This window comes from Actinomycetota bacterium, assembly GCA_019347575.1.
Lineage (GTDB): Bacteria > Actinomycetota > Nitriliruptoria > Nitriliruptorales > Nitriliruptoraceae > JAHWKY01.
This window is the reverse complement of sequence record JAHWKY010000025.1, coordinates 1-57,671: the sequence shown is the minus strand read 5'-3', so window position 1 is coordinate 57,671 and position 57,671 is coordinate 1. Positions and strand designations below refer to the sequence as shown.

Sequence of the window (57,671 nt, the reverse complement as noted above, 5' to 3'; positions counted from 1 at the left end):
CGCCACCGAGACCACCGCGACCGCCGCGACGCTGCTCGACGGCGAGGGCATCGGCACGATCGTCAACGACGATGGCAAGGAGATCAGGATCGCGGATGTCCAGGTCGTCGAGGGCGACAGTGGACGCACGGACGCTCGTCTGGAGGTGACCCTGGACGAGCCCTCGACACACGAGGTGACGGTCGACTACTCCACCCACGGCGTGACCGCGATCGAGGGCGCGGACTTCGAGGCGACGTCGGGCAGGCTCACCGTCCCGGGCACGATCATCGTCCCCGTCATCGGCGACACGTTCGACGAGGGTGACCACACGTTCGAGGTCCGGCTGTCGCGACCGCGGTTCGGCGAGCTCGTCGACGACGTCGCGACCGTCACCATCCGCGACGACGACGGCGATGGTGGCGGGACCACCGGCGGATCCACGGGTGGCTCTACCGGCGACGGCACCGACGGAACGACCGGCGACGCCACCACTGGTGGGACCACGGGCGACACGACCGGGGGGACGACAGGCGACACCACGGGCGGTACGACCGGCTCCGGTGCGCCCCTGCCCCAGCGCTCGGCCGGGCTCGACCGCATCAGCACGGCGATCGCCGTCTCACGCGACCACTGGATCCGTGCCGACGCTGCTGTGCTGGCCACGGCCCGCAACTACCCCGACGCACTCGCCGCCGCAGCCATCGCACACGGGCTCGAGGGGCCGCTGCTCCTGACGGACGTCGATGCGCTCCCGGAGGCCGTCCTGAGCGAGCTTCGACGCCTCGAGGTGTCGCAGGTCTGGATCATGGGCGGTCCCATGGCCATCTCCACGGTGGTCGAACGCCAGCTCCGCGAGGCTGGGCTCGACGTCGTGCGCGTCGCCGGGCGTGACCGGTTCGAGACCGCGGCGTTGGCGGCGCGCTCGATCGGCCTGCCCCCGAACGGCGACGTGTCGCTCGCCCTCGGCGTCCACACCGTGCCGGACCGTGCCTGGCCGGACGCGCTGTCGGCAGGGTCGCTGGCGGCGACACCGGCGCAGCTACCGACGCTGCTGACGCACGGCAACGGCCTGCCGGGCGTCACCGCCGGCGAGCTACGCGCTCTCGGCGCACGCGAGGTGCAGCTGCTGGGCGGTCCCGCGGCGGTCTCCTCCGACGTCGTCGCGGCGTTGCGCGCATCGGGCCACGCCGTCACCCGCCTGGAAGGGTCGACGCGCTACGGCACCTCCGTGGCGGTCGCCGAGGAGGCCCTCGCCCGCCATGGGCCGGGCCGCATCCCGGTCGTGTTCGCCACCGGGGAGGACTTCCCCGACGGGCTCACGGCCGGCGCGCTCGCCGCCCAGCTCGGAGGCGTGATCGTGCTCGTCCCGAGCGATCACCTCGCCACGGCGCCCGAGGTGAGCGCGTTCCTGCGTGCTCACCGCGAACGGCTCGGCGGCGCCGTGATCGTCGGGGGGCCGGTCGCGGTGTCCGAGGCCGTCCGCCAGCAGCTCGCCACGGCCCTGGGCGGCGGCTGAGCCGAGCCCCATCCTCGAGGAGAACCCGTTGACCTCCCGACCCCGTTACGCCGCCGCTCTCACGGCCGCCGCGTTGCTCTCCGGCGCCCTCGTCGGCTCGGCCTCGCCCGCTGCCGCCGACGACCCCCCGACGCTGACCGTGAGCGACACCACCATCGCCGATCCGACCGAGGGCAACAGCGGGAGCAAGGAGTTCACGTTCGACGTGACCCTCACCGGGACGGTCACGGAGGACGTCGTCGTCAGCGCGAGGACGTTCGCGGGCTCAGCCTCGGTCGTTTCCGACTTCACCGACACGCTCCAGGAGCTGACCTTCACCGAGCCGGGGACGCAGGAGGTCGCCGTTCCCGTGCACGGCGACCACGTCCAGGAGGCCGACGAGGACTTCATCGTCCGCATCTCGAGCGCCACCCCCGGCGTCGTCATCGCGGACCACACCGGCGTCGCCGTCATCGTCAACGACGACGGCCCCGAGGTCCGGATCGAGGGGCCCTCCGAGCCGGTCACCGAGCCCGCCGCCGATGCGGATCCGAGGATCGCACGGTTCACGATCATCGCGACCGATCGAGGCGGCTCGACCCAGTTCCAGGAGGACGTCGTCGTCACCTACGCGACCGTCCCCGTCGATGGGGGCGCGGAACCGGGGGAGGACTACGAGCACGTCGAGGGCACCGCAACGCTCGCCCCGCCCGCGGAGGGCGAGGATGCCACCGAGTTCGAGATCGAGGTCCCGATCCTCGGCGATGCCATCTACGAGGGCGGGGACACCGAGGAGTTCACGGTCGCGCTGTCGGGACTCGCCAACGGCGTGTGGAAGCTCGACGGCGAGGATCCGCTCGACGTCGCCATCGGGCTCATCGGGGAGCGCGACGACCCGCCCGACCTGTCCATCCTCGACGCCGACGTCATCGAGGGCGACGAGGGCCAGACCACCACCGCGCTGGTGACGGTCGCGCTGTCCCAGCTCAGCACCGACCCGGTGTCGTTCACCTACTCCACCCGTGACGGCACCGGAGCCAACGCCGCCAAGGTGAGCCAGGACGACTACACCCCGATCGCGGCCGGCGCCGCCGCGGCCGTGCCGCCCCTGTCCCGCACGACCACCGTCGAGGTCGAGGTCATCGGCGACGACGACCACGAGGACAACGAGGTGTTCATCGTCGACCTGGCCCTCGCCGATGGCGAGGACGGCGCAGCCCTCGACCCCGAGGACGCCGAGGGCAACGTCACGATCCGCAACGACGAGGGGATCGTCATCACCGTCGACGACGTGACCGCGCCCGAAGGCGCCGCGGGCACGACCACGCCGTTCGAGTTCACCGTGTCGCTGTCGGAGGCGGTCGACACCGATGTCGAGGTCGGCTACACCACCGCGGACGGCAGCGCCACCGCGACGGTCGATTACGTCCCGGTCACGGACGCCGACGCGGCGGTCACGATCCCGGCGGGCGACACGTCTGCCGCCGTGACCGTCGACGTCATCGGCGACGACTACGCCGGGTTCCACGAGTACTTCCACCTCGACCTCACCGCGACCACGCCCGGGTTCCCGGGTCCGACGATCATGCGAGCGCGCGGTGTCGGCACCCTGCTCAACGACGACGGAGGCGACCTGACGGTCGACGACGTGACCGTCAAGCGCAACGAGGGGGGCGTGCTGAAGGCGGAGTTCCAGGTGAAGCTGTCGGAGGCGTCGACCTGCGACGACAAGTTCCACGAGGAGTCCGGATGCGACGTCCTGGTCGGCTACCGCACCGTCGACGGCAGCGCCAAGGCGGGCACCCACTACACCCACATCGAGGGCACCCTGCGCATCCCGCGCGGCGCCAAGACGGGCACCATCACGGTCGACGTCGCTGGCGGCACCAATCCCGCCCCGACACGCAAGTTCACCCTCGAGCTCGACCCGGCGCAGTTCGCCCGCACGGCGGACACCTCGGTGACGGCGACCATCCTCAACGACGTCGGGCCCACGCTGACCATCGGCGACGTGACCGTCGACCGCCCCGCGAGCGGCACGACCGACGCGCGCTTCCCGGTCACGCTGTCCAAGGCGACCACCGACACCGTCAAGGTGCGCTTCACCACCGTGGACGGGACCGCGAAGGCCGGCGAGGACTACGTGAAGCGGTCGGGCACGCTGACGATCCCGCCTGGGACGAAGACGGGGACGATCGAGATCGAGGTCGTCGGTGACCCCGACAAGACCGGCGCCGACCAGACCTTCGAGGTCGCGCTGTCCGACCCGGACTTCGCGCGCCTCGGCAAGGACGCGGTCGGGAAGGCCACGATCGACAACCCGCCGGACCCGACCGACGGTGATGGAGGCGGCGGCGGCACGCCCCCGCCGGTGGGCGAGGTCGTGCGCACCTGGGGCGACGCCCGCATCACCACCGCGGTCGCGGTGTCACGCGACCACTGGGCCACGGCGACCGACGCGGTCCTGGCGACCGCGTGGAACTACCCCGACGCGCTCGCGGCCGGCGCGCTCGCCGCGAAGCTGGGCGCCCCGCTGCTGCTGACCGACCGCGAGGCCCTGCCCGACGAGGTCGCCGCCGAGCTGGCCCGGCTGGGGGCCGGCCGCGTGTGGGTGATGGGCGGCACCGAAGCGGTGTCGCAGGCGGTCGAGGACGCCGTGGTCGATGCCGGCCACGAGGTGCGTCGGCTCGCCGGTGACGACCGCTTCGAGACCGCCGCCCTCGTCGCTGCCGCGGTCGGGGCGTCGCCTGGAGGCGAGGTGCAGATCGCGCTCGGCATCCACGAGGTCGAGGACCGCGCCTGGCCCGATGCCCTCGCCGCCGGGGCGCTGGCGGCGAGCCCCGACGGACTGCCGACGCTGCTCACCCACGGGGAGAGCCTGACGCGAGCCACGATGGACGCGCTGGAGACCCTCGACGCGACGCGCGTATACCTGCTCGGCGGCACCGCCGCGATCTCGCCCAACGTCGCCGCGCAGCTCGAGACGCTCGGCTACGAGGTGGTGCGCCTCGCGGGCGATGACCGCTGGGGCACGTCGGCAGCGGTCGCCACCGAGGCTCTCAGCCGCCATGCCGGCGATCGTGTCCCGGTGGTCTTCGCCACCGGCCGCAACTTCCCCGACGGGCTCGCGGCGGGCGCTCTGGCCGCCCGGCTCGGTGCGCTCGTCGTGCTGCTGCCGCCCGACGATCTCGGGGGGGCGGCCGCCGTGCGCGACCTGCTGTCCACGAACCGGGCACGGTTCGGCGGCGGCGTGGTCGTCGGCGGCCCAGCGGCGGTGACGGACGCGGTGCTCTCCCAGCTCCGGGACGCGCTGACGTCCGGCTGAACGACCGACGATCTCACCGATCGTCCAGGGGAGAGTTCACCTGTGTAGCGGGCCATCGTTCCCCCGGATGACGGGGGTACCGCTCACGACGGGGCCTGAGGGAGCCTGGCGGCCAGCCACCGCTCGGACCTCCGCTCGTGATCCGTCTGCTCCTCGCCGAGGCGCACCCCATGCTCCGGCAGGGCCTCCTGGCCCTGTTCGCCGACGCCGCGGTCCCCGACGACGACCCGGCCACGATCGACGTGGTCGCGGACGTGACCACACTCGATGACGCCCGCGGACACGTCGAGACAGGCGATCTGGACGTCGTGCTCGTCGACGAGCAGCTCCCGGGCGGCGACGTGCTCGGCTTCGTGCGCTCGGTGGCACGAGACCACCAGGACGTGCGCACGGTCGTGCTCTCCGGCGACCCCTCCGACGCCCGGATGCTGGCGTTCCTGCGCGCGGGAGCGGCCGGCTACGTGGCCCAGCACTCCCATCCCAGCGTCGTCTACCACGCCGTCCTGGCTGCGGGCACGGGCGGGACCTTCATCGACCCGGGGCTCGCGGGACGGCTGGTGACCCTGGCGGCGCGCGGGAGCCGGGCCCGAGGTCCCCACGGCCTGACGGTGCAGGAGATCCGAGTGCTCGGGTTGCTCGCCGACGACCTCACGAACCGCGAGATCGGCGAGCGACTCGGCATCTCGCACGAGACCGTCAAGACCCACCTCGCCAACGCGCTGAGCAAGATCGGGGCGCGCGACCGCGTCGAGGGCGCCGAGATCGTCCGCCGCGACGGGCTCGGATAGGCAGATCCGGAACTCGGCGTAACTCCGAGCCCCCCTCGTCCGTATGTACAGGTAGAGGGAGCCTTTGCGGGAGGGCGCAGGATGATCCGGGTTGCGGTCGTGGACGGCCAGTCGCTGATGCGGGCGGGGATCGTCGCCTGCCTCGCCGAGGCCGCGGGCATCACTGTCGTGGGCGCAGGCGGCCAAGTTGTCGACATCGTGGTGCACGGACCGGATCCCGACGTGGTCGTGGCATCCGGCAACGACGTCGCCAGCATCGACCTCGCCCCGATCCGGCTCGGGTGGTCCGCGGCGGCGGTGGTCCTGTACGTGTCGTCGTCGGGCCTGCACGGCTACCAGGAGGCGCTCCGGGACGGCGTCGCCGCCGTCGTGGCGAGGGAGACGCCGGCGGCGGAGCTGCTCACCGCCGTGCGCGAGGCGGCGACCGGCCGTGCCCACCTGGCCCTGGGGCCAGCGACGGCGCCCGTCGTCGAGGTGGTCGACCGCGACCGGACGCTGACACGGCGCGAGCGCGACGTGCTCCGCGTGGTCGCCGCCGGGCTGTCCAACCGTGACGTCGCCGAGCAGCTGCGCATCTCCGAGCACACGGTCAAGACCCACCTGCACCACGCCATGCGCAAGCTCCAGGTCGACACCCGCGCGGCCGCCGTGCACCACGCGGCCCTGAACGCGCTCATCTGAGCCGCGGCTATTTCCAGATCCCGCGTAATGCGCGGGGGTGCTCATCCGTACTACTAGGTGAGGGGTTCTCGGGAGCGAGGGATCGGGAGAGGAGCCGCGATGCCGGTTGAACACGCCGAGGGGACGGTCATCGACCTGAGCGCCGCCGAGCAGCGGATCAGGGCCGCCGGTCCGGGCGAACCGGATCAGTCGGGCGTGATCGCACCGGTCACGGCCCCCGGCGGGGACCTGCTCCACAGGGTCGCGCTGACCCTCAACTCGACCCTGGAGCTGCGCGAGGTCCTGCACAACCTGGCCGGGATGGCCCTCGAGGCCACCGACGCGGCCCGGTGCAGCCTGTTCCTGATCGAGGACGGGACGCTCGAGCCAACGGTCGCCATCGGCACCGTTCCCGACGAGGACCTGTGGGCCGCCTTCCAGGACATGGGGCCGATCGACCTCGAGCGCGTGGCGGCACTGTGGGGCCACCTCCTCGAGGGCGACCCCGTGGCGATCGCGGACGCCTCGCAGTCATCGCTCATCCCGCGCGAGTGGATCGACCGGTTCACGGTGCAATCGCTGGCGCTGATCCCGCTAGCCGACCGGGCCGCACCCTGCGGGGTCATGGCGATCGACTACCAGCACACCCACGACTTCGCGCCAGGCGAGCTCGAGCTGCTGTCGTCGATCGGCACCTACGCGGGGATGGCGGTGCGCAACGCCCGCCTCTACGAGGCCACGCGCCGCCGGGCGGCGGTGCAGGAGGCGCTCGCGCGCGGGGCAGGCGCACTGGCGTCGCACCTTGGCGTCGCCGAGATCGCCGAGACGCTCGTGGACGCCTACGCCGACCTGCTCGGGGCGCGGGTGTGCGGCGTGGGCCTGTTCGACGACAACTACACCCGCATCACGCCCGTCGCGACCCGTGGGACCCGTTCCAGCGAGGGGCCGTACCCGGTGACGCGAGTGACGCCCCAGGTGGTCGAGACTGTGACGACGGCGTGGACCAGGCGGGTCGAGCCGTTGGAGTTCGACAACGACCCCTACTTCGACGATCTCGCGGAGCAGAGCCTGGAGGGCGAGGAGCGCCCGAGCCGCTACCTGCTGATCCCGCTCGTGGTGGAGCAACGCGTCCGGGGCGCCATCGTGCTCGGGTTCGATCACCGCGCCGACCTGGGCGCCGAGGCGCGCGAGGCCGCCACCGCCCTGGCCGCCATCGCCGCAGCCGCGATGGACCGCACCGGCCTCCTCGAGCGGCTGTCGCGGCAGGTCCGACGCATCGAGATCCTCTACGCGCTGAGCACCAACCTCGCCGAGGGCGCCAGTGCCGACAGCCTCGTCGCCGAGCTCAACCGGCTGCTGCACGGCTACGGCGTCGAGGTCGTGAGCTTGAGCTTCCGCGACAAGGCGCTGGCGCAGCTCCTCCGTGGAGCCACGATGACCCGCGCCGAGCGCGCGGCTGTGGGAGGCGCACAGGCCGTGCCTCAGAGCGACGACACCCTCGTCGTGCCGATGCGCCTCGGTCGCCGCCTCGTGGGCGCCCTGCGCGTGCGCCCGGCCGACGTCGAGGACGAGGACCGCTCGTTCGTGGAAGCGCTGGCGCGGGGTGTGGCCGAGGTGACGAACCGCTGGGCGCTGCGCAGCGCCCTCGAGGAGGCCGCCCTCGAGCAGGCCGTCGCCGACGAGCGCGAACGCATCGCGGCCGACCTGCACGACTCGGTGGGACAGTTGTTCGTCGCGCTCGGGCTGATGACCCGCCGTGACCGCGAGCAGCTCCCGGACGGGTCCCGGTTCGTGGAGCGGTTCACGCGGTTGGTCGACCTCGCCGACCGTGGCAAGTGGGAGATCGACCAGGCCATCCGGGCGCTGACGTTCATGCCCGCATCGCAGCGCGGCCTGGCCGTGGCGCTCCGGGACCGTGTCGATTCCCTGGAGGCCGACAGCGGCATCCAGGTCGACTTCGACATCGCGGGCTCTCCCGTCCGGCTCGCGCCCCGGATCGAGCGCGCCCTGTACCGCATCGCGCACGAGGCGCTCACCAACGCCTGGCGTCACGCCCGCGCTGGCTCGGTCGAGGTCGTGCTGACCTTCGGCAGGGCCGACGTCTCGCTGCGGGTGCGCGACGACGGCGTCGGCTTGCCCGGATCGGTGGAACCGCCCACCGGTGTCGGCACGGCCAGCATGCGCCGCGCCATCGACGAGGTCGGTGGCCGGCTGAGCATCGCCAACGTCGAGGCCGGTGGCGTGCTGGTCGAGGCGGTCGTGCCGCGCGAGCTGCGTTAGGAGTGGCCGTGGTCCGCATCGTGGTGATCGACGACCACCCCATCGTGCGTGAGGGGTTGGTGACGGTCCTGTCGGACGAGCCCGACTTCGAGATCGTCGGCGAGCACGACACGGCGGAGCACGCGATGTCGGCACTCGCGGTCGAGAAGCCGGACGTGGTCGTCATCGACTACCGCCTGCCGGGCATCAGCGGCATCGACGCGTGCCGGTCGTTCCGCGAGCGCGACGGCCGCTGCCGCGTCGTGGTGCTCACCAGTTTCCCCCGTGATGCCACCGTCACGGAGGCCTTCACCGCCGGTGCGCACGGCTTCCTCGTCAAGGAGTCCGAGCCGGCCGTCATGCGCGAGGCGGTCCGGTGCGTCGCCGCCGGCGGGACGTTCATCGACCCCAAGATCGCGGGGCGGCTGGTGTCGCATGCGATGGCGGGGCGGCGCACCCGCGGCCCGTTCGGCCTGTCGTCGCAGGAGCGGCGCGTCCTGGAGTACCTGCCGTCCGGGGCGACCAACGCCCAGATCGGGCTCCAGCTCGGCATCGCCGAGGAGACCGTCAAGAGCCACCTGCGCAAGGCCCTGCGCAAGCTCGAGGTGTCCGACCGCAAGGAAGCCGTCGACGTGATCCGTCGCAAGGGGCTGGTGTGAGGTGGGCGTGAGCGCTGCCGGTCATCGACGGGGGAGTACCTCACCCGGGTCGTCGGCGTCGGCCCCCCGGACGGTGGAAGCCGCCGGGTCGGCGTCCGCGTACACGGGGGGTGGAGTGCGTACCCGCGTCCGCGGACGGGGGCGGGGCGCGCTCGCACGCGCGCGCCCCGCGCGGGTGCGCTGGCCAGCGCGGAGGGAAGACGTGACCAACGTGGTGGTCATAGTCGCCCACAGCGTCGAGCGCGACGGCACCGTCAAGCTGCTCACCATGGATCCCCGGATCCACGTGGTCGGGCGGGCCGAGAACGTCGAGTCGGCGATGCTCGACATCCGCCGCAAGCATCCCGAGGTCGTGCTCGTGGAGTTCCACCTTCCGGGGATCAGCGGGGCGCAGGCCATCATCAAGATCCGCGAGGCGCAGCCCACGGCCCGGGTCGTGGTGCTGAGCGAGTACGACACCGAGCCCATCATGCTGGCCGCGTTCGGGGCCGGGGCGAAGGGTTTCGTGGTCAAGCAATCGTCCCCGAGCCTGTTGCGCCACGCCGTCCACGCCACCGCCGGCGGCGGGACCTACGTGGACCCGCTGCTCGCGCGCAAGCTCGTCGAGCTCGCCACGAAGGGCAAGCGCGCCAAGGGCCCCCACGGCCTGACGCTGCAGCAGATGCGCGTCCTCGAGCACCTGGCGCGCGGCATGACCAACCGTCAGATCGCCGAGCAGCTCGGACTCGGCACCGAGACCGTCAAGAGCCACGTCCGCGCGATCATGACCAAGCTCGACATCCGTGGCCGCGCCAAGCTCGCCGCCGAGGCGAAGAAGCGCGGCCTGGCGTGAGATCACCTCGGTTGTCGTTGGGGACGGTCGGGGCGGGCAGCGTTCGAGCACGGATCTGTCATCTGCGCGTAACCATCTGGCCTGCTCATCCGTACTACTAGATGAGGGGGCGGCGGTGCCGCCACGTACATGTGGGAGAAACCATGAAGACCTACAGGTTCATCACCGCGCTGGTCACAGCGCCAGCGCTCTTCGTTCCGCTCGTCGCCGCGCATGTACCCGACGACTGCCGCGTTATCGATGCTAGGGATCCTGACGATCACGAGGACGATGTCGTGGTGTGCAGGGTCGACACGTGGTTCCACGCGCCTGAGACGGATGAGCCTGTTGCGAGGTTTGGCAACGCGGGCGCGCTCGTCGAAGAACTGCCGACCTGGTCCACCGACGCACCAGCCGCTGCTCCCGACGGTGGTGCAGGATACGTCGGCCTCAATATCCTGCACAACCTTCCACCCCAGGCGGGCACGAAGTTCCACCCTGCCGGTGGCCCCACGTTCGAAGGAACCTTCACAGGCCCGATCGACAACCTCGCGGTCACGTTGCATTTCGTCTCACCGAACCGGCAGGCGCTCCAGACGTTGCTGCCCGACTTCGATACCGTCCTCCAGTTGACGATCGACGGCAACCCGTACTTCGAGACGACCGGCGGCAACGGGACGAAGGTCACCGTGGACGCCGCTACCGGTGAGGTTCCCACTGTGCGGTTCGCCTTCATTGGCGTCTATCCGACCATGCTCGCGCAGGGGGCAGACATCGATGCGGATGCGGAGCACACAATCCGGTTGCACATCGCTCCGCTCAGGACGGGCGACGAGACGATGTTCGTCTACGACACCGCCGAGGTGCCCTCCGGCATGGTATTCAACATCGAGCCTCCTTCCTTGTCGGACTTCACGCCGCTCGAGACGAGCTGAGCGACCCACTTCAGCGCCGTCAGTTGTCGCGGGGGGATGCCGTTCACCGTCTGTCTGTTAGGCGGATCTTGCACAGCATCGGGACCTGACGTTGATGGATGCTCGGATCGGTGGGTGAGCTATTCCCCCCTCCCGCGAGTCAATCTCCCCCGGTCGGGTGACGCGCAGCATGAAGCGGTTGTGCGAATGTCCCGCTTGCGGGCTACTGGACCAGCACGTCATGGCGCGGGGATGACGTTGCCGATAGGTAGGTGCCTCGCTAACTGAACCCGAACGATACCCCGCAAGCTGAGGAGCCAACGAACATGAAAACGAAGATTCGAGTTGCATCAGCCGCTGGCCTGGTCGCAGGTTTGATGGTCGCAGGTGCCCTGCCAGCCGGCGCACACAGCGGGGATGAGCTTCGCCACGTCCTGGTCTTCCAGGGCGACGCCGTGGTCGGTGGTCCAACGATCGGCCTGCCAGGGCTGCCCACCCCTGCCGGCCCGTCCGACTGGGCGTTCGCCGCTGGGGCCCCCACCGGTGGCGGGCTCGAGTGCGTGGGCCAGAACCCCTGCGGGACTCCGCTTGGGAACAGCGCGTTCATCCCGGGCAATCCGGACGTCAACGCTAGCACGGACGTTTGCAAGGACTTGGCCGAGATCGTGGGCGGCAACGGCGATGGCGCGGGTCCCGCTGACTGCGTGATCTCGGCCGAAGGGAAGCTGGGGGCCGTTGCGTCCCCGGGTGGTGAGAACCTCGGACCGTGGTGTGGCTTCTCGCAGGGCTACGCTGGCCACGGCAACCTCGCCCTCGACAACACTGGGTACACGGACGGGGCCGGCAACGACCACATCCTCGAGGGCATCGGCTGGCTCGCCAGCGCCGGCAGCATCCTGCCGGTGACCGCGCACTGGCAAGACAACCCGGCCGACGCGACTGCGGATGGCAACGGCACCCTGGTCGCGCTGGTACAGGCGTTCGGCGCGGGTCTAGCAGCCGATTGTGCTGCTGGGACAGCTGGTGTCTTCAACGTTCGTGGGGTCGCGGCAGCGGTCTGACGCGAGCAATGCTCGCTCCCCAGGCGGGAGCGTGAGGTAGCCCTTCTTGGGGGCCGGGCCATGCGCCCGGCCCCCAAGACCTTCTCCAGTACGGACCTCTGGCGGGACAAAGGCACCGGACAGCTCAGCATCCCGCGTAACCAATAGCCGTTCTCGTACGTACTAGTTAGTGAGGGTGGAAAGTGTGCCGCCGCAGAGAACCGGCTAGGGCCGAGGATTTGATCGATGGGTGAACGTAAGCGCAGGAGTCGCACCGGCGCATCGCACCACGTCGCGTCTCGGGCCATGGGCAGCAGCGTGGTGTTGGTCCTGGTCGCGCTGATGTTCGTCTTCACCGTGCCTGCGAGCGGCCAGGAGGTCGGCGAACCGCCAGAGGGTGGCAGTCCCGGCTCCGAAAGGATCCGACTCCTGGACGAGCGCTTGCCGCTCCTGGCGGGTGCAACGGACGCGTCAGACCTCGCGCTCTGGGTCACGGGACGGAGGGCATATCAGCGCGCCGACGCCGCGGCCGGCGGCGACGGGCTGCTCGTCTTCGATCTCGACACGTTCGAACCCCTCGGCCGGGACGACCCCAGTGAGAGGGAGGCGCCAGCGGACTTCGACAGCGTTGTGGTCGACGAGGCAGGCGGGCGGTTGTTCGTGCCTTACCGGACAGCCGGAGTGACGCAGGGTATCGGGCCTCTCGGAGGCTTCTATGTCCTCGATGCGGCGACGCTAGAGACAGTCGATCGCCTGCCGTTCCAGCCTGCCGGCACGGATGGCGTTATCGTCTCTCCGGACCTGCAGGCCATGGCGTACTCAGCGCCCCGGAGCCCCAAGGACACCGGCAAGCTCCACATGGTGATCCAGGACAACCGCGGCCCCAACCCTGAGCGGGCGAACCTCGTTTGGGCGGTTCAGATCGACGCGGCCTCAGGCGAGCACGACTGGATCGTCCGCCTTGAGGCATGTACGAGCATGGGAGACGCCTACGCGGTCTTCCGCGCCCCCGATGCAAACCGGCCGTTCGTCTACGTGAGCTGCTTCGGAGCGGGCGGGACCGCATGGGTCGTCCGGATCGTGCTGGACGAGTCCCCTGACGCGGAGAGCCCTACCATACGTCAGGACCGCTTCCCGGGGCCGCTCCAGGTCATCCGCGTCCTCGCTGACCCATCTGCCGAGCGGATCCACCTCCAGAGTGCCCGAACCTCTGGCGTGTCGTGGTGGGTGTTCGACGGCCACGCCTCCAACTACCTCGGTCAGCTAGGTATCGGCCGCTACAACGAGGTCGAGACCACCGGGGGGATCGACCCCTCCACGGGATTCGTCTACACGTTGGCTCCACGCCGCGCCCAGCATGAAGGGGCGCGTCCGCCCGAGCCTGGCGGCCTGCTGGTCAGCGACGGCCGCAGCCAGAAGGTGGACCAGGGTGTGCGCTTGACCGCGTTCGCCGGGGAGGCGTTCGCGAGCAACACCATGCCAATACATATCGACCCTGCCATGGACGGGAGGCCGGCGCGCGTCTTCATCAGACCAGGTGCGCAGGCGCCCCCGAGTACACGGTGGGCGCCCCACTGGCTCGTCTTTCAGGATGACGGTCTCGAATTCAAGGCAACTGAGTCCAGCGGCTCACTGGCAACGCTGCGTACTCACGACGTGCCGGAGTTACCCGGCGCCACGGATATTGTCTACACCGGCACGGCGCGTGGCTACGGATTCAGATCAATCCTGGTGCGAGGAATCGGCGGAGCCGTGAACGAAGGGGCCGTCGACCAGACGTTCTGGCTAGAGACGACTCAAGAAAGTCTCCGCAATGCTGGAGTTGACGCCACAACGCCGTGCACGGCGTTCGATCGGGAGCTCGTACTCGGTCTCAGCGGTTCCCTCGTGCCCAGTAACCCGCCGGTACTGGATGACCTGGGTACGGCCACAGCCGATGCAACCAGTGCTTGGGCCGACGACGCGACGAAGGACCTCCTCGCGCGGCCGGGCATGCAGTGCCAGCGCGCAGTCGATGTCGGCGCGGAATTGAGCAAGCTCGGGGTGCGGGACCGACCGGACGAACTGGCCCCCACGGTCCAATGGGACCAACAGTTCGCGACCGCTACGTGCTCGGCACCAGATCGCACTACCGACAAGCAGGGGGATGAGATCCTGCGAGGCTTCGCGGCGGAGGTCTCGTGTGGTGCCGCCTCGGTGAACGGGTGGAGTCAAGCCGCCCTGCGCGGCCCCGAGGAAGCCGATGCCGCCAGTGTTGCCGAGGCGTCATCGGTATTCCGAGTGGAGCGTTTGCCAGACGGTGGGGTCGTCGCCCGCATCACATCGGTCGCGAGAGGCGTCGAACTCATCGGCGACCAGGGCGTTGCACGGATCGACGCGGTGAAGGCCCAGGCCGAATCGTGGGCGACTGGCCGTAGCCAACCCGTGGGTCTTCTTGACGATCCGAACTGCGACAGAAGGCGATCAGCTGGTTCGTGCTTCGAGGTCACGTTCAGCGGGGTCACAGTGACAGGACCAACTGGGGAGACGTTCACGTGCGAGCAGTGCGAAACCGAAGAGAACCAGGAGCGCATGGTGGCGGCCATGCAGGCCGCTCTCGGACGTGGCTTCACCGTGACTGTCCGACGCCCCAGTGCCGAACAGGCGGCCGGAGCCGACGATGGATTCGAGGCTGCCATCCAGAAGCCGGACACTGAGAAGTTCGCCGACCAAACGCTCAAGAACGACGACCTCCCCACCGTTCCCGCCCTGGAGGTGGTGCGTGTCGGGGACGGCCGTCGTGGTCGTCAGCGGCAGATCTACCAGTTCGCAGGCGTCGAGACGTCTGTCACGTACGGGATCATCTGCCTGCTGGAGATCATCGACGGTGAGTGCGCGCAGGAGTCCGCCTCGCTATCCATCCACCTCTCCGACCCTGAGGGGCTTCCGCTGGACGGCGGCGTCTTCAACGTAAACACCGACCTCGAGGGCGATGGCGCCATCGGGATCGAGGAGTCGCTCCTCCCGCCGCGGACCTGCACCACGACGGCGGGGGCCTGCGAGTTCAGCTCGATACCAGCAGGGAGCTACGTGGTCACGCAGGTCGCGGCTCCCGCTGGGTACGTGCCTACCGAGGATCCCGTCCCGGTGACGGTTCCCTCGGGAGGTGTTGGTCGCGTCGACGTCGTGAACGGGAAGCTCGCGCTGACCGGCATCGCCGTCAACCTCAGTGACACCGATGGTGACCCACTCCCCGGCGGTGTCCTCGAGATCCACGCCGACGACGGTGACCACGCCAGGAGCGCAGGCGATGTGCGCGTGGCCACGTGCACGACCGATGCGCAGGGACGATGCGTGTTCGTGCCGGAGGCCTCGGCGCCGGAGGTCGTCGACGCGATCGTCCCGCCCGACGAACTTGGCCATGGCTCCACCACCCTCTTGACCGTGCCGCCCGGCGCCTACGTGATCCATCAGGCCTCCGCACCGACCGGGTACCAGCCCACGGACGACGTCGGCTTCGACCTGGGAGAAGGTCAGATCGCCCGGGCCAACCTCGTGAACGGTCCGATGGGTGAGGCTGGCGACGAGGGCGCGGCTGCGCCGTCGGAAACGCCGACTCAGCCTCCGCCAGCGGCCGGGGTGGAACCGGAGGCTCCTTCGGAGCAGGCTCCGCCGGTTGTGTTCGAGGAGGCACTCCCGCCGACGCAACCGGTCGTGACCGTGCAGCAGGCACCTGGACCAGCCGCACCGGTCGTCGCACCGAGCAGCCAGGGGCCGACGACGCTCGTGCAGATCATCCAGTCGCCGGGTGACGCGGCCCGACTCCTGCTGCGTCAACCGAAGGAGGCTGCGGCCTTCGGCGGTCTGACGCTGGTGTTCGGCGCCGCCGTTGCAGGAGCCTGGCGCCGCAGGCTGGTCCTCTGGCTCCTCGCCGCATAGTCCACGCCCCGTACCTCAGGAGATCCGGTCCCATGACGATGATCCCACCCCCGCCAGCGTCCTCCGCCGGCAAGGTCCTCACGGCCTTCGTCGCCGGTGCCATGCTCGGCGCGTTCTCCATGGTCGAGTTCGCACCGCGTGGCGTCGCGAGCGCGGCCGGTAGCGGTCCCGGCGCGACCGTCACCGGCGAGCTCCCCGGCGACGGAGAGACGTTCGAGCTGCCCTCCGACGTCGTCGAGGGCGCCATCGGGCCCGGCACCGAAGGCGGGCCGCTCGACATCGAGGCGCTCGTGGGTGGGAGTTCCACGGGCGGGACGAGCACAGGCACAGCAGGCACGGGCGGCTCGGCGGGGTCCTCCAGCACGGGCGGCACGTCGGGGACGGGTGGCGGCCCCTCGGCCACGAGTGGCGGCGACGGAGAAACAGGGGGCACCACCACCGGCGGCACGAGCGGAGGCTCGTCCACGGGTACGTCGACCGGTTCGTCAAGCAGCGGATCGACCGGCCTGGATGTCTCCTCCGGATCCTCGACGACGGGAAGCGGCAGCACGACCGGCTCGTCAGGAACAGGGGATGCGTCGTGCGGGGCCAACAACGGCGGCGCGACGGACAAGGGCGTCACCGCCACCGAGATCAAGGTCGCCGCGACCGTCGTCAACGACGGCCCGGGTGCCAGTCTGCTCAAGCCGGCGACGGTTGGAATCCAGGCGGTGCTCAACCAGGTCAACGCAGCCGGTGGGATCTGTGGTCGCCAGATCAAGTTCGAGCCGTTCAACGACAGTTGGGACGCGGCGCGCGGACAGAACGCGATCCGAAGGTTCATCGAGGAGGGGAAGTTCGCGCTCCTGGTCGTGCCGTCGTCGGAGGGACTGGCAGCCGCGATCCAGGCCGGCCTGATCTCCAAGGAGGGCATCCCGGTCGTCGGCACCACCGGACTGCGCATCGATGAGTACCGCGAACCCTGGGTGTTCCCGGTCGCCTCCGCCACGCTGTCGGTGATGCGGTCGATGGCGAAGTACGCCTACGACAAGGACGGCGCACGCTCGCTCGGCATCGTCTGGGACAGCAAGTTCAAGTTCGGGATCGAGGGGGCGACCGCGTTCAAGGACTACGTCAAGACGCTCCCCGGCGCGTCCGTCAAGGCGGACATGCCGATCAACCCCGACCAGGACACGTACAACTCGGAGGCGGCCAAGTTCAACGGCGACTGCAACAACACCTCCAGCAGCTCGGACTGCGACATGGTCGCGCTGCTCCTCGTCCCCGAGACCGCGATCAAGTGGCGCAACGCCAACTCCGGGACGTTCTCCGGCCGCGGCAAGACGACCTACGGCGCACAGACCCTGTTCACGGACGCCTTCGCCAGCCAGTGCCAGAGCTGGTGCGACAAGATGCGGGTCTGGACCGGCTACAACCCCTCAATCCCCCCGGTTAGCAACAAGGCGGGCGTCAAGAAGTACGTCGAGGACGTGCGTCGGGTGCAGCCCAGCGTCGACTTCAACAACCAGTTCGTCGAGGGCGCCTACCTGGGCACGCAGGTCTTCGTGGACGCCGTCAAAAAGTGCTCGCCCAACCTCACACGCGCGTGCCTGCGTCAGAAGCTCGATGCGATGGACTTCCAGACCGATCTCGCCAACACGCTCGTCTGGCGGCCCAACCAGCACCACGCCAACAAGTTCGCACAGGCCTTCCAGGTCGAGGCCACGGGCGGGAGCTTCAACGGGTGGAGGTACCTCGACACGGGCTGGATCCGCGACCCCAGCCTCTAGACCGCCAGGAGCGACGCTGACGATGAACGCCCAGGACCCCTCGTGATCACGTACCTCACAGCCATCGTGCTGTCGTTGCCGCTGATCGGCGTGTACGCCATCTTCGCCATCGGCATCGTGCTGATCTACCGCGCCTCCAAGGTGCTCAACCTCGCTCACGGCGTCATGGCGACGCTGCCTGCCTACGTGCTGTACACGCTGGTCGCCTTGGGGCTGCCGGCGCTCGTCGCGCTTCCATTGGCCATCGCATCCGGGGGTGCGCTGGGTTGGCTCGTCGAGCGAATTTTCGTCCGGCCCTTCCGCAAGCAGGGGGCGACGGCGCAGACGGTCGGAACCGTGGTCGTCCTCGGACTCGCGATCGCCATCATGGCCCAGGTCTGGGGCACCTCCGCACTGACCGCCGTCGGTGTCTTCCCCGACGTGTTCATCCCTGTCGGGCTCTCGGGCATCCGCGTGGGTGAGCTCGGCCTGTTCTTCAGCATGCTGGTCATCTTCGGGCTCCTGACGGCTCTGTTCAAGTACACCGACCTCGGCCTGCTTATGCGCGGCGCCGCCGAGAACCCCACCGCCGCTGCGCTCATGGGGGTCAACCCGCAACGCATGACCGCCCTGACGTGGGTCATCGGTGGGGCGCTCGCCGGCATCGCCGGCATCCTGCTCGCCGCGATCACTGTGCTTCAGCCGTACTCGCTCCCGTTGTCGGCACTGCCGGGGTTCCTCGCTGCGCTGATCGGCGGACTCGAGAGCGTGACCGGTGCGCTCGTGGGAGGGGCGGTCGTCGGGGTCGTCGTCGGGCTCGTGCCCTTCCTCCCGGTGTTCGGGACGGTCCAGGGCTCGGCCCAGCTGTTCCTCGCCGTCGTCGGTCTCATAGTCATGGCGCTGCGGGGCCAGCAGCTCGCGGGCGCCGAGCAGAGCAGCGGGTTGGGCTGATGGGTAGGCAGAGGCAACTGCAAGGGGTGCTGCTCGCCGGCCTGGTGATCCTGCCGTTCCTCCCAGGTACCAGCGACCTCCTCGGCAGCGCGGCCCAGGCGGCCACATTCACGATCGTCGCGTCGTCCCTGGTCCTGCTCACCGGGTGGGTCGGGCAGATCTCGCTCGCGCACGCCGCCTTCGTGGGGGTCGGGGCGTACGCGACCGGGTGGGCCGCGGGGCGACTGGGGCTGACGTTCCCCCTCAGCATGCCGGTCGCCGTGGTCGTGGCCGGACTGGTGGCAGGCGTGCTGGGTGTGGTTGCACTCCGCGTTCGCGGCCTGTACCTCGCGGTGGCGACGTTGATCTTCTCCTGGGCCGCGAGCGAGTTCCTGTTCAGGCAGGAATGGCTGCTGGCGAACTCCAGCGTGCCACCTCAAGCCATCGGGACCCCGGGCACGCTGCTGTCGCTCGACTTCAGCTCGCGACGCGTCTACTACTTCGTGGCGTGGGCTGTCGCCATCGCGCTCCTGTACGCCCTCATGAACCTGCGCGACTCCAAGACCGGCCGTGCGTTCTACGCGATACGCGGCTCCGAGATGGCCGCCGCGTCGCTCGGCGTCAACGTCCTGCGCTACAAGTCGCTCGCCTTCGCGCTGTCGGGTGCCATGGCCGGGATCGCCGGGAACCTCATGATCACGCACAGCCGCGTGGTCAGCCCGGATGCGTTCGACTTCACCGGGTCGCTGTTCTTCCTGGCCATCGCGGTCGTCGGCGGCCTTCTGAGCCTCGGAGGCGCGGTCGCGGCGGCCTTCGTCTTCGCGGCGCTCGAGGAGGTCTTCTTCCGGGTCACCTTCCTGAACGAGTTCCTCCAGCTCGTCTCGGCGGGACTGCTCGCGGCGGTCTTCCTCGCCTACCCGGGAGGTCTCGCCGCGCTCGCGGCGTCGATGGGCGAGCGTTGGCGTGACCTGCGGCGCCGGGGCGGACAGGCGGTGGAGAAGCTCATCGTCATCGCTGAGACGGGTGCGAAGGACCCCCCAACCGAGGAACCAGCCCCGTCGTCGGCTGAGGAAGCCTCCGGGGACACGGTGGACGAAGCCTCCACGGACACGGTGGAGATCGAGGCCGTGCCCGCCGGTCGGCTCGCCGCCGCGGTCCCTCGAGCGCGGCACCGGCTCCTCCGCGGACTGGCGCTGACCGTCGCCGTCCTGCACCGGCGCCTGGCTCGCCGGAGCCGCGACGAACGGGTACCTCCCGTGCTCGAACTCGACCGCCTCGTCACGGCTGATCATCAGCCAGCAGACCATCCGACCGCTGATGTTGCGTCCGGAGGTGGAGGGCTCGCGTCGGCAGTGAGCGAACCGAGCGGGAACGGCCACCGCCCCGCTTCCTCCCTCGCCCAGATCGAGCGAACCCACGATGGGGAGACGACCAGCAGCGTCGGCACGGTGCCCCGCGATCAGCGCGCGGCACTGATCGAGGCCGACCAGATCACCGTCCGGTTCGGTGGACTGACGGCCGTTGACAACGCGTCGCTGACGGTCCGCGAAGGGGAGATCACGGGCCTCATCGGCCCCAACGGCGCAGGCAAGACGACGCTGTTCAACGCGATTGCCGGGTACAACCAGCCCACCGAGGGGACCGTGCGGCTCTACGGCGTCGACGTGACCGGGCTGCCGGTGCACCAGCGCGCCGAGCTCGGCGTGGCCCGGACGTTCCAGCTCATCCAGCTGTTCGGACAGCTGACCGTGTTCGAGAACCTCCTTGCGGCGACGCACTTGCAGAACGCCACCGGCTTCATCCAGCACATGGCCGTGACCCCACAGGCCCTTGAGGCGGAAGCCCGAGCCCGAGCCCGAGTCCGCAGGGTCATCGAGCTACTCGACCTTGGCGATGTCGCGCAGCGTCTCGTAGCCGGCCTGCCCTTCGGCGTGCTGCGGATGGTCGAGGTGGCCAGAGCCCTCGTCAGCGGCGCCCGTGTCGTCATGCTCGATGAGCCCGCGTCGGGCCTCGACGAGCGAGAGACCGACCAGCTGATGGACGTGCTCCGCTTCGTTCGTGGCCTGGGCGCGACGCTGCTGCTGATCGAGCACGACATCCGCATGGTCACATCTGTCACGGACTACCTCTACGTACTGAACCAGGGGGCGATCATCGCGGAGGGCACCCCGGGGGAGATCCAGCGCAACCCCGATGTGATCGCCGCCTACCTCGGCGTGAGCGAGCCAGAGACGGTGGGATCCTGATGGCACTGCTCGAAGTCGCCGACATCCACGTCTCCTACGGACCCATCGTGGCCCTGCGGGGCGTCTCGCTTCACGTCGATTCGGGCGAGCGCATCGCTTTGCTTGGGACGAACGGAGCGGGCAAGACGACCACGCTCCGCGCCATCTCGGGGATGATGGCGCCGAGCCAGGGCACGATCGTCCTGGACGGCGACGACATCCAGGGCCTGCCGGCCTACGACGTCGTTCAACACGGTGTGGCCCATGGTCCTGAGGGTCGCGAGCTGTTCCCGGGCTTGACGGTCGAGGAGAACCTGCGCTTCGGCTTCTGGCCAAGACACAAGGAGCCCGAACTCTACGGCCCCCAGCTCGAGCACGTCTTCGAGCTGTTCCCCCGCCTTGAGGAGCGTCGCAAGCAGGCTGCGGCGACGATGTCGGGTGGCGAGCAGCAGATGCTGGTCGTCGCCCGTGCGCTGATGTCCAAGCCCCGGGTGCTCATGGTCGACGAGCTGTCCCTTGGTCTCGCGCCGAAGATCGTGGCGCTGCTGTTCGAGATCATCGAGCAGGTGAACAGTGAGGGCACCGCCGTGATCATCGTCGAGCAGTTCGTCGACATGGCACTCCGCCACACGGACCGGGCCTACGTGCTGGCGAAGGGGAAGGTCGTCATGGAAGGTCCCTCGAGCGAGTTGAGGGAGAGCCCCGAGCTGCTCGAGTCGTACCTGGGGGGGAGTGGCCACGAGTCACCTGATTTACACGATGTGGCCTCCGGAGGGCCCCAGAACGGGGCGGTGGAAGCGTGAGGATCGGGCACCGAGTCGTCGCCACGTTCGTTGGACTCACGGTCGTTCTCGCTGGTTGCTCCTCTGCTGACGGCCTCGACGCAGGCGCTGACGGACCCGACTTGATCGCGCTGGAGAGCCCGACGCTCTCGGATCTCCCAACGCCCGATGCCAGCATCGACGTCACCGAGCCGCCTGATGTGATGGCTAACTCGGCTCCGCCCGTCGCTCCGGACGCACCACCAGAAATGCCTGTCGTCCCGAGCAAACCGGAAACCGACCGATCGGAGCCTGGCGCGGAGCAGCCGACGCAGGACCCCAACGAACTGCCCGTCGAGGTCGTCACCGAACCGGGCTGCGTTCGCAACGGCGAGACCGTTGCCGCGACCATCACGACCGCACCGGAGGTTGGCCTTGTCATGGTGGGTGCCTACTCGGACAATGACCCACACGGTGCGCTGCACTTCGCGCAGACCGACAGCGCCGGCCGGTACGTGTGGCTCATCGTGGTACCGCCCACAGCTCCGCCGGGTGAGGCGAACCTCGGGGTGATGGCTTCCTCGAACGACGGCAAGCGGACCGGCTTCGGACACGGTCGGTTCGAGGTCGCGACAGCCGAAGGGTGTGCAGATGGCTCGTGAGGGATCACCGATGAGGCGGGCCCTGACGTTCTGTCTGGTCGCGGGACTGGCTTCGCTCGCAGCCTGTACCGCGTCCGAGGAAGCCGCTAGCCCCGCACCGTCGCCGACGGCGACGGACGACCCGACACCCGATGCCACCACGCCCACGGGCGAGGCACAGCCCGAGGGGCCGATCACGTCTCGAATGGAGCCGGTGCACCTCCAGGTCACCGTGTCCGGGGACGAGGAGTTCGAATGGGAGAGCGACGTCGAACTGCTCATCACGGGTGGTGAGCTCTCAACGGACCTCCACTTCCTGTCCATCGGCCTGGAGAACCTCGAGGCGATCGACGACAGCCGCCACTTCCGCCTGGCGTTCGACCTCGTCGGTCCCCGCAGCGAGGAGGGGACTTACGAGATCCCCGCAGGCCAGGGGATGGCTGCGGACGAGGACGAGATCGCCGGGCCCGGCGAGTTGAGCAACGCGTTCCTGATCACGGCCGAGGTTGAGGACCCGGACGCCGACTTGACCCCCGGGAACTTCCGCCAGACCCGGACCTACTCCAGAACACTCGAGCCGTGCCAGATCACGCTCGGCGCCGACGAGTCCACGGGCACGGTTCGGTGCCCCGCGCTCGAAGGTGAGGACAACTCGGTCGTATCGGTGACCTGGGAATGGGAGGTCTGAGGAGGATCACCTCGATTTCGACCATCGCCAGGATGAATCGAATCCGGAACGTGTATGCCACCTCTTGGAGCACGATGACGCCGTCGTCGTATCGAGGGACCGAGAGATCCTGGCGTCACGGAGTCCCCACTTCAGCGGCCGCGGTAGGCGCTGAGGGATCGCGGAGCACTTTGGCCGGGCGAGTCGGTGTCGCGGTGGGTGCTGTAGTTGTCCAACAGCACCGGTTCGTGCATGCCATCGTCGAGACGCGCCCGTAGCCATCGCCGTGAACGGTGTTACGACTGAACGGGACTCCGCAACGGTCCCAGGGTCTCGTTGGCCGGAAAAGCGGCGCGACCCTCGTCTGCCTCCTCACGCGGAGTTCCGCGACGGAAAGAACCCACCGTAACCGCAGACCTCGGCCATCCGTACTAATAGGTGAGGAGGAGAGGCCGATGGGGATGCGCTTCGAGGAACTCGATGACAGAACCCGTGAGTGCATGATCGCGGAGTTCGATACTGAGCAGGCGACCGCCCTACCGTTCGTCGGGGCCGACCTGTCACCGACGGGTCGAGCTTCCTTCGCCGAGCTCGTTCGCGTGGCGCTGGAATCCGAAGATGATGACACGCTCACAGCCGCGTTCGATCACGCCGAACTGTGGCAGACCCACCAAGCGTTCCGTCGCAAGAGTGGCTCCATGGGCGAGCGGGCAGTCAACGTCAGCCAGCGTGCTCGTCTTCTCGGGCTGAACGAGTTCAACACCTGGTACGTCCGGGGATTGTCGGCTCGACTGCTCGATGAGGGCAGCGAACGCTGCCAGATCTACCGCGCTGCGGAACCACTCTGGGAGCCGGCACGCGAATGCGTGGCGTTGGAGGGCAAGGTGGTCTCGGTGCGTAGCGTCTACGACGGGCATCGGGCCAAGTACTGGCCAGCGCCTGGCGACCCGACAGCGTTCTCGCTGCCGAACGTCCCGAACTGTCACCACACGATCCGCCGCGTCTGACGTGACGACCCACGGATGAATCTCGTCTCGTTCGAGGTGACAGGCTTCCGCTGCCTCGCGGCGACGGGCGTCATACCCCTCGGACGGCCGACCGTGCTCACGGGCGCGAACGCCGGAGGGAAGACGGCGTGCCTTGATGCCCTGGGGTACCTGTTAGGTGATCACCGATTGAGCGACGACGACCTGACGAGGACTCCGTCCACGAGCGCCGAAGGGGCGATCACCCTGGAGGTCGCAACCCAGACTGCCGTAATCGGCACGTTCGACCTCACGGAGGAGGACCGGGAGCTGCTCGCTGTGGACGATGGACGCATTGACGTACGCAGGGTGCGGCGAGACGGGGAGCACGACACCTACGAGATGTTCGCGACCGTTCCGCAGGAGCCACTGCTTCGGGGCCTGGGATCCTTGAACAGGACCGAGCTGCGCCAGCGGGCCCAGGAACTCGGTGTCGAACCATCGGGCGACGCACGTAGGCCGGAGGCGTGGCGTGAACCTCTCCGCACGCTCGCCGCCGCGGGTGGGACCACTCAGGCGTGGGTACCGGCCCCAGCAGCGCTGACATCGAGGCTGCCCCGACTCCTGAGGTTCTCGTCGACACGTGAGCCGGAACTACGGAGTGAAATCCACCAGGCACTCCGTGGAGCGTTCGAACAACTTCTGGACGAGGACTCCATCGTGGGTCAGGTGAGGGAGGCTGAGCGGCAACTCCAGCAACGCCTTCAGGACGCCGCCGATGACCTCTGCGCTCACGTCCTCCGTCGCTGCCCTGAGCTCGTCGACATCCATGTGTCGCCGTCCGTATCGTTCCGTGAAGGCTTCCAGCAGGTTGCGGTGCACGTGGGAACGCAAGCTGGGATCGACGTGCCGCTCGAGTACTCAGGCGCGGGGCGTCGTCGTCGCATGACCCTGGCTGTGTGGGAATGGACCAGAGACCTATTGGCCGACCCGGGCGAGAGAGCCGTGGTTATCGCGTACGACGAACCTGACACCCACCTGGATTACGCCAACCAGCGCGACCTCGTAGAGCTCATCCGTGACCAGTCGACCCGCGACAGCGTCCGTGTTCTCGTGGCGACCCACTCACTGAACCTCATCGACAAGGTCGACATCGCTGACGTTGTGCACCTGCAGCTCGTCGATGGCCACACCCGTGTGAGCCGCCTACTCAGCGACGAACATCAGGAGGTCAACCGCCATCTCGCCGCCATCTCAGCGGCCATGGGGCTCCGCAACAGCGTGCTACTGCACGAGCGCGTCTTCGTGGCCGTGGAAGGGTCAACCGAGGCACAGGCCCTCCCGATCCTCTTCCGCTTGGTCGTCGGCATGAGCCTTCAGTCGAGCGGCATCGCTCTCATAGCCGGAAACAACAACCGCGGGGCGTTGGACGTTGCCCGGTGGCTGGCCAGCCACAACCGCGAGGTGCAGTTCATCATCGACCGCGACTCGACGCAGGACCGTTCTACCAGGAGCCTGTTCACTCCCGAGAAGCTCCGCGCCGTCGGCATCAGGCCCGACCAGATGCACCTGCTCGGGGATCCCGGCGAGATCGAGGACCTGTTCACCGACGACCTATGGGCCCGCACGGCCAACGAGGCCTGGCCACGACGCGACGGCGAAGACTGGAAACCGACGGACATCGGCGAGCTGAGAGGGGAGGGGAAGTTCAGCAACAAGTTGCTCGCCCTAGCACGTGAGCAGTCGGAACAAGGACCGTCGACCAAGACCGAGTGCCTCGTAGAACTCGCAACGCGACTCACTGATCCCGATGAGGTACCCGAGCAGCTCCGCGAATGCTTCCGGCAATTGGTCGAGCTGGCGGCGGGCGATTACTCGGTTGACCATGCGCCTGGATGACGAGGGCGGCGACACGCCGTCCATGACGCGACATCTTCACCGGGGGCGTCTCGATCCTGACATGCCCTCCCGTCACCTGAGGTTGACCGCCCCGATGGCGATGAACCTCGACACGCCGGTAGCGCAGGACTGCCCGGGTGCGGACGTCCGTTAGGGCGACCGTCGCCGAGCCCCCGGTCGACCCGCGAACCCCCTGCCGGTGAACTCCAGGGTGCTTCCGGCATGGTTGATGTAGAAGGCCACGTGGTGGCCGGCGACGGTCGCCGCACCGCCGGACTGGATCGTGCACCCGATGGTGACCATCCCCGTCAGCGAGTGACCGGCGGCGGACACCGTCCCGAGCGTGGACACGAACCCGAACGTGGCCGTCGTGGTCCCCGAGAAGCTGACCGTCTGGCTCGACCTGAGCTCGAGCTCCTCGCCGGACTGCGCGGCGCCGGCGTAGGCCGGGCCGGCGAGGAGCATCTGGCCCATCGCGGTCACGAGCGCCAGTGCGGTTGCGGTCTTCCTGCAGCTGACTGGTCGTCACCGACACGCTCGGCTACACGCTGGTCGACGTCGACGGCGCGACCCACACCGAGCTTGGCGCGAAGGATGGCAGGGATCTGGTTCGGCGCGCCCCGTGCGATCCGGGCAGGTACCTCCTCCCGCGCAACCAGGTGCGGCGCGATCGCGAAGTACCCGACGACGGAACCAGCTCCCTCGTCGACGAGGACGAACATCCCCGTGCCCCGACCCCGCGCTTGGAGGGCGTGACACTCGAGCCATCCGCTGAGCGTGGTGTTCCCGCACTCGAAGGAATCGAGTTCATGCTCGTCGTGGAGCGCCTCGACCTGGTCCATCACACGATGCGCTGCTGCTGACGCGATGACCGTCGTCATTCGCGCCCTGATCACGTGCTCGGCTCTCTCGGTCGCCGCTGCGACGATGGAGGACGAGCGGGCCTGGCCCTCGAGGGCCGTGGCCTGGTCGATCCGCTGTCGTTGTCCCGGCGACAGGCGAGCCTCGACTCGTTCGGTCTCGGCTGTCCCCATCTCGGACCTCTTCCCGTACGAACGCCGTACGACACCACGGTGCGACTTCGACGCATGCGTGCGCGCCTCCGCCCGCGGACACGTCGATGTGCCATTCGCCGTACCCGATGGGGCCGCGAGGGTGTCGATGCGGAGTTCAGGCCGCGAGGTCGCCTCGACGTCGGCGGACGAGGCGACCTCGCGCCGACCACGCGGCAGTGGCGGCGCCGGGCTGATCCTGATCGGATCCGGGCGCCGTCGACAACCCGACCAGCCGCACCCTCCAGGCCTCGGGTCGGGCGACGAACCGAGGCGAGTAGGGGACTGCTTCAACGTCGAGGAGGTGGGCGTTCACCTGCTCACCGGGTGAGCGTTCACCCGTCTGCCGGGGGAAAGTTCCAACTCGGACGTAACCGGCCGGGTCGCTCAGCCGTACCTACAGACAGGGTGGGTCGCGCGCCGCGCCTGTCACGAGCGGGTGGGGACCCCCGCCCCGACGCTGCCGCGCACGCTGCCGAGCACAGGAGCACCGCTCGCGATGATCCTCTCGAGGGGCGTGGTCGACCTCATCCACCTCGTGGAGCTCAACGACACCGACTGGTGGGGGCGGGCGTGCCGGCACCTCGCCCTGGGCGCGCTGTGGCTGGCGGGGTCGCCACTGACACCGGTCGAGGTCAGCGACACCGCTCGGGGACCTCGGCGTCGACCTCGACGCGCTGCGGTGCGAGGCGATCCTGCGCGACCTGGCGCCCGAGCAGGTCGCCGTGTCGGGTGGCAGTTACGCCCTGACCGAAACCGGCCGGATCCACGTCGAGGAGCAGGTTGACAGCAGCAGGCTCATCGATGCCAGGGCACAGGGACGGTTCGAGCAGAGCCTCCGCCGGCACTGCTCGAGGGGCATCGACCTCGCGGGCGCCTGGTCGGCGTTCAACGAGACCCCTGCTGCTGCCCCTGGTCGGCCGGCTCGGCGCCCGCACGTACGAGATGCTGCGCGGCGACGTGCTCCGGTTCGACCCGGCGACGTACGTCGATCCGTTCGTCGAGCGCTACGGCGAGGTGGACCGGGTGGAGCTGCTGGCCGCCATCGCCGAGTTCCTCGATCCCACGAGCCGGGCCGTCCGTGACTACCTGCTGCGCCACATGACGACGTCGTTCGTGCTGCGCGCTGCCGGACTCGACGAGGTCGTGCTGAAGGAGCTGCGAGCGACCGTGGAGGAGCCGGCGGAGTTCGTGTGCTTCCTCGACACCAACGTGCTGTTCTCGGTGCTCGGTCTGCACGTCCACCCCGCCAACTCCGCGGTCCGCCACCTGCTGGAGGTGCTCCGACCGTCACCACGACCGGGTCGCCATCCAGCTCCGCGTGCTCCCCATCACCCTCGAGGAGGCCAAGGCCGCGCTTATCAGGGCCCAGCAGACGTGCCGGGGGATCGTGCTCCGCCCCAACCTCGCCAGGGCAGCGGCCAGCGTGCGGTTCAACGGGCTCGTCGCCGGGTTCATCGAGCAGGCGCGGGCCGGCGGTGTGCGCGACCCGCAACGCTACTTCGACGAGATCATCGACAACCTCCTCGCGCTGTGCCGGAACCGTGGAGTCGAGCTGCACAGGACGCTGAGGGGGCGGTGATCCAGGTCCTGCGCGCGCTGTCGCGCTTCGAGGGCGCCGAGCACCTCAGCGAGGCCACGGTCGCACGCATGCTCGTCAACGGCGAGCTGCGGCGCAGGCTCGCACTGACCGACGACCGCGACCACGAGCGGGAGCTGGTCCGCGACGAACTCATCGCGATGCACCGTCGGGACCGGGAGCGCATCGCCGAGCGCGAGGACGAGGTCTCACGGGTCCGCTCGGATGCGGCGGAGGAGACGGATCGGCTCCGCGAGGCGGCGGTGTCTGACGCCGCGTCGCTGGCTCGGGCGGTCGCCGAGGCCGAGCGCGCCCGTGCTCGGGAGCGAGAGCTGGCGGCGCGGCTGCGGGACTCGGAGGGGCGAGCCATCGAGCGAGCGACGGCGTCGGCCCGGGTCGTGGCGCTGGAGGCAACGATCGTGGGCGCCTTCTTGGCGGCATCCGGCACCGTCGGCGTGCTCCTGGCCGTGGCGAGCGTGATCGTGTCGCAGCGGAGCCTCGACCGCGGTCACCACACGGTGGGCGCGGTGGCTTGCCTGCTGATCTCGTGGCTGTGGACCCTCGCGGGGCGTCGGCGGGTGCGGCGCGCGCCCCCGGAGGTGCGGCGCCACTACCGCTGGCTGGATCCGTGGCCGGCGCGCGTCGTGGCCGTCGCGTCCGGCACCGTCACCGCGATCGCCGCGCAGCTCGTCGCGAGCGAGCTGTTCGCGTGAGTGTGACGCGCGGTCGCGGGGCGTCGGGCTGGTGACGCTCGTCCAGGTGACGAGGCGCGACCACCGAGGCGCCGGAGCGCCGGCACCCAGCCGCATGTCAGCCGGACCGCAGTCCCAACGAAGACCGCGCGCCGCCGCCCTCGAACGAGTTATCCACAGCTTCGTGGGCATGCGGGCTGACGAGGTACGAGCGTGTTGTTACGGTCCTGTCATCACCCGTCCGGGAGGGGAAGGCCATGCGAGGTAGCGGCGAGCGGCACGAGGCGGCGACCCCCACGAGTGGTCATCTGAGTCTGATCGCGGATGGCCACGGCTACGGCTCCGGTCGCGATCGGACGCCGCCTCCGTGGCGCGTGGTCGGTGTGTGCGTGCTGGTGCTCGCTTTCGGCCTGCTCGGGCTGGCGGAGGGGGGCCCGACCGCGGCGGTGGTCGGCGTCGGCTCGATGCAGATCGCGTCGCGCATCCTCCGGAGTTGGGCGCCGAGCTGAGACGAAATGAGGAACTCGAGCCCCGGGGGTCGGCTTGGGAGCTACGGACCAACCTCCACCTGGGTGATGTCCTGGTCGTCGCTCATGCGCGAGGCTTCGCGCGGTCGCCAGTCCACGGGGCATCGGAGCAGCCTCAGCCTGTGGACGGCGCGGGCGCCGCCGACTTACCACCGCCTCGTTCCGGATATCCGGAACGGGACGGTGGCAGGTCCAGGCTCCAAGAGGTCGGCTGGCGGGGGGACGGACGTCCATCGCGCTCGGCCCGATCATGGTCGCCGCCTGGGCCAGCGCCCCGCCTCGTGAGCGCCCGCCTCGTAGCCCGCTCTCGGGGGGAGGTAGCCCGCTCGCCGGGTGAGTTGTCACCCGGATGCGGTGCTGGATCCGCGATCCGCCGTTACTCCGGGCCCCTCTCATCCGTACCAGTAGGTGAGGGCACGTCGCTCCCCGCGAGGCGCCCGCCGAGGAGGTCGATGGTGCGGCGCCCCCGTTCGATGTCCGGCACGGAGCTGATGCCGCCGCTCCTCGCGGCGGTGTCGTCGCGGGTCCAGGTCGCGGTCGACCGGCGCCGCGCCGTGGCGTACCTCGCGGATACCGCTCGGGCCCGGGCCGCCGCTCCGCGCCTGATCGCGGGGCTCGCCGCTGCCTGCCGTCAACTTGAGCGTCAACCGCCCGCTGCGACGCCGGTGGACCGCGAGCCGGTGGCCGCCCTCGTGGATGGCGCGCGGCTGGCGGCGAGCGCGTGGACCGCGACGACCGCCCCGCCGCGCCAGCGCCACGCCCACGACCTGCTCGGAGAGGCCCTACGGCGCGCCGTCGAGGCCGCCACCGAACTCGGCCGGGCCACGGGCCTCGACGGTCGGAAGGCCTGGTTCGGCGCGGTGGTCGCCTCCGAGCTGGCCTGCACCGCCGAGCGGCGCTGGCAGGCGGGCCTGCAGGCCCTGGCGGGATCGCTCGCGGAGGTGGGCCTGGAGCTGCCGGCCACGCCCCGCCACCAGCCACCGGGCGTGGCCGGCCCCGTCGTGGCCGGCCACGCCCCGTCCAACGTCCTGCCCTTCCGACGACCGACGCCCCGGCCGGCTCGGTCGCGGCGCGCGTGAGTGGCTCGTGCGACCGGTACGCCCCGAGCCCCGCCCCCCGCCGGCACCGCGAGGTGCTCGGGGCGAAGATCCGCCGTAACCGAGGAGGGTCCTCATCCGTACTAGTAGGTGAAGGGAGGTACCGGCGGATGAGAGACAGCGTGGTACGGCAGCACCTTGCGGTCGTCTCGGTACTCCTGGTCGTCCTGGCGCTCGTGGCCGCGTCGGCCGTGCTGTGGCCGGTGGCAGCCGGAGCGACGAGCGACCTCACCAGCGGGACCGATGCCCTGCCCCCCCCCGAACTCGAGGACGTGGTCGAGGACCCCGTCGGGACGGTCGAGGACGTCGTCGAGGACCCCGAGAGCCTCCTGGACGACCCCGACCCCGAGCCCGAGCCCACGGCGGAGCCGGCCGGATCGGAACCCGACACCGCTGACGAGCCGACGGACGATGGATCCCAGCGTGCCCCCGAGCGCCCGACGACGCCGGAGAGCACCGACACGGACACATCGACCGGAACGGGTGACGGCTCGACAGCGAAGGCGTCCTCGCCGGGTGAGGGGGCCAGCGCCCCGACGGCGGTGGAGCCGCGCGCCCCCGTGCGCCAGCCGCTCGTGGAGGCGATGGCGGCAGGGAAGGACGGGACGCCATCCCTGGGCGTCCCCACCGCCTTCGAGATGGGCGTGCTCAACGACGGCAGCCTGCCCCCGGAGCCGGATGACGAGTTCCTCCTCGCACCCCTGCCCGGCTACTGGATGTACGCCGAGGCCCCCGGTCCCCGGTCCACCTCCGACATCTTCGAGCTGTTCGGCCAGGCGCTGCTGCTGCCGAGCCAGATCGCGCGGCTCCTGGCTCCCTTCCCCGTGGCGGGGCCCGCGAACTACAGCGACGACTGGGGCGCCCCGCGGCACGTGCCCAGCTACCACCCCCACGCCGGCACCGACATCTTCGCCCCGTACGGAACCCCGGTCATCGCGTCGTTCGACGGCGTGATCGGCCGCATCGGTCGCGACACCGCGATCGGCGGGAACTCCCTGCGGCTGGTAACCGCCGACGGGACGTTCCTCTACTACGCCCATCTCGCCGGCTTCGCACCGGGGATCGACGAGGGCGTGGAGGTAGAGCAGAGCGACGTGCTCGGCTTCGTCGGCGACAGCGGCAACGCGGCCGGGACCCCGCCGCACCTGCACTTCGAGATCCACCCCGGAGGTGGCGGGCCGATCCCGCCGGTGCCCTACCTCGATCGCTGGCTGGCCGACGCGCGCGCTGCCGCCGGGCAGTACGCCGCCGTCTCCGTCACCCCGCTGGCACCGGTCGTCGCGCCGCCGGCCTCCTTAGAGGTAGCTGGGCCCGCAGGCCAGTCGACACCGGCCCTGCCGGCGACCCCGCAGGCACCCGTGCAGGCGGCACCGGCGCTGCCCGCCGGGACCGCCGGGGCGAGCGATGCGACCTCGCCCCTCGCGCTGCTGATCCTGCTGGGAACGGCCGCGCTCTTCACGCTCATGCTGCGCGGCTCACGCCGACCACGCCCGGCCGTTGCGGTCGGGGCGCCGGCGCCCGCGTTGCCCGACCTCGCCCTTCCGGGCCTGCCGTTCGAGCCACTACCGCTCGGCGACGAGGAGCGCGTGCCTATCCCCATCCCCGTTGGCGCGCGCTCTGTGGCGGCCCGGGAGGCGAGGTCGGGTCGTCAACGTGCCTCGTTCGAACCTCTGCCGTTGGACCTCGTCGCGCCCGTCCCCCGCGACGACGAGCGTCCCGGACGGTGAGGGCCCCGACGGCACCGGTGGGCGCAACCAGCTCGCTGGTGCCGTCGGGGCGCCACCGTCGTCACCGGCTCTGGCTCGGGGCGTTCGCGCTCGGCCTGATCGTCGCCGTGCTCGCGACGGTCGTCGTTCGCGCAGCCGCGGGCGGCGGGGGGCCGGATCGCGCGGTGGTCGGGGCGGTCACGGCGCTGTCGGGGACCGCCGAGTGCCGCGACGGCAGCGACGACGCCCGAACGGGCGGCGGCGACGCACCCGACCGTGCCGCTCCCGGCACCGATCTGCGGCGGGTCGCGCTCGAGGTGGACGGGTCCGAGCTCGTCGTGACCTTCGAGATGGACGGCGACGTGCCGGCGGCCGCGGGGCGCAACAGCCTCGGTGAGGACGACCTGATCCAGTGGGTGGTCTGGACCCTGCGGGGCGAGCAGATCCTCTACCAGCTCCGCGTCGCCCTCGACGGCGACCAGTGGGAGACCACCTTCGACGTCGGCGACCGCCGCATCCTCGTCTCCGACGAGCGCCCCGACATCGTCGGCAACCGCCTCCGGGTGGCCTACGACCTCGAGTTCCTACCCGACCTCGGCGACCGCTTCGGCTGGGTCGCCCTCTCGGTCTACGACGACCCCGGCTTCCAGGACGTCTGCCCCGACCGGGCACACTCGACCCTCGACCCCGACGTGCAGCTGCCGTTCGGGGCGTGATCGGTGGAACGGTACGGAGCGCTTCGGACATCTGGGTAGGCCGTTCTTGACCTCAGAGGTACAGGACCGCCTACATCGATGCGATCGGCGAGGTGGTGGCCCCGACCCGATCAGCCGTGCTCGCGGACGACGCGGACGGCGTCCTCGCGTCCGCGTACCCCGAGCTTGCCGTAGGCGCTGGAGAGGTGGTCCTTGACGGTGTTGACCGAGAGGCCGAGCTGGTCGGCGATCTGCGGGTTCGTGAGATCCTCGGCGGCGAGCCGCAGGACGCGGCGCTCCTGCACGGTGAGGCCGAGCGGGTCCTCGCTCGCCCGTTGCCCGCGGTGGGCCATCTGCAGCAGCCGCCCGGTCAGGCGAGGGTCGATGTACGTGCCGCCTGCGCCGACCGCGGTCACCGCCCCGCGGAGCGTCGACGGTTCGGAGTCGTGTAGGACGACGCCGCGGAGCCCGACGCCGAACGCGGCGAGCAACCCGGCGTCCGACACCAGCCGGGCGACGACGATCAGCGGCCCCGCGTCTGGCGGATCGGTGAGGTCGGCGACGTCGACGACATCGTCGACGACGGCCACGATCGCATCCACGGACGTCGCCATCGCGCCGCTGCCGATCAGCTCGGCAACGTCATGAGCCGCCGCCACGACGTCCAGCCGCGGGTCGTCCGCGAGCACGGCGGCGATGCCGGACCGTGTCAGTGGGTGGGGGTCGACGATGACGACCCGGAGCCGCCCGACCCCTCCGGCGTCGTAGCAGCCACGCGTCTCGGCGAGCCGGTGGGTCGGCCCGCTGCGTCCCCTCTCGAGGACGTCCCGGACCGGCGGCGACGGCGGGCGGTGCTGGCGAGCCCGCCGGGCTCGCTCACGGTCGTGGCTCCGTCGCCTCCGCTGCGCTCGCAGGATCGCCATCCCGTCCCTCCCAGGTCGAGTGGCGGCGATGGAACTACATGGGTGTGACTCGTTCCGAACATGGGTTCGAAGTAGCGCCCTCTCGTCCACAGCCGGACGTTCGAGGGCCGCCGCCCCGCTGCGCCCGGCACGCGCCCCACCAACGCCCCGCACCCGCGTCGCCCCGCGACGCCCCCCGCCCCGCCCCGGATCAGTTCGGGACGATGCGGACCTTCGGAGGGATCTGCTGCGGGACGCCGTCGCCGAGACGTGACAGGCGCGTGCCGACGAGGTCGCCGACCATGGCGAGCGCGGTGCGGTCCTCGACGCTGCCGAGTTCGATGACGTCCTCACCCGCGGCGAGTCGGAGCCGGTCCTTGCCAACGGCGAACGCGTCGACCTCACGCAGCGCGATCGACCGCGGCTCGTTGGCGCCCCGCGTGGGCACGAGCAGGACCCGTCGGTCGGTGGCGACGAGCAGGACCGGCCGCGAGCGCTTGCCGTCGTTCGCGCGGAGCGACCCCAGCACGGTGCCGAGCAGGGCTTCATCGGTCTGTAGGTGGCGGCGCGCTCGACGCACCGCCCGATCGACCCGTCCCAACGCGCCTCCCCTCGATAGGCGTGAACCATCACGATAGGGGAAGTCGGCCCGACTTGCGCAGTCGCCAGATGACCTCGTAGGGGAAACGTCGCCCCCAGTCGAGGTCGCCGTAGGCGGCGTAGGTCGTCTGCGCCCCTTCGGATGGCTGCGGTTCCACGAGCCGTTCCACCACCAGGTCCACGGAGCGGAACAGGTCGAACCACGCCCCGAACGTGAGGTTGAACTCCACGATGCCCTCCACGTTCGTGAGGCGGTGGAGTCCGAAGTAGGGCCGCTGGAAGGAGGTCGAGCGGGTGCCGCGATCGGCGTCGTAGGTGAGGAACTCCAGGGGGTGCGCGGTGCAGAACACCAGGGCCCCTCCCGGGACGAGCACCCGAGCCGCCTCGGGGATGGACACGTAGGGGTCGGTGAACCCCGGCGCGCCCCAGTCGCTGAGGACCAGATCGAACACCTGGTCCGCGAACGGCAGGTGCTCGGCGTCTCCGGCGACCAGTGGGTAGCCCGCCCCGAGCTGGTCGCGGATGCGCAGCCCGTGGCGGAGCTGGTTGACCGACAGGTCCAGCCCGACCGGGTGCGCACCGGCTGACGCCAGCCGCGCCGACCACTGCGCCGCCCCGCAGCCGAGCTCCAGGACGCGCAGACCCGTGACGTCCCCGAGCAGCCCGAGCTCGTCCTCGGGGACCTGCCACACGCCCCACACCATGCGATCCACCGGCAGCGACTCGGCGTGATCGTCCTGGTAGGTGTCGGCGTCGCGCTCCCACAGTCCGCGGTTGCGCTCGACGTGGTCGGCGCTCACGAACGGCTCACCACCAGCGCACCCAACGGCCGTGCCAGTCGGTCGTCAGCACCACGCTCCGGGTGGGCGGTCCCGATCCGTCGCCGACGGTCACCTCCAGCTCGGGGAGGGCGTCCGATGGTGCCCCTCGGGGCGGCTCGAGCGCGAGGTACAGCATCGGTGCCTCCGGCGTGGCCGCGCGGCAGGCGCGGTCGACGACGGCGTCGAGCTGCGCGATGGCGGCGTCGTCGAGCTGGTAGCGCACCTGACTGTGGTACAGCACCGTCACCACGCCCTCGTCGGGCGAGGCGTGCTCGCTGCTCCACTCAAGTAGGTCGCCCCGGTCGACCCGTGCGGGCACCGTGCGCGCCACCGCGACGGCCGCGTGCAGACGCTCGTGCCGCACCGTCTCGTCCGGCCAGACGAACGAGTGCAGTAGGTACAGGCCCTCGTCGGTCGTGGGGTCGATCGGTGACAGGTCGACCCCGTGGCGCTCGACGACGTCGACCGATGGCGGCGTCAGCGTCCGCGGCACATCACCCTCGCCCCGCGCCTCCAGCTCGGGTCCACCGCTGGGCCCCCACGACGGGCCGTTCGTGTAGCGGTAGTGGTAGCGGTCGAACCGCAGGTTCAAGCCGGCCGCGCAACCGACCTCGAGCAGCCGCAGGGGCAGCCCGAACCCGGCGCCACGCAGGAAGCCGGGCAGGAGGGCGGTGCAGCGTCCGACCTCGTTGGTCTGCACCCGGTGCTCGCGCACGAACGCCGCCACGCGCACCTCGTTCTCGATCAGGTAGGCCAGCGCGAGGGCAGCCGGGGCGCCCTCCTCGGGAGGCAGCGCCTGATCCTCCCGTGCCGTGGGGAACCACGCGGCGTGGGGGAGGGAGGGGTCGACCACGGCCGCGTGGTTGAGCGCAGCCAGCAGCAGCAGTCGTGCCTCGTGCGGGGTCGTGCCAGCCGCGTCGAGCAGGCGGGGGATGACGCCGCCGTCGAAGCCACGCTCCGCCGCTCCGGCCAGACCGGCCAGCAACCGCTCGTACAGCGGCGAGCGGCCCTTGACTGAGGGGATCTGCTCGCGGAGCACGTCAGCGGCAGCGGGTCCGTCCAGGGCAGGCCTCCGGCGCGGTGGGGACGCACCGTAACGCCGCGGTCAGTCGCGGTACACGGCCTGGATGGGGACCGCACTGTAACGCTGCGGTCAGTCGCGGTACACGGCCTGGACGGTCATGAGCACCCGGTCGGGGACGATCCGCTCCACGACGGCGGCGTCGACGCGGCGCAGCGCCCCGAACACCCGCCCCGCCCGTCGCTTGGCGGACTCGCTCCGCTCCAACCCGGGGAACTCACCCACCAGGACGTAGTAGGCAGCGGCCCAGGCGATCGAAGCCAGACCCGAGCCGCGCACCTGCACCGAGGCGAAGCCCGCGTGCCGCCCCAGATCGCGCAACTGCGTCGGCGTGAACGTGTGGAGGTTGGCGGCCATGGCCACCAGGTCCCAGAAGCGGTGCTCCTCGGCCTCCTCCTCGGACCGTCGTGACAACGGCCGACCGACCCGGTCCGCGATCTGCCGTGCCACCGCCAGCGACCTCAGCGTGGTGACCGCGGTCGCCCCACCGATGCGGTCCGCCCACGGGGTCGGCTCGCTCAGCGCGATGACGGGCCCGCCGGGCACCACCACGCGACGCCACTCACGCAGCGCGACGACGGGGTCGTGCAGGTGGTGCAGCACGCCCCGCGTGACGACGGCATCGAAGCTCGCGTCCGGGTAGGGCAGGTCGGCCGCCGTGGCCTGCACGATCGTCGCGGTCACGCCGAGTGCAGCCGCGTTGTCGCGAGCGCGACCCAGCATGCCGGGTGACAGGTCGACGAGGTGCAGGTCCCGCGCGTGGCCGCCGTGGGCGAGACCCAGACCGAGGAAACCGGTCCCGCAGCCGACGTCGAGGACGCGGTCGAACGTCGCGCCGCCGAGCAGGCGGTGCGCCTCCCGGGCCGCGTCACGAGCCGTGTGCTCGGTCGCCGAGATGCCGAAGCGCTCGTCGTAGGTCTGGCACTCGAACTCGTGGAAGGCGAGCTGGAGCTCGTCAGGCGTGAGGTCGCGCTCGACGTAGCCGTCCTGCTGCGTGCTCACTGCCCCGGATCCGGCTGCTCGGACGGGGGCGGCTCGTCCCCACCACCGTCCGGCGGCGGTTCGTCGCCGCCCTCTTCCGGCGGCGGCTCGGGCTCACCGTCGTCGGGCGGGTCCTCGTCGGGCGGCGGCGGGGCGGGGTCGCTGTTCTGCTCGACGATCTTGACGATGGGCGTGTAGCGGGTGAAGAACTCCTCCCGCTCCTCGGTGCCGTCGGGCTGCTCGAGGACACGCACGACGGTCACGTCGAAGCCCTGCGCCCCGCTCTGGACCACACGCGAGGCACCCGGTGGCAGCGCCTTGTTCTCGCGCGTGCGCGTGCCGAAGCCCCGGTAGTTGGTCGGCGACCCGTGGATCGCGCGAACGGTCACCTCACCGTTGTCGCCGTAGAGGGACACCGTGATCGAGGTGCCCGTGTAGCTGGTGCGTACCAGGATCCCGGCGTCGGTGGTGTTCGTGAAGCGGACGTCGATGTCGGGGGAGGGGTAGTTCAGGGTGGCCTCACGCCCCATCGGGTAGCGGCTGATGTACCAGCTGTGCGCCTTGTACTGATCGATGGGCAGCCCCGCGAAGAACGCCGCGTTGAAGGTCGTCGTCCCGAACTGGCTCGTCCCGCCCCCGCAGACGTCCACGAGCTCGCCGTTGAGGATCATCCCCGCGGCGCGGAAGCCCTTGCCGCAGGTGCGTTCACCGGAGATCTGGTTGACCGAGAACTGCTCGCCCGGTGCCACGGTGGTGCCGTCGACCATGTCCGCGAGGAGCTGGATGTTGGTGACCCGTGACTGGCAACAGGCGTGGTAGGTCGTGAAGGTGCCGATGAGGTGGGTGATACCGAACGCCTCCCCGTCCGCGGTCGTGAACTCGGGTTCGACCGGACGCAGCCGCAGCGGGGCGGTCGTGGTCCCCTGCTGCAGTAGCTCGCTGATCTGCGTCGCGGCGAGACCCGCGTCGAACGTCTCGCCCGGCTGCGATGGGACGATGCGGGCGTCGACGGGGACGGGGGTCCACGAGGTGTCGTCCTGATCGTCGAGCGTCGCGGGCGGCTCGCGGGGGAGGTCGAAGCTCGCGGAGACGGGCTCGCGCTCGAACTCGCTCGCGCGTCCACCGACGGCGGCCTCGACCGCGGCAGCCTCGACCGCGAGCTCGACGGTCCAGGTGTCACCTTCGCTGACCTCGCGCAGCAGCATCATCGAGGCGAGTTGGCTCGGCTCGAGCGTGAGGGTGGCGTCGTTGGCGGTCAGTCGCAGGGGCTCGTTCAGTGCGCCCCGCGCCTGCGCCGCGACCGCTTCGACCGCGGCCGGTTCGATGCGTGCGGGGACGGGGACGGGCTCGAACCCCAGCGTCTCGGGGCCCGCGGTGCTGAGTGCCTCTCGCACCGACGCCGCGATCTCGTCCTCGTCGACCTGCTGCCCAGGTCCCGGTGCCTCCGTGGAGACCGCGAGCGTCGCGGGGTCGATGTGCAGCGCTCCGGGGAAGGGCTCGTCGTTGACCTCGGCGCCCACGCTCGCAACCCACGCCGCCAGCGCCTGCTCGTCGAGCACCTCGACTGGTTCGAGGTCGACGTCGCGCCACAGAGCCGCAACGTGGTCCCAGGACGTCGCGAGGAACCCACCGTCGCGCCCGGGGAGCCGGGCCGCGTCGAGGGTGGCGTCGATGTCGATGCGGTAGCCAACGGATCCCGGATCGAGCGTGAACGACTCGTCCCCGACGACGACCGTGACGGGGTCGGTGCGTCGGGTCTCATCAAGCACCTCGAGCTGCGCGCGGGCGTCCTCCTCGGCGCCGCCCAGGTCCGTCCCCGCGACGGTCACGCCGGGGAGGATGTCACCGTGCGCCGCGCGCAGCGAGACGACGAGCAGGAACGCGACGACGAGGACGCCCAACGAGACCAGTCCCGCGAGCGTGGCAGCGCGACGAAGCGTCAAGGGAACCCCAAGGAGGCACAGCGGATCGGAGCGGGCGGAGCGTACCAGCGTGCGCGACCCGTCCTCCGGCGGCTCTTGCGCGGCGGACGACCTCCGCTACGGTCCCGGGCCGGCCCTGACATCCACGACCCGGAGGTGGCGTGGGCCGCGTTCGTCCCTCCTGGATCTTCCTCCTGGCGGCTGTGACGCTGTTCGCTGCCGGGGCGCTGATGCCTGCCCGCGCCCAGACCGCCGAGGAGGCGGCGCTCAGCGACGCGCAGCGGCGGATCGACGCGGTCGCGGAGCAGATACGGACTGCTGAGGGCGTCGAGGCAGAGGCGTCAGCGCGGCTCGCCGAGGCGGATGCGCGCCTCGCCGAGGTCGAGGCCGCGGTGAACCAGGCGGCAGCGGCGATCGAGCGGCAGCGCCACCGTGTCGTCGAGAGCGAGCGCCTCCTGGCCGAGCTCGCCGCCGAGGTCGAGGGGGTGCACGAGGCGTTCGGACTCCGCGCCGCAGATATGTACAAGCACGGGACCTCGCTGCCGTTCGAGGTGCTGCTCACCGCCGGCGACATCCAGGCAGCTCTCGAGCGCAGCGAGTTCGTGCGCGTCGTCACCGGCACGGACCAGGCGAGGCTCGAGCAGGTCAGCAACGCGCGGATCGCGCTCGCGGGGCAGCAGGACCGCCACGATGCCGAGCTGGCACGGCTCGAGCGCATGCGCCTCGAGCACAAGCAGCTGCTCGCACAGGTGGCCCAGATGCGTCAGCAGCGTCAGCTCGAGCTGGCAGCCGCCCGCGCCGAGGTGGCCGGACTCGAGGAGTCGATGGACAACCTCGAGGATGCGGTCGAGGGTCTCAAGCGGCTCATCGCGGAGCGCCAGAAGCCGGTCACCTCGATCGTTCCGAGCACATCGGGCTACGTGTGGCCTCGCTGCGACCGCGTGACCTCCGGGTTCGGACGCCGCTGGGGCCGGATGCACGAGGGTCTCGACATCGACGGCGAGACGGGCCAGCCCATCGGCGCCGTGAAGGACGGTGTGGTCATCTTCGCGGGGTGGCACGGGGGCTACGGGCAGATGGTGCTCATCGATCATGGGGATGGGGTGGTGAGCGCCTACGCTCATCAGAGCCGCCTCGTCGTGACCGAGGGCCAGACGGTGATCCGGGCCCAGCAGGTCGGCGACGTCGGTTCGACCGGGTCGTCCACCGGGTCGCACCTGCACTTCGAGACCCGCGTCAACGGCGCTGCCGTGGATCCCCTCCAGTTCCTCCCACCGTCCTGCTGAGCTCCCCCGAGGTCCCCGATGCTCGCCGCCATCAGCTTCCCCATACTCGAGCGCATCCCGATCTTCGGCGACGTGGCGCTGTCGCCGCACGGCGTCGGGATCGCCGTCGGGTTCCTCCTGGGTGCGGTCCTGATGATGCGACGAGCCGAGAAGCGCGGGGTCGCCCACTTCGAGGTGCCCGACCTCCGCGAACAGCTGCAGGACCTGCTCGTCCGCGGTGCCATCGGGGCGGTCATCGGCTCGCGCCTGTTCTGGGTGATCACCCACGCAGGCGAGTACACCGACGACCCGCTGCGCGTGTTCGCCGTCTGGGAGGGCGGCCTGACGTTCCTCGGAGGCCTGGCGGGAGCCATCCTGCTCGCGCTGCCGATGATCGTCCGCAGGCGCTGGCGCTTCTTCCAGCTGTTCGACTCCGTGGCTCCCGGTGTCGCGCTCGGTCTGCTGATCGGACGGCTCGGGGACCTCGTCATCGGCGACCACATCGGGGACCCGGCCGGGGACTTCCCCCTCGCCTGGCGCTGCACCTCGAACCTGTGGGTCCGCGCGACGAACACGTTCGGCAGCGTCGCGCCCGACTCCTACCCGCTCGACGCGGTCCGTTCCGGGGTGATCGACCCCCCGACGCAGGGCTGCTTCGACATCGCGGTCCACCAGACCGCTCTGTACGACTTCGTCGCGGTGGCCGCGCTGCTGCTGCTCATGCTGTGGGCCGAGCGCAAGCCGAGGTGGGACGGCTTCTTCGTGATGCTCTACATCTACTGGTACGGGCTGTTCCGGTTCCTGACCGACTTCGTGCGCGAGGACCAGCGCATCCTGGGCCTCACCGGTTCGCAGTGGGCGCTCGTGGCAGCGGCGCTCGCGCTCACCGGGTGGCTGGCCAACCGCCGGCCCTGGGACGAGCGACCGTGGGCCTGGGACCCGCCCGACTTCGACCACCCGTGGAGGGGGACGGTGGCGCCGGTCGGGCCCGACGCCGACGCGAGCGGCGAGGTGGACCAGCCCCCCGACCAGGGCGGCTGACCGGGCCGCTGTGCGGGCGTATGCTCCGGAACGTGTCCAGCGAACGCCACGATCGCTACGAGGCCCTCGCCGTGGGGCACGTCCTCGGTGGGCTTGACCAGCACGACTCCTCCGAGTTCCGCACCCACCTGGTCGGCTGCCGCAGGTGCCGCTCCCACGTGGCCGAGCTCCGCCGACTGGCGGACGAGCTCTCCCAGGTCGAGCGCGAGGAGCGGCAGCGGGCTGCGACGATGCTCGAGGTCGCCGAGGAGACCGATGCCGTGGAGCGCACACGGCCGCGTCCCTGGCATCGAACGGGTGTCAGGGCCTCGGTCGCGCTGGTCGTGCTGGTGGTGATGGTCGGACTGCTCTTCTGGAACCTGCACCTGCGCCGGGTGAACTCGATCCTGGAGACGCTGGCGACTAGTCGCAACGAGGTCATCCGGATACTGTCCGAGGGCGATCCGCTCGAGGTCGAGGTCGGGGACGAGGTCGGAGCAGCTGCGGCCCGCAGCGGCAACGAGATCGCGCTGGCCGTGCACGGCCTCACGGCCCCGGGGCTCGACGAACTGCTCCTCGTGTGGTCCATCCGCCCCGATGGCTCCGCCCTCGACGAGGACATCGTGCCCCCCGGCGCGTACCGCGATGGGCGGCTGGCGCTGGTGGTACCTGCACGCGACGTGAGCAAGATCGTCATCTCGATGGAGACGGTCCCGTTGACCCGCGGCCTGCCTGCAGGCGATCGCCTGGTCACGGTCGCCGCCGACTAGTCACGCGTCGACTGGTCCTCGTCGAAGTAGTCGATCCTGTCCACCGGCATGACGACCGCCGATAGCAGGTTCATCAGGTGTGCGACGATGCGCTTGAGGTGGCGGTAGAACAGCGCGCGAGGCACCGCCTCCCGCGCGACCTGATCGCTCCCGACGAGCTCGGCGACGAGGTCGTCGAAGTCGTCGAGCAAGATGTCGCCCTCCGAGATCAGCGCCTCAGCCGCGTCACGGTCACGCGCGTTGAACACCTCCCCGGCGGTCGTGATGAGCTGCGAGGCACGACGCGCGAGGAGGTGGAGCTCCTCGCGGTCCGGAGCCTCGCTCAGATCGACCTCGAGCGCGGCGAGGTCGAAGATGTTCTTGGCGTAATCGCCGATGCGCTCGATGTCCTTCACCACGCTCATGTACGCGAGGATCGCGGGCACGTCCACCTTCCCGTGGACGCTGGCGTGCACGACGAGCTCGCGCCGGATCTCGCGCTCCAGCTCGTTCACCTCGCGGTCGGTCTCGAGCAGGTCGGGTCCCACGACCTCGGGATCGGCGCCGCCGAGGAGCGCCGACACGGCCAGGTCGAAGCTGTGACGATCGTTGGCGAGCATCTGCTGGATCTGGCGCTCGATCAGCTCGAGCTGCTCCTCGCCTCCGCCCCTGAACAACCGGAAGACCACGGCAACCTCCTCAACGCAGGATGACTATGCCAGCCATCGGGACGAGTACGAACGTGCCCAGGACGTAGGCGACCACCATCGACCGGTTGCGGACCGCCATCTCGGCCAGACCCTCGGCGAGCCGGACGGGGATGAGCCGGACCCCCGGGAGGGGGTACAGCAGCGCGATCCCGGCGACGTTGAAGAGCGTGTGGACGAGGGCGATCACGAGTCCGGCCGGCAGCTCGACGGCGAGTGACGCCAGCAGCGCCGTGACCGTCGTTCCCACGTTGGCACCCAGTGTCACCGGGTACGCGTTGGGGAGTGTCAGCACGCCCGCCGCCACCATGGGCACCAGGATGGACGTGGTGATGCTCGACGACTGGACCGCGATCGTGACGAGCATCCCGATGACGATGCCGGCGAACCCGCCGCCCTTGCCGATGAGCCGGTTCATCGTCCGCTCGATGCGCCCGGCGATGAGCTGACGCATGTTGCGCGTGATGTAGGTCAGGGCCAGGAAGATGAAGCCGAGGCCGACGGTGAGGATGACGACGCCGGCGACGGCCGTCGCGAGCCCGATGCCGTCGATCGCCGAGACGATCGCCTCGGACGGCAGCTTCACGGCCTCCTTCACCGGGCTGCTCGCCTCGGCACCCGTCACGCTGCTGCGGCCCAGCAGATCCGCGATCGCCTCGGCCGATCTCGACAGGAACCCCGTGACCAGTTCCAAGGGGAGGAACAGGGCGACCGCGATGAGGTTGAAGAAGTCGTGCATCGTGGCGCCGGCGAAGGCGCGTCTGAACTCGTCGCTGCGACGGATCGAGCCCAGCGACGCCAACGTGTTCGTGATCGTGGTGCCGATGTTGGCGCCCATGATCATCGGGATGGCAGCCTCGACGGTGAGCGTCCCCGACCCCACTAGGCCCACGATCGTGGCGGTCGACACCGATGACGATTGCACGAGCACGGTGGCGAGCACGCCCGCGAACAGCCCGGCCAGCGGGTTGGTGACGCTCTCGAGGAGACCCTCCTGGAACCCCGCGCCGAGGTGCTTGATACCGCTCTCGAGCAGCGAGACACCGACGAGGAAGAGGTACAGCAACGCGAGCACTAGCGCCGTGCGCACAGGCGCCGACAACTCGCGACGAGGCAGTGGTGGGGCGTCGAGCGTCACCGGCGCGCCGACATCGATCGTGGTGGGCGCGGACGGGTTCGAACCGCCGACCTCTCCGGTGTGAACGGAGCGCTCGTCCCAGACTGAGCTACGCGCCCTGGGCGAGTTCCGAGGCTACCAGCCTCCTGCACGCGCTCCCGTCGCCGTACGGGGCCGCTCACTCCGTGGGGCCCACCGAGGCGAACCTGGTGTACAGGCCCAGCAACGCCGCGCCGCCCGCCACCGCGATCGTGGTCACCAGCGAGGTCCGCGCCAGGCGGTCGCGCGCCATCACGGCGGCGAACGCGTCGGCTCCGTCGGCGATGATCCCGGCTTCGATCCAGCGGTCGGGACGTCGTCCCCGCGTGAGCGAGAGCAGGGTGCCGATGCCGATCGCGAGGTCGCGTGCCCCGAGTCCGCGCAGGGCAGCCTGGGCCCGCGGATCATCCGCCACGTCGCCGAGCCACCCCTTCCCTGACTGCTGGGGTGCGGCGAGCAGCGTGGCGCCGATCGCTGCGCGGCCGAGCGCGATCAGGGCCGTGATCCCCCGGGGGCTCATCGCGGACCTCCCATCCGCGTGGAACCATAGGCGCCTTGACCGGAGGAGCAGCGGTGCGACGTCTGCTGGTGGGTCTGGCCGTCGTCGCGACGGCCACCTCCGGCTGTGCCGAGCCTGCGGTCCTCCCCGTCGCCGGCGATGACACCTCGCGGGCAGCGCTCCCGCTGTCCGCGGTCGATGCGGTCACGCCGCCGGCGGCCGAGCCATCGGACCTGACGGGTCTGCAGGCGGTGCTCGACGAGGTCGCGGCCGCCTTCCTCGCCGCGGACCCCGAGCGCATCCGCCCCCACCTGCACGACCCGGGCTCCGCGTTCGGCCGACGCTGGCTGGATCGTGCGGCGAACCTGCGCGAGGTGCCCCTGTCGCACTACGCACTCGAGCTGGACGACTCCCTCCCGGACCTGGCGACCGCATCGGTCCGCGAGGCGTACGGGGGCGACGCGGTCGTGGTCTACGTCCGTGAGGAGCACGCGCTACGAGACTTCGACAGCTCCGGGCCGGCCACCGAGGACCTGTTCCTCACCGCGGTCCGGACCGACGGTGCCTGGCGCTTCGCGGGCGATCGTGATGCCGAGCCGCTGGGCCTGGTCAGCGTCGATCACCTGTGGGATCACGGACCGGTGGTCGTGTCCGGAGAGGGGCCGATCATCGCTCTGCACCACCCCGACACGCCTTCGGTGGACGCCGTGCTCGCCGAGGCGAGGGCCGCGCTCCAACAGGTCATCGAACGCTGGCCGCTGCCGTGGTCGGAGCGCGTGCCGGTGATCATCCCGCGCGACGAGGAGGAGCTGGCCGAGCTGCTCCACGTGACCTTCGACCTGTCGAGCTTCGTCGCGTTCGCGATCTCGACCCCCGTCGGTGAGCTGGGCGAGTTCGAGCTGACCGGTGCACGCATCGTGGTCAACCCTCCCCGCTTCCTCAACCGCTCCAGCGAGACCCGCCAACTCATCCTGGCCCACGAGCTGCTGCACGTGGCCACGCGTCCGTCCTCGGGCCCGTTCGTCCCCGCCTGGGTCGAGGAGGGCATCGCACAGCGGCTCGGGGAGCAGCGATCCACGACCGGGCTGGGCCTGCTCCAGGGCCTGATCGGCAGGGGCGGGTTCGACGACCGACTCCCCGACGACAGCCAGTTCACGACCGGGGGCCGCGACCGCATCTTCCTCAGCTACCAGACCGCCTTCGCGTTCATCGATTGGCTGGTGTCGACCTACTCCGACGAGCAGGTGGCCGAGTTCTACCGGGCACTGGGCCGAGGAGCGGTCGGCGAGCCGGGGACCGAGGCGTGGCACGTCGACCGAGCAGCACGCGAGGTCTTCGGGATGGGCGTCCTCGAGCTCCGGGGAGCGTGGCGCGACGCTCTCGACGGTTGAGTTCGAGCGCGCGCCCCACGTGAGAGCAGGTCGAGGGTGGACGGCGGCCCGCAGTACCCTGCCGACCCCTACGCACCAGGAGCGCAGCCGTGAGCATCACCGTCAAGCACGGCGACAGCGCCGTGGAGCTCGATGACGGCGCGACCGCGATCCAGGCGCTCAAGGCGCTCGACGCCGTCGGCGGACAGATCGTCGCGGCGCGCGTGAACGGCGAGGAGTGGGACCTCGACCGCCCCGTCCCCGACGGGGCATCGATCGAGCCGATCCCCGCGGACACCGGGGCGGGCCGCGCGATCCTGCGCCACTCGGTCGCTCACCTGATGGCGCAGGCGGTCACCGACCTCTACCCGGGGACGAAGTGGGCGATCGGACCACCGGTCGAAGACGGTTTCTACTACGACTTCGACGTGGACCAGCCGTTCACGCCGGAGGACCTCGAACGTATCGAGGCCCGGATGACCGAGCTCATGAAGGAGCGCCAGTCCTTCATCCGCGAGGAGCTGTCACAGGACGAGGCACTCGCGCTGTTCGACGACCAGCCCTACAAGCGCGAGGTGATCGAGCGGGTCGCGGCTGGTGGTGACGAGCAGGACGCCACCGGTGAACGGGAGGGCGAGGTCACCTTCACGGTCTACCGCAACGTGCGCCCCGACGGTGGCGAGGCGTGGGTCGACCTCTGCCGCGGCCCCCACATCCCGTCCTCGGAGCGCGTGCCCGCCTTCAAGCTGCTGCGCACGGCCGGGGCGTACTGGCGCGGGCGCGAGGACCAGCCGATGCTCCAGCGCATCTACGGCACCGCCTGGGAGTCGCGCAAGGCGCTCGACGAGCACCTGCACCGTCTCGAGGAGGCGCGCAAGCGCGACCACCGCAAGCTCGGTCGGGAGCTGGAGCTGGTGCACTTTCCGGACGAGATCGGTCCCGGGATGGCGATCTTCCTGCCCAAGGGCGCGATCGTGCGCAAGCAGATGGAGGACTGGATCCGCGACGAGGTGCTCGCCCGAGGCTACGAGGCGGTCTACACCCCGCACATCGCCAAGGAGGAGCTGTGGCACACCAGCGGCCACCTGCGCAACTACGGCGAGCTGATGTACCCCGGGATGGAGGTCGACGAATCCGGCACCGCCTACCGGCTCAAGCCGATGAACTGCCCCTTCCACATCCTCGCCTACCAGGCGCGCACCCGCTCCTACCGTGAGCTGCCGCTGCGGTTGTCGGAGCTCGGCACCGTCTACCGCTACGAGAAGTCCGGGGTCGTCAACGGCATGCTGCGTGCCCGCGGCTTCACCCAGGACGACAGCCACATCTTCTGCCGCGACGATCAGGTCGTCGACGAGGTCGTCGCGTGCATCCACTTCGCGCGCGACCTGTACCGCACGTTCGGCCTGGGCGAGCCCTCCCGTGTCGCGGTCTCGACCCGCCCCGAGGGCAAGTCGATCGGCACCAACGAGCAGTGGGCCTACGGAGAGCAAGCGCTGAAGGAGGCGGCCGAGGCGTCGGGCTACGACTACGTCATCGACGTGGGTGAGGGCGCCTTCTACGGACCCAAGATCGACATCCATGCCCACGACGCGATCGGGCGGGAGTGGCAGCTGACCACGATCCAGGTCGACTTCAACCTGCCGGAACTGTTCGATGTCACCTACATCGCCGAGGACGGCGACCCCCACCGGCCGTTCATGGTCCACCGCGCCCTGTTCGGGTCGATCGAGCGCTTCTTCGCGGTGATGCTCGAGTCGTTCAACGGAGCCTTCCCGATGTGGCTCGCGCCGGTCCAGGTCAACGTCGTAGCGGTCGCCGCGGACTTCGTCGCCTACGCGGACGAGGTCGCCGGGTTGCTGCGGGGCATCGGCCTGCGCGTCGAGGTCGACGGGTCCGACGACACCCTCGGCAACAAGATCCGTAAGTCGCAGACCACCAAGGTCCCGTACACCGTCATCGTCGGCAGCTCCGAGCAGGACGCCCACACGGTCGCGATCCGTCCCTACAGCGGCGAGCAGGACAAGGACGTGCCTGTCGACGACTTCGTCGAGCGGCTCGACCTCGAGAACCGCCGACGCTCGCCGTCGTGATCGAGCCGAGGTCCGAACCCAGCGGCGCGAACCGTCGGGCCCAGGCGGCCATGGCCCCCGAGGCGGTGCAGCACCTCTGGGCACCGTGGCGGTACGGCTACATCGCCGGTGACGACGAGGGCATCGAGGGCTGCCCCTTCTGCGTCCTGGCAGGACGCGGCGAGGAGCGGGACCGCGAGAGCCTCATCCTGTACCGGGGCCAGCGCGCGTACGTCATCTTCAACGCTTACCCCTACAACCCCGGCCACCTCATGGTCGTCCCGTTCGCGCACGTGGGTGAGCTGGGCGACCTCGACCAGGAGACCTCGACCGAGGTCTGGGAACTGGGCCGGCGGTGCGCAGCGGTGCTCCACGAGCGGACCTTCTGCGACGGCATCAACCTCGGCATGAACCTCGGCAAGGCGGGCGGTGCCGGCATCGTCGACCACCTACACCTGCACGTGGTGCCCCGGTGGGCCGCCGACACCAACTTCATCTCGACGGTTGGAGCCACCCGCGTGCTGCCGGTCGCGCTCGACGAGCTCTACGACCACCTGAGCCCGAGCTTCAGCTGACGCCCCATCAGCCGTCCGACTCCTGGTGGGCGGCGATGATGCGCTGTGCGACGTTGTCGGGGACGTCCTCGTGATGGTGGTAGCTCATCGCGAGCGTGCCCTGCCCCGAGGTGAGCGCGCGTAGCTCGGCGGCGTACGTGAGCACCTCCGATTCCGGCACGAGCGCGTGCACCACCTGCTTGCCGGCACCCGCGGCATCGGTCCCCAGGATCCGACCTCGTCGGGAGGACAGGTCACCCATCACGGTCCCGGTGTGATCGTCGGGCACGACGATGTCGATCTCCATGATCGGCTCAAGCAGCTTCACCCCGGCGGCGTTGGCGGCCTCGCGGAACGCGAGGATCCCGGCCATCTGGAACGCCGCGTCGGAGCTGTCGACCGAGTGGTGCTTGCCGTCGTACAGCTTCACCTTGACGTCGACGACGGGGTAGCCCGCGAGAGGGCCCTTGTCGAGTGCCTGCAGGACACCCTTCTCGACCGACGGGATGAACTGGTTGGGGATGACGCCGCCGACGATCGCGTCGTCGAACTCGAAGCCTCCGCCGGACGGCAGCGGCTCCACCTCGATGTGCGCGACGCCGTACTGGCCGTGCCCGCCCGACTGCTTGACGTGCTTGCCGACCCCCTGACCTCTGCCCTTGAGCGTCTCGCGGTACGCGACCGGAGGTGGCGACTGGTTGACGTCGACGCCGAACTTGCGGTGCATACGCCTGAGCGTGACGTCCACGTGGGTCGGGCCGTACGAGTGCAGGACCAGCGCCCCGGTGTCCTCGTCTCGCTCCACCCGCAGTGAGGGATCCTCCTCGGCGATGCGTTGCAGCGCGGTCGAGAGCTTGTCCTCGTCGCCGGCGGAAGCGGGGGACAGGGCGACGCGGTAGTAGCCCTCCGGCGGCCGGGGAGCGTCGAAGGCGAACTCGTGCCCCTTCGCCGTGAGCACGTCGCCCGTGCTCACGTCGTCGAGCTTGGCGATCGCGACCAGATCGCCCGCCGAGGCGGATGCGACCGCGATCTGCTCCTTGCCCTGCAGGGTGAAGATGCCGTGGAGGCGCGAGTCCTTCCCGGTGCGGGCATCGAGCAGGTGGTCGTCGTTGGCCAGACCGCCCGCCAGGACACGCAGCAGGTTGATGCGACCGACGAACGGGTCGCTGAGCGTCTTCGCCACGTACGCGGTGGTCGGCGCGTCGAGCGGCAGTTCCCCCTGCGTCCCTTGGATGGGACCGCGGTCGGTGGGGGAGGGGCACTCCTCGATCAGGAAGTCGAGCAGCAACTGGATGCCGATGCCCTTCTCGGCCGATCCACACAGCATGGGGAAGAACTCCGCCTCGGCGATGCCGTGGGCGAACTGCTCGGCGAGCCGCTTGGTCTCGGGGATCTCACCTTCGAGGTACTCCATCAGGAGCTCGTCATCGGTCTCGACGATGGCCTCGACCAACAGTTCGCGGTTCCGCGCCGCCTGCTCCTTGCGCTCGTCGGGGACCTCCGTCTCGGTCCGGACATCGCCGTCGAAGCGCACCGCCATGTCGTGCAGCAGGTCGATGACGCCGGTGAGCTCTGCCTCGACCCCCAGCGGCATCATGACCGGCGCGAACTTCTTGCCGTAGCGCTCGCTCAGAGCATCGACGTTGGTCTGGAACTGCGCGTTCTCGTTGTCGAGCTTGTTCAGAAATACCAGGCGGGGCAGATCGAGCTGATCGCACGCCTGCCACAGTTCGTCGTGTTGCGCTTGGACACCGGCGGTCGCGTCGACGACGAAGATGGCGATGTCGGCGGCGGCGAGCGCTGGGAAGGCGTCGCCGTACGACTCGGGACCTCCGGGGGCGTCGAGGATGTTGATCTTGTGTCCGCTCCACGGGACCGCGGCCAGGGCCAGGCTCAGGGAGTGGTGCTTGTCCTGCTCCTCGGGCTCGAAGTCGAGCTTCGTCGTGCCGTCGGCGGTCGATCCCAAGCGCGTCGTGACGCCTGCGGCGAGCAGCATGGCCTCGGCGAGCGTCGTCTTGCCACCGCCGGTGTGCCCGAGGAGGACGACGTTGCGGATGCGCTCGGTGGGGACGGTCAGATCCTTCGACACGCGCGAACTCCTCTTCTCGTGCTACCGCTTCGCTGCTTGAGCACTGCTCTCGTGCTACCGCTTCGCTGCTTGAGCACTGCTCTGGAACCGGCCGGGCCACGCATCGTAGGTCGCCGAGGCAGCGCGCGCGGCTCGAAGCTGGCTGGTCGAGGGCACCGGTAGGCTCCGGTCCCGATGACCCTCAAGTCCACCTTCTCGCGCCAGATCGACGTCATCGTCGTGCCCATCGGCCGCGGCCTCGCTCGGCTCGGGTTGACCCCCAACTGGATGACGACGTTCGGCATCGTCCTCACCGGTGTCGCCGCCGGACTGGTCGCGACCGGGCACCTGGCCGTTGGCGGGTGGGTCCTCGTCGCGGGGGGCCTAGCCGACCTGTTCGACGGTCCGGTTGCTCGGGCGCGCGGGATGGTGTCGCGGTTCGGGGCGTTCTACGACTCGGTGGCCGACCGCATCTCCGACGCCGTGATCCTGCTCGCGATCGCGTGGGCGGTCCGCGGGGACCCACTGCTCTTCGGCGTGGTGAGCGTCGCGCTCGCGACCGCGCTGCTGACCAGCTACGTCCGAGCGAAGGCGGAGTCGATGGATACCGACTGCAGCGTCGGCTTGCTCGAGCGCGGCGAGCGCTCGATCCTGACCATGGCCGCGCTCGTCATCACCCCCACCTTCGAGGTGGTGCTGTGGGTCCTCGCCGCCGGCGGGCTCGTCACGGTCATCCAGCGGCTGGTGCACGTCCACCGTCAGCTCGCCCCGTCGGAGGTCGGGACGTGACGCGCTCCCCTTCAGCGGACGTCGACGCGCTCCCGCCCCCGCCACCGGAGACCTTCCGTAAACGTCTCACGTACTGGCAGTACCGGCTGGTCTGGGGTATCGCGGCGCGCATGCCGCAGCGCCTGGCGTGGAAGCTGCCGCGTTGGCTGGGGCGGTTGTTCCACAGCATGGCGTCGGGGCGCCAGGAGCAGCAGGTGCGTCGCAACCTCGCCCGCGTGGCGGGCCACCCGCCTGCCCCGGAACTCGACGCCCTCGTGCGTGAGGCGTACGCCGAGTACGGCCGCTACTGGCTCGACTCGTTCCGACTCCACCGGATGGACCCCGAAGAGGTCCTGTCGCGGACGACCGGTGACGGGCTCGAGAACCTCCAGTACCTGACCGACATCGGCGGCGGGATCGTGGCCACCTGCCACCTCGGGTCCTGGGACGTCGGGGCGTACTTCTGTCACCTCAACAACTGGCCCCTGACCGTCGTCGCCGAGGTCCTCGAGCCGCGCCGCCTCTTCGATCGCTTCTTGGCGTTGCGCCGAGACATCGGGCTCGAGGTCGTTCCGCTCGTCCCGGGTGGCGACATGGTGACGCGACTCGAGGAGCACGTGCGGGCGGGGCGTATCGCCACCCTGCTCGCCGACCGGGACCTCACCAAGAAGGGCCCCGTGGTCGAGTTCTTCGGTGAGCCGTGTCGTCTCCCCCCAGGACCTGCCGCCCTGGCACGCCGGACCGGCAAGCCGGTCTCGGCCGGCGCCTTCCTCGCGACGCCGGATGGCTGGCATGCCGACGTGCGTGCTCCGGTGGACATCAGCCACCTGTCCGTCGACGAGGGCACGCAGGTCGTCGCGCACGAACTCGAGAAGCTGATCGGTGCGTACCCGGCGCAATGGCACGTGTTCGTGCGCAACTGGCTGGCCGACCGTGAACCCGACCACCCCGCCGTCGCGGGATCGTGACGTGCGGGTGGCGCTGGTCAGTCCCTACGACCTGACGGTCCCGGGCGGAGTCCAGTCCCACGTGCAGCACGTCGCGGCGCGGCTCCGGGAACTCGGCGACCGGGTGCTCGTGGTCGCGCCCGGCGACCGCAGCGCCCCGCCCCCGGGCGTGCTGGCGGTGGGAGGTTCTCTATCGGTCCCGTTCAACGACTCGGTCGCCCCGATCGCACCGAGCCCCGCAGCCGGGAGGCGGACGGTGCAGGCGCTCGAGCACTTCCGGCCCGACGTGGTGCACGTGCACGAACCAGCCGTCCCGATGGTCGGACTCGCTGCCGCCCTGCGTGGCCCGACACCGGTCGTGGGGACCTTCCACGCCTGGTCCGATTCCGACACGTCGTACCGGCTCGCCCGCCCCCTCGTCGCTCGAGCCGCCCGACGCCTCGCCGTGCGCATCGCGGTCAGCCCCGCAGCGAGTGCGTACCACGCTGCCGCGCTGGGCATCAGCGAGGGCTCGTTCCGACACGTTCCCAACGGGGTGGAGGTCGCCCGCTTCCGTGATGCCCGGCCGATACCCGAACTCGCCGGCGGCCCGCCGGTGCTCCTCTTCGTGGGGCGGCTGGAGCCGCGCAAGGGTCTCGCGCCATTGTTGCGTGCCTTCGTCGAACTCAAGACCCGTCGACCATCCGTGCGCCTCGTCGTGGTGGGAGAGGGGCCGGAACGCGACTACGCGCAGTCGCTGCTACCGGCGCGACTGCGCGCCGACGTCCTCTTCGTCGGGCGTGTCGATCAGGAGGACCTCCCGCGCTTCTACCGGTCCGCGGACCTGTTCGTCTCTCCGGCTCTCGGCGGCGAGTCGTTCGGGATCGTGCTGCTCGAAGCGATGGCAGCTGGCGTCGCGGTCGTGGCGTCCGACATCCCCGGCTACCGCACGGTCCTGCGTGACGGCGTCGAAGGCCGGTTCGTGCCACCCGGCGACTCCGGCACGCTCACCGACACCCTCGACGCCCTCCTGTCGAACGCGGCGCTCCGCGCGGCCATGGCTGAACAGGGCCGCCAGACCGTCCAGCGCTACGACTGGAGCTGCGTCGTCGACCAGCTCCGCGTCATCTACACCCAGGTCAGCGGGACGCTCTGAGTGGGTCCCGTGCCGCCCGCGGTCGCGCGCCGCACGGCGACGAACAGGGCTTGGTGATGTCACTTCGTCGGCTCGAGCGGACGAAGTGCCATCACGATCGAGTCGGGTCTAGGCTCCAGCGGTTGCCTACAGGAGACGTCCCATGATCCCGGGTCTCATCGCGCTCGGTGTGCTGGTCGTGCTGATCCTCGCGATCGTCGCGATCTACAACCGCCTCGTCCGGTTGCGCAACCGGGTCGAGGAGTCGTGGGCCCAGATCGACGTGCAGCTCCGCCGCCGCCACGACCTGATCCCCAACCTCGTGGAGACCGTGAAGGGCTACGCGGCTCACGAGAAGGGCGTGTTCGAGGAGGTGACCCGGGCCCGCGCGGCTGCCGTCGCTGCCGGCGGGGTCCAGGAGCAGGCGCAGGCCGAGCTCGGACTGACCCGGGCGCTGCGGAGCCTGTTCGCCGTCGCCGAGGCCTACCCCGACCTGCAGGCATCGCCGAACTTCCTCGAGCTGCAGGAGGAGCTGACCGCGACCGAGGACCGCATCAGCTCGGCGCGCCAGTTCTACAACGGCGCGGTGCGCAGCTACGACGACGCGCGCGAGACGTTCCCCTCGAACATCGTCGCCGGGATGTTCAACTTCGAGGAGCGCGAGTACTTCGAGGTGGACGATCCCGAGATCCGCGACCCCGTCAAGGTCGAGTTCTGATCTTTGGCGACGCCGCATCCGCGTCGTCGATGGGGGCGTGCTTCGTATCCGCCGCCGAGAGCGCGGTCTCGGCGGCTCGCGTCTCATGGGGACCCGGCCGTTCGTTGGCGCCCTGGGGCGACGGCGCATCCGCGCCATGGATCGGGCGGCCCTTGCGGCTGAGCTTGCATGCATCCTGAGGAGCTGGCGGAGCGCAACATCCGTCGGAGCCGCTGGTACCTGCTCGGTGGCGGACTCGTCTTCTCCGCCATGGCGTACGTGCTCGGCACGCTGTGGTTCGGCGCCGGACCGCTGCCCGGCGTGCTCGCCGCTCTGATCGCTGCCGCGCTCACGTGGACGTCGTACTGGGAGAGCGACCGCATCGTGGTGGCGTCGACCGGGGCGGTGCCCGCGGATCCGGATGACCATCGCCGGCTGCACAACCTCGTCGAGAGCGTGAGCATCGCCGCCGGCATCCCCAAGCCACGGGTCTACGTCGTCCGATCGGACGCACTCAACGCCTTCGCGACGGGGCGTGATCCCGAGCACGCAGCGGTCGCGGTCACGACTGGCCTCCTCGAGAACCTCGACCGGCAGGAACTCGAAGCCGTCGTGGCGCACGAGGTCAGTCACGTGCGCAACTACGACATCCGCCTCATGACGGTCGTCGCGGTCATAGCCGGGGCGATCGTGCTGCTGGCCGACTGGAGCTTCCGTGCGGTGCGCTGGGGTGGCCTCAGCGGCAGCCGCAGGAAGGCGGACGGGGTCGTTCCGCTGCTGGTGATCTTCGGCATCCTGATGGTGATCCTCGCCCCGCTCGGTGCGCGCATCATCACGTCCGCGGTGAGTCGCCAGCGCGAGTACCTCGCTGACGTCAGCGGCGCCCATCTCACGCACAACCCACGCGCGCTCGCCGACGCGCTGCGCAAGATCTCCGATAGCCGCGGTCGGGTGCGCAACGCGACGCACGCGACCGCCCACCTCTGGATCGACGCCCCGCTGCGCCCCAGACGCGGTCGCGGCACCGAGGGCCTGTCCTGGTACGACCGGATGTTCCTCACCCACCCTCCCATCGAGGAGCGCATCCACCGCCTGGAGCTCCTCGGGGCGTAGGAGGCCTGTGCGCAACTGTGGCGCACAGCCCTCCTAGCGTTCGGAGGGCGGACGCCGTGCGGGAACCTCGGCCCGGCCTCGTTACCCTCCGCCGCTCACGACCCGCCCCTCGGAGTGCACCGTTGAGCCCTTCCCGCTTCCGTGCCGCAGCCGTGCTCGTTGCGGCGTCGCTCGTCCTGGCGGCGTGCGGCGGCGACGAGGAGCCCGCGCCGGCCCCCTCGCCCTCGCCGTCCCCGAGCCCGACCCAGACCACGACGGCGGCCCTGACGGGCGAGCCGACGACCGACGAGGAGGTGCTCGAGCGCCCCGCCCTCGCGGTGAAGGTCGAGAACAGCCCCGCCGCGCGTCCCCAGGCTGGCCTGGCCGAGGCGGACATCGTCTTCGAGGAACTCGTCGAGGGCGGCATCACCCGGTTCATGGCGCTGTACAACTCGACCCTGCCGGACGCGGTTGGTCCCATCCGCTCCGGCCGCTTCGTCGACGCTGAGGTGCTCCCTCCCTTCCAGGCGATCCTGGGTCTGTCAGGCGCCGCGCCGGTCGTCGTCGAGGCGATCGAGCGCGCCGGCATCACGACCGTCTACGACGACGGTGACGGCGACCCGTTCTACCGCGAGTCGGGGCGACGTGCCCCGCACAACCTCTTCGCCGATCCCGCGGATCTGATCGATGCAGCGGCGGACGAGGTGCCGCCCGCCAGTCCCGCGTTCGCCTACGACACCGACCTGCCCGAGGGGGCCGAGGGCTGTCCCGCCTTACCGAGCCCCCGGCGTGGTCCCACGTCCGCCCCACGGTCGCCGGCGCCCGCGCCAGCAGAGTCGCCCTCGTGTCCGGGTGCGGGTGATGCGATCACGATCCGCATGTCCGGGGCGAGCGTGACCGGCTGGGAGTTCGACGAGCGGACCCGGACCTACATCCGGTCGCAGAACGGCGAGCCGTTCGAGGACGCCGGTGGCGATCTGATCGCGGCCGACAACGTCGTGGTCCTGGGGATGCGGGTCGGTCCGGGAGGTGGTGCCGACCCCGCCGGGAACCCGCTCACCGACACGCAGGTGTTGGGCAAGGGGCGGGGCGTCGTCCTGCGGGACGGGCACTGGTACGCCATCAGGTGGGAGAAGGCCGACGCGCTGAGCCACTTCCGCTTGCTGGACCGATCGGGGCGGGACTTCCCCCTGACCCCGGGCAGGACGTGGCTGCACCTCGCGCCCGCCGAGGCCCTCCCGGAAGCGCCGGCGACCACCCCGTGACCTCGTGGTGACCTCGATGGCGCGGATGCGCCGTCGCCTGGAGTAGTAACCTCGAGTATCTGCCGACACGCCCCGTGGAGGCGTGACACGTCGACCGGAGACCCACGGTGACCGACCAGCCGACGACCGGCACGTTCCGCGTCAAGCGCGGCCTCGCCGACATGCTCAAGGGCGGCGTCATCATGGACGTCGTCACCCCCCAGGAAGCGCGCATCGCCGAGGAAGCCGGCGCGGTCGCCGTCATGGCGCTCGAGCGCGTGCCCGCGGACATCCGGCGTGATGGGGGCGTGGCGCGGATGTCGGACCCGGAGATGATCGACGGGATCATCGAGGCGGTCTCGATCCCCGTGATGGCCAAGGCGCGGATCGGCCACTTCGTCGAAGCACAGGTCCTGCAGGCTCTCGGGGTCGACTACGTCGACGAGTCCGAGGTCCTCACGCCGGCCGACGAGGCGAACCACATCGACAAGTGGCGCTTCGACGTGCCGTTCGTCTGCGGGGCAACCAACCTCGGCGAGGCCCTGCGCCGCCTGACCGAGGGCGCCGCGATGATCCGCTCGAAGGGTGAGGCAGGGACAGGCAACGTCATCGAGGCCACACGTCACATGCGCGCGATCACGGGCGAGATCCGTCGGCTGTCCTCGCTCGACGAGGGCGAGCTCTTCACCGCCGCGAAGGAACTCCAGGCGCCCTACGAACTCGTGCGCGAGGTCGCCGAAGCGGGCCGCCTCCCGGTCGTGCTGTTCACCGCCGGGGGCATCGCCACCCCGGCGGACGCGGCGATGATGATGCAGCTCGGGGCTGACGGGGTCTTCGTCGGGTCCGAAGTTCCTGCGCCCGGTAATGAGGGCGGCGCGGTTGCGCTGCACGTCGCTGCGGTCAGCGTCCCGAGATCTATCGCGGCGGCCATGGCCGCGTGGCCCGCGTCGTTGGGATGGATGCCGTCCTCCCGGTACTCCGGCCGCTGACTCCGCGGGTCGTTCGGGTCC

At 70.2% G+C, this 57,671-nt stretch carries 52 protein-coding genes and 1 tRNA gene (1 of these 53 running past the window's edge); 37 read left to right on the top strand and 16 right to left on the bottom strand.

Annotated features, from left to right (window positions below; translation table 11 throughout):
* From KY469_15975 to KY469_15895, 17 genes are all read left to right on the top strand, one after another.
* Nucleotides 1-1,498: the 3' end of a cell wall-binding repeat-containing protein gene (locus tag KY469_15975; GenBank protein MBW3664599.1), read on the top strand. Its footprint begins 2,585 nt before the window's first position; the window shows 1,498 of its 4,083 coding nt (coding positions 2,586-4,083); the start codon falls outside the window, past its left edge; the stop codon is at nucleotides 1,496-1,498.
* Between the two features lie 28 nt (nucleotides 1,499-1,526).
* Nucleotides 1,527-4,802 carry a cell wall-binding repeat-containing protein gene (locus KY469_15970; GenBank protein MBW3664598.1) on the top strand — a complete coding sequence of 1,092 codons (3,276 nt, stop codon included), beginning with the start codon at nucleotides 1,527-1,529 and terminating at the stop codon, nucleotides 4,800-4,802.
* Nucleotides 4,803-4,939: 137 nt separating this feature from the next.
* A complete protein-coding gene (locus KY469_15965; protein ID MBW3664597.1) occupies nucleotides 4,940-5,590 on the top strand; it encodes a response regulator transcription factor in 651 nt (216 codons plus the stop codon).
* Between the two features lie 81 nt (nucleotides 5,591-5,671).
* Nucleotides 5,672-6,271 carry a response regulator transcription factor gene (locus KY469_15960; GenBank protein MBW3664596.1) on the top strand — a complete coding sequence of 200 codons (600 nt, stop codon included), beginning with the start codon at nucleotides 5,672-5,674 and terminating at the stop codon, nucleotides 6,269-6,271.
* A gap of 99 nt (nucleotides 6,272-6,370) precedes the next feature.
* Nucleotides 6,371-8,530, top strand: a complete 2,160-nt coding sequence (locus KY469_15955) for a GAF domain-containing protein (GenBank protein ID MBW3664595.1) — start codon at nucleotides 6,371-6,373, stop codon at nucleotides 8,528-8,530.
* An 8-nt stretch (nucleotides 8,531-8,538) separates the two neighbouring features.
* Nucleotides 8,539-9,168 carry a response regulator transcription factor gene (locus tag KY469_15950; GenBank protein MBW3664594.1) on the top strand — a complete coding sequence of 210 codons (630 nt, stop codon included), beginning with the start codon at nucleotides 8,539-8,541 and terminating at the stop codon, nucleotides 9,166-9,168.
* 202 nt (nucleotides 9,169-9,370) lie between these two features.
* Complete coding sequence (locus KY469_15945) at nucleotides 9,371-10,000, top strand: response regulator transcription factor (GenBank protein ID MBW3664593.1); 630 nt, start codon at nucleotides 9,371-9,373, stop codon at nucleotides 9,998-10,000.
* Between the two features lie 143 nt (nucleotides 10,001-10,143).
* A complete protein-coding gene (locus KY469_15940; GenBank protein ID MBW3664592.1) occupies nucleotides 10,144-10,914 on the top strand; it encodes a hypothetical protein in 771 nt (256 codons plus the stop codon).
* A 632-nt stretch (nucleotides 10,915-11,546) separates the two neighbouring features.
* Nucleotides 11,547-11,954 (top strand): hypothetical protein, encoded by a 408-nt coding sequence (locus KY469_15935; GenBank protein MBW3664591.1) that lies wholly within the window; start codon nucleotides 11,547-11,549, stop codon nucleotides 11,952-11,954.
* Nucleotides 11,955-13,160: 1,206 nt separating this feature from the next.
* Entirely contained in the window at nucleotides 13,161-15,851 is a 2,691-nt protein-coding gene (locus KY469_15930; GenBank protein ID MBW3664590.1) for a hypothetical protein, read from the top strand.
* Nucleotides 15,852-15,883: 32 nt separating this feature from the next.
* Nucleotides 15,884-17,620: an ABC transporter substrate-binding protein gene (locus KY469_15925; GenBank protein ID MBW3664589.1), complete on the top strand. Its 1,737-nt coding sequence runs from the start codon at nucleotides 15,884-15,886 to the stop codon at nucleotides 17,618-17,620.
* Between the two features lie 42 nt (nucleotides 17,621-17,662).
* Nucleotides 17,663-18,550, top strand: a complete 888-nt coding sequence (locus KY469_15920) for a branched-chain amino acid ABC transporter permease (GenBank protein MBW3664588.1) — start codon at nucleotides 17,663-17,665, stop codon at nucleotides 18,548-18,550.
* Complete coding sequence (locus KY469_15915; GenBank protein MBW3664587.1) at nucleotides 18,550-20,775, top strand: branched-chain amino acid ABC transporter ATP-binding protein/permease; 2,226 nt, start codon at nucleotides 18,550-18,552, stop codon at nucleotides 20,773-20,775. Before KY469_15920 ends, KY469_15915 begins: the two co-directional genes overlap by 1 nt.
* A complete protein-coding gene (locus KY469_15910) occupies nucleotides 20,775-21,557 on the top strand; it encodes an ABC transporter ATP-binding protein (protein ID MBW3664586.1) in 783 nt (260 codons plus the stop codon). Before KY469_15915 ends, KY469_15910 begins: the two co-directional genes overlap by 1 nt.
* Before the next feature lie 101 nt (nucleotides 21,558-21,658).
* Nucleotides 21,659-22,177 (top strand): hypothetical protein, encoded by a 519-nt coding sequence (locus KY469_15905; GenBank protein MBW3664585.1) that lies wholly within the window; start codon nucleotides 21,659-21,661, stop codon nucleotides 22,175-22,177.
* Nucleotides 22,178-22,187: 10 nt separating this feature from the next.
* The gene (locus KY469_15900; protein MBW3664584.1) at nucleotides 22,188-22,844 is read left to right on the top strand and encodes a hypothetical protein; all 657 of its coding nucleotides are present in this window, start codon (nucleotides 22,188-22,190) and stop codon (nucleotides 22,842-22,844) included.
* A gap of 434 nt (nucleotides 22,845-23,278) precedes the next feature.
* Nucleotides 23,279-23,830, top strand: coding sequence for a hypothetical protein (locus tag KY469_15895; protein ID MBW3664583.1), 552 nt, complete (start codon nucleotides 23,279-23,281; stop codon nucleotides 23,828-23,830).
* 612 nt (nucleotides 23,831-24,442) lie between these two features.
* Here the strand turns inward: KY469_15895 and KY469_15890 are convergent.
* Nucleotides 24,443-24,619: a hypothetical protein gene (locus tag KY469_15890; GenBank protein ID MBW3664582.1), complete on the bottom strand. Its 177-nt coding sequence runs from the start codon at nucleotides 24,617-24,619 to the stop codon at nucleotides 24,443-24,445.
* 51 nt (nucleotides 24,620-24,670) lie between these two features.
* On the opposite strand from KY469_15890, the gene KY469_15885 reads away from it, so the two are divergent.
* Nucleotides 24,671-25,687 carry an AAA family ATPase gene (locus tag KY469_15885; GenBank protein MBW3664581.1) on the top strand — a complete coding sequence of 339 codons (1,017 nt, stop codon included), beginning with the start codon at nucleotides 24,671-24,673 and terminating at the stop codon, nucleotides 25,685-25,687.
* Nucleotides 25,688-25,837: 150 nt separating this feature from the next.
* On the opposite strand, the gene KY469_15880 is transcribed toward KY469_15885, so the two are convergent.
* From KY469_15880 to KY469_15865, 4 genes are all read right to left on the bottom strand, one after another.
* Nucleotides 25,838-26,161: a hypothetical protein gene (locus tag KY469_15880; protein MBW3664580.1), complete on the bottom strand. Its 324-nt coding sequence runs from the start codon at nucleotides 26,159-26,161 to the stop codon at nucleotides 25,838-25,840.
* A gap of 5 nt (nucleotides 26,162-26,166) precedes the next feature.
* Entirely contained in the window at nucleotides 26,167-26,721 is a 555-nt protein-coding gene (locus KY469_15875) for a DUF1778 domain-containing protein (protein ID MBW3664579.1), read from the bottom strand.
* A gap of 653 nt (nucleotides 26,722-27,374) precedes the next feature.
* Complete coding sequence (locus tag KY469_15870; GenBank protein ID MBW3664578.1) at nucleotides 27,375-27,587, bottom strand: hypothetical protein; 213 nt, start codon at nucleotides 27,585-27,587, stop codon at nucleotides 27,375-27,377.
* A gap of 40 nt (nucleotides 27,588-27,627) precedes the next feature.
* Nucleotides 27,628-27,984 carry a hypothetical protein gene (locus KY469_15865; GenBank protein MBW3664577.1) on the bottom strand — a complete coding sequence of 119 codons (357 nt, stop codon included), beginning with the start codon at nucleotides 27,982-27,984 and terminating at the stop codon, nucleotides 27,628-27,630.
* Nucleotides 27,985-28,060: 76 nt separating this feature from the next.
* On the opposite strand from KY469_15865, the gene KY469_15860 reads away from it, so the two are divergent.
* The 6 genes from KY469_15860 to KY469_15835 all read left to right on the top strand — a co-directional run bounded on the left by KY469_15860 (nucleotide 28,061) and on the right by KY469_15835 (nucleotide 33,056).
* On the top strand, nucleotides 28,061-28,321 hold the full coding sequence (locus KY469_15860; protein ID MBW3664576.1) for a hypothetical protein: 261 nt from the start codon (nucleotides 28,061-28,063) through the stop codon (nucleotides 28,319-28,321).
* Complete coding sequence (locus KY469_15855; protein MBW3664575.1) at nucleotides 28,318-29,031, top strand: hypothetical protein; 714 nt, start codon at nucleotides 28,318-28,320, stop codon at nucleotides 29,029-29,031. Before KY469_15860 ends, KY469_15855 begins: the two co-directional genes overlap by 4 nt.
* Before the next feature lie 236 nt (nucleotides 29,032-29,267).
* Nucleotides 29,268-29,519 (top strand): hypothetical protein, encoded by a 252-nt coding sequence (locus KY469_15850; protein MBW3664574.1) that lies wholly within the window; start codon nucleotides 29,268-29,270, stop codon nucleotides 29,517-29,519.
* Between the two features lie 473 nt (nucleotides 29,520-29,992).
* A complete protein-coding gene (locus KY469_15845) occupies nucleotides 29,993-30,616 on the top strand; it encodes a hypothetical protein (protein MBW3664573.1) in 624 nt (207 codons plus the stop codon).
* Nucleotides 30,617-30,744: 128 nt separating this feature from the next.
* Nucleotides 30,745-32,361, top strand: coding sequence for a M23 family metallopeptidase (locus KY469_15840; GenBank protein MBW3664572.1), 1,617 nt, complete (start codon nucleotides 30,745-30,747; stop codon nucleotides 32,359-32,361).
* A 17-nt stretch (nucleotides 32,362-32,378) separates the two neighbouring features.
* Nucleotides 32,379-33,056 carry a hypothetical protein gene (locus tag KY469_15835; protein MBW3664571.1) on the top strand — a complete coding sequence of 226 codons (678 nt, stop codon included), beginning with the start codon at nucleotides 32,379-32,381 and terminating at the stop codon, nucleotides 33,054-33,056.
* A gap of 110 nt (nucleotides 33,057-33,166) precedes the next feature.
* Here the strand turns inward: KY469_15835 and KY469_15830 are convergent, their stop codons facing one another.
* The 6 genes from KY469_15830 to KY469_15805 all read right to left on the bottom strand — a co-directional run bounded on the left by KY469_15830 (nucleotide 33,167) and on the right by KY469_15805 (nucleotide 39,363).
* On the bottom strand, nucleotides 33,167-33,958 hold the full coding sequence (locus tag KY469_15830) for a response regulator transcription factor (protein MBW3664570.1): 792 nt from the start codon (nucleotides 33,956-33,958) through the stop codon (nucleotides 33,167-33,169).
* Between the two features lie 190 nt (nucleotides 33,959-34,148).
* Nucleotides 34,149-34,538 (bottom strand): hypothetical protein, encoded by a 390-nt coding sequence (locus KY469_15825; GenBank protein ID MBW3664569.1) that lies wholly within the window; start codon nucleotides 34,536-34,538, stop codon nucleotides 34,149-34,151.
* Nucleotides 34,539-34,566: 28 nt separating this feature from the next.
* Nucleotides 34,567-35,337: a methyltransferase domain-containing protein gene (locus KY469_15820; GenBank protein MBW3664568.1), complete on the bottom strand. Its 771-nt coding sequence runs from the start codon at nucleotides 35,335-35,337 to the stop codon at nucleotides 34,567-34,569.
* Nucleotides 35,338-35,344: 7 nt separating this feature from the next.
* The gene (locus KY469_15815; GenBank protein ID MBW3664567.1) at nucleotides 35,345-36,397 is read right to left on the bottom strand and encodes a DUF2332 domain-containing protein; all 1,053 of its coding nucleotides are present in this window, start codon (nucleotides 36,395-36,397) and stop codon (nucleotides 35,345-35,347) included.
* 114 nt (nucleotides 36,398-36,511) lie between these two features.
* Nucleotides 36,512-37,441, bottom strand: a complete 930-nt coding sequence (locus KY469_15810; protein ID MBW3664566.1) for a class I SAM-dependent methyltransferase — start codon at nucleotides 37,439-37,441, stop codon at nucleotides 36,512-36,514.
* Nucleotides 37,438-39,363 (bottom strand): VanW family protein, encoded by a 1,926-nt coding sequence (locus KY469_15805; protein MBW3664565.1) that lies wholly within the window; start codon nucleotides 39,361-39,363, stop codon nucleotides 37,438-37,440. The genes KY469_15810 and KY469_15805 overlap by 4 nt, the downstream gene beginning before the upstream one ends.
* 140 nt (nucleotides 39,364-39,503) lie before the next feature.
* On the opposite strand from KY469_15805, the gene KY469_15800 reads away from it, so the two are divergent.
* The 3 genes from KY469_15800 (at nucleotide 39,504) to KY469_15790 (ending at nucleotide 42,397) form a co-directional block, all read left to right on the top strand.
* Entirely contained in the window at nucleotides 39,504-40,628 is a 1,125-nt protein-coding gene (locus KY469_15800) for a peptidoglycan DD-metalloendopeptidase family protein (GenBank protein ID MBW3664564.1), read from the top strand.
* Between the two features lie 18 nt (nucleotides 40,629-40,646).
* Nucleotides 40,647-41,648, top strand: a complete 1,002-nt coding sequence (locus KY469_15795) for a prolipoprotein diacylglyceryl transferase (GenBank protein MBW3664563.1) — start codon at nucleotides 40,647-40,649, stop codon at nucleotides 41,646-41,648.
* Nucleotides 41,649-41,806: 158 nt separating this feature from the next.
* Nucleotides 41,807-42,397: a hypothetical protein gene (locus tag KY469_15790; protein ID MBW3664562.1), complete on the top strand. Its 591-nt coding sequence runs from the start codon at nucleotides 41,807-41,809 to the stop codon at nucleotides 42,395-42,397.
* Here the strand turns inward: KY469_15790 and KY469_15785 are convergent.
* From KY469_15785 to KY469_15770, 4 genes are all read right to left on the bottom strand, one after another.
* Nucleotides 42,394-43,065: a PhoU domain-containing protein gene (locus tag KY469_15785; protein ID MBW3664561.1), complete on the bottom strand. Its 672-nt coding sequence runs from the start codon at nucleotides 43,063-43,065 to the stop codon at nucleotides 42,394-42,396. The genes KY469_15790 and KY469_15785 overlap by 4 nt on opposite strands.
* A gap of 10 nt (nucleotides 43,066-43,075) precedes the next feature.
* The gene (locus KY469_15780) at nucleotides 43,076-44,173 is read right to left on the bottom strand and encodes a Na/Pi symporter (protein ID MBW3664560.1); all 1,098 of its coding nucleotides are present in this window, start codon (nucleotides 44,171-44,173) and stop codon (nucleotides 43,076-43,078) included.
* A gap of 68 nt (nucleotides 44,174-44,241) precedes the next feature.
* Nucleotides 44,242-44,319, bottom strand: a tRNA-Val gene (locus KY469_15775).
* Between the two features lie 59 nt (nucleotides 44,320-44,378).
* Complete coding sequence (locus KY469_15770) at nucleotides 44,379-44,759, bottom strand: hypothetical protein (GenBank protein MBW3664559.1); 381 nt, start codon at nucleotides 44,757-44,759, stop codon at nucleotides 44,379-44,381.
* 53 nt (nucleotides 44,760-44,812) lie between these two features.
* On the opposite strand from KY469_15770, the gene KY469_15765 reads away from it, so the two are divergent.
* From KY469_15765 to KY469_15755, 3 genes are all read left to right on the top strand, one after another.
* Nucleotides 44,813-46,129 carry a hypothetical protein gene (locus KY469_15765; GenBank protein MBW3664558.1) on the top strand — a complete coding sequence of 439 codons (1,317 nt, stop codon included), beginning with the start codon at nucleotides 44,813-44,815 and terminating at the stop codon, nucleotides 46,127-46,129.
* Nucleotides 46,130-46,218: 89 nt separating this feature from the next.
* Nucleotides 46,219-48,198 carry a threonine--tRNA ligase gene (gene thrS / locus KY469_15760; protein MBW3664557.1) on the top strand — a complete coding sequence of 660 codons (1,980 nt, stop codon included), beginning with the start codon at nucleotides 46,219-46,221 and terminating at the stop codon, nucleotides 48,196-48,198.
* A 65-nt stretch (nucleotides 48,199-48,263) separates the two neighbouring features.
* Nucleotides 48,264-48,752, top strand: coding sequence for an HIT domain-containing protein (locus KY469_15755; protein ID MBW3664556.1), 489 nt, complete (start codon nucleotides 48,264-48,266; stop codon nucleotides 48,750-48,752).
* Between the two features lie 7 nt (nucleotides 48,753-48,759).
* Here KY469_15755 and KY469_15750 read toward each other — a convergent pair whose 3' ends face one another.
* Complete coding sequence (locus tag KY469_15750) at nucleotides 48,760-50,820, bottom strand: elongation factor G (protein ID MBW3664555.1); 2,061 nt, start codon at nucleotides 50,818-50,820, stop codon at nucleotides 48,760-48,762.
* A gap of 174 nt (nucleotides 50,821-50,994) precedes the next feature.
* Between KY469_15750 and KY469_15745 the strand changes: the two genes are divergently transcribed.
* The 7 genes from KY469_15745 to pdxS all read left to right on the top strand — a co-directional run bounded on the left by KY469_15745 (nucleotide 50,995) and on the right by pdxS (nucleotide 57,650).
* Nucleotides 50,995-51,588, top strand: a complete 594-nt coding sequence (locus KY469_15745; GenBank protein ID MBW3664554.1) for a CDP-alcohol phosphatidyltransferase family protein — start codon at nucleotides 50,995-50,997, stop codon at nucleotides 51,586-51,588.
* Nucleotides 51,585-52,535 (top strand): phosphatidylinositol mannoside acyltransferase, encoded by a 951-nt coding sequence (locus KY469_15740; GenBank protein MBW3664553.1) that lies wholly within the window; start codon nucleotides 51,585-51,587, stop codon nucleotides 52,533-52,535. The genes KY469_15745 and KY469_15740 overlap by 4 nt, the downstream gene beginning before the upstream one ends.
* Before the next feature lies 1 nt (nucleotide 52,536).
* Nucleotides 52,537-53,649, top strand: a complete 1,113-nt coding sequence (locus KY469_15735; GenBank protein ID MBW3664552.1) for a glycosyltransferase family 4 protein — start codon at nucleotides 52,537-52,539, stop codon at nucleotides 53,647-53,649.
* A gap of 142 nt (nucleotides 53,650-53,791) precedes the next feature.
* Complete coding sequence (locus KY469_15730) at nucleotides 53,792-54,346, top strand: LemA family protein (protein MBW3664551.1); 555 nt, start codon at nucleotides 53,792-53,794, stop codon at nucleotides 54,344-54,346.
* A 168-nt stretch (nucleotides 54,347-54,514) separates the two neighbouring features.
* Nucleotides 54,515-55,438 carry a M48 family metallopeptidase gene (locus KY469_15725; protein ID MBW3664550.1) on the top strand — a complete coding sequence of 308 codons (924 nt, stop codon included), beginning with the start codon at nucleotides 54,515-54,517 and terminating at the stop codon, nucleotides 55,436-55,438.
* A 122-nt stretch (nucleotides 55,439-55,560) separates the two neighbouring features.
* Nucleotides 55,561-56,682 (top strand): DUF3048 domain-containing protein, encoded by a 1,122-nt coding sequence (locus tag KY469_15720; GenBank protein ID MBW3664549.1) that lies wholly within the window; start codon nucleotides 55,561-55,563, stop codon nucleotides 56,680-56,682.
* Between the two features lie 161 nt (nucleotides 56,683-56,843).
* On the top strand, nucleotides 56,844-57,650 hold the full coding sequence (gene pdxS, locus KY469_15715) for a pyridoxal 5'-phosphate synthase lyase subunit PdxS (GenBank protein ID MBW3664548.1): 807 nt from the start codon (nucleotides 56,844-56,846) through the stop codon (nucleotides 57,648-57,650).
* The last annotated feature ends 21 nt before the right edge of the window (nucleotides 57,651-57,671 follow it).

Coding starts and splice junctions, on each gene's coding strand:
- KY469_15960 (MBW3664596.1), top strand. CDS start 5,672: ATGATCCGGGTTGCGGTCGTGGACGGCCAGTCGCTGATGCGGGCGGGG.
- KY469_15955 (MBW3664595.1), top strand. CDS start 6,371: ATGCCGGTTGAACACGCCGAGGGGACGGTCATCGACCTGAGCGCCGCC.
- KY469_15940 (MBW3664592.1), top strand. CDS start 10,144: ATGAAGACCTACAGGTTCATCACCGCGCTGGTCACAGCGCCAGCGCTC.
- KY469_15925 (MBW3664589.1), top strand. CDS start 15,884: ATGACGATGATCCCACCCCCGCCAGCGTCCTCCGCCGGCAAGGTCCTC.
- KY469_15915 (MBW3664587.1), top strand. CDS start 18,550: ATGGGTAGGCAGAGGCAACTGCAAGGGGTGCTGCTCGCCGGCCTGGTG.
- KY469_15910 (MBW3664586.1), top strand. CDS start 20,775: ATGGCACTGCTCGAAGTCGCCGACATCCACGTCTCCTACGGACCCATC.
- KY469_15900 (MBW3664584.1), top strand. CDS start 22,188: ATGAGGCGGGCCCTGACGTTCTGTCTGGTCGCGGGACTGGCTTCGCTC.
- KY469_15895 (MBW3664583.1), top strand. CDS start 23,279: ATGGGGATGCGCTTCGAGGAACTCGATGACAGAACCCGTGAGTGCATG.
- KY469_15890 (MBW3664582.1), bottom strand. CDS start 24,619: ATGGATGTCGACGAGCTCAGGGCAGCGACGGAGGACGTGAGCGCAGAG.
- KY469_15880 (MBW3664580.1), bottom strand. CDS start 26,161: ATGGGCCAGATGCTCCTCGCCGGCCCGGCCTACGCCGGCGCCGCGCAG.
- KY469_15875 (MBW3664579.1), bottom strand. CDS start 26,721: ATGGGGACAGCCGAGACCGAACGAGTCGAGGCTCGCCTGTCGCCGGGA.
- KY469_15850 (MBW3664574.1), top strand. CDS start 29,268: ATGCGAGGTAGCGGCGAGCGGCACGAGGCGGCGACCCCCACGAGTGGT.
- KY469_15840 (MBW3664572.1), top strand. CDS start 30,745: ATGAGAGACAGCGTGGTACGGCAGCACCTTGCGGTCGTCTCGGTACTC.
- KY469_15830 (MBW3664570.1), bottom strand. CDS start 33,958: ATGGCGATCCTGCGAGCGCAGCGGAGGCGACGGAGCCACGACCGTGAG.
- KY469_15795 (MBW3664563.1), top strand. CDS start 40,647: ATGCTCGCCGCCATCAGCTTCCCCATACTCGAGCGCATCCCGATCTTC.
- KY469_15770 (MBW3664559.1), bottom strand. CDS start 44,759: ATGAGCCCCCGGGGGATCACGGCCCTGATCGCGCTCGGCCGCGCAGCG.
- KY469_15745 (MBW3664554.1), top strand. CDS start 50,995: ATGACCCTCAAGTCCACCTTCTCGCGCCAGATCGACGTCATCGTCGTG.
- KY469_15730 (MBW3664551.1), top strand. CDS start 53,792: ATGATCCCGGGTCTCATCGCGCTCGGTGTGCTGGTCGTGCTGATCCTC.
- KY469_15725 (MBW3664550.1), top strand. CDS start 54,515: ATGCATCCTGAGGAGCTGGCGGAGCGCAACATCCGTCGGAGCCGCTGG.
- pdxS (MBW3664548.1), top strand. CDS start 56,844: ATGCTCAAGGGCGGCGTCATCATGGACGTCGTCACCCCCCAGGAAGCG.